Genomic DNA, 57518 nt, shown 5'->3' on the forward strand with positions numbered 1-57518 from the left:
AAAACCGCCAGGCAACACCTCCGCCACCGAATCGAAACCCCTTCTCGATTCGGGGACCGGACCGTGTGCACGCTATGGTCGTCTAGGTCCATTTCGTGCATCGTCCCCAGGAGGAATCCTTGCCGCACCAGGCCCACCAACCAATGGCCACCTTTCACGTCCTGAGAGCGGCGCCCCAGCGGCGGATCGCGCTGATGCTGGGCCTTGGCCTGCTGCTGACCGGCTGCGGTGCCGACTACCCGCTGGGCGACGCCCAACGCCAGGCCGCCGAAAACAACACCTCGCATCTTTCCGGCACGCTCACCGGCGGCGGGTCCAGCGCACAGAACTCCGCCATGAACGCCTGGATCGGCGGATTCGCCACCCAGCATCCCAAGGTGCAGGTCCAATACGCCTCGGTGGGATCCGGAGCCGGTCGCGCAGGCCTGCTGGCCGGGGCCACGCTATTTGCCGGCTCCGACGCCTACCTCAAGGAATCCGAGGTGGCCCGCTCGCAGCAAACCTGCGGACCAGAGGGCGCAATCAACATCCCGGTGTACATCTCGCCGATTTCGATCGCCTTCAACCTGCCCGGCATCAAGGAACTGGACTTCGACGCGGCAACCATCGCAAAGATCTTCTCCGGCACCATCACCTCCTGGCAGGACCCGGCCATCAAGGCCCTGAACCCGGATGCGTCGCTGCCCGATGTCCCGATGACAGTGGTCGCACGCTCGGACGACTCGGGAACCACCGAGAACTTCACCGACTACCTGCATGCCGCCGCCCCCGAGAGCTGGACGCACGATCCGTCCGGGTCCTGGCCCGGCGGGCTGGGCACCGAGCAGGCCCAGGGAAATTCCGGGGTCGTCACCACCGTGGCCCGCACCCCCGGTGCGGTGACCTACGCCGATGACTCGCTGGTCGACGCGACCCTGGGCAAGGGCACACTGAAGGTCGGGGACTCCTTCGTTCCGGTCAGCGGAAAGGCCGCGGCCATCGCGGTGAGCGCCTCGCACCGGGTGCCAGGGCGCCACGGCAACGACATAGCCCTGGAACTGGACCGCACCACCACCAAGCCCGGTGCCTACCCGCTGGTGCTGGTCTCCTACTTCATCGTGTGCAGCGGCTACACCGATCCCAACTCCCTGGAACTGGTCAAGGCTTTCGGCCACTACATCGTCAGCGACGAGGGCCAAAAGGTCGCCGCCGACTCGGCCAAGAGCGCACCGATGCCCGAGGACCTGGCCGCCGAGGCCGCCGCGGCGATCGATTCGATCACGCTGCGCCCATAGCATTTCCGTTCAACGGCAGCGGCCCGCCCCATGGGGCGGGCCGCTGACGTTTGCCGGTTTTGCGGCATCAGGCGCTGGTGGCGTCCTGCACCTCGCCGACCAGTTCCTCGATGATGTCCTCCAGGAACAGCACGCCGGTGGTGGAGCCGGCGGCGTCCAGCACGCGGGCCACGTGGGAACCGCTGCGGCGCATGGCCGCCAGCGCATCCTCCAGCTCGCTGCCGCCGAAGACCGAGGCCAGGGACCGGATCCGCTTGGCCGGGACCGGCTGGGCAAAGGCCTCCGGGACGGTCAGGTCCATGACGTCCTTCAGGTGCAGGTACCCGGAGGGCTCCCCGTCGCCGTCCACCAGGATGTAGCGGGAGTATCCGTGCGTGGCGACCGCGTGCTGGATGTCGGCCGGGGAGGAATCCTGCGGCAACACCACCATCGCCCCGATCGGCACCTCGACGTCGGATACCTTCTTGGAGGTGAACTCGAAGGCCTTGCCGAGGGTTCCGCTGGCATCCAAGAGCACCCCGTCGCGCGTGGACTGCTCCACGATGCCGGCGACTTCCTCGAGCGTGAACGCGCTGGTGGCCCCGTCCTTGGGCTCGACGCGGAAGAGCCGCAGCACACAGTTCGCGATGCCGTTCAGGCTCCAGATCACCGGCTTGACGATCCGGGCCACCATCACCAGCGGGGGAGCCAGCAGCAGGGCCGCGCGCGTGGGCACCGAGAAGGAGATGTTCTTCGGGACCATCTCGCCGATGACCACGTGCAGGAAGGTGACCAGCAGCAGGGCCGTGACGAAGGCGATCACGCCGATGGCCTCGGCCGAGAGCGTGGTGAACCCCAGCGGGATTTCCAGCAGGTGGTGGATCGCCGGTTCGGACACGTTCAGGATCACCAGCGAGCACACGGTGATGCCCAGCTGGCTGGTGGCCAGCATCAGCGTCGCGTGCTCCATGGCCCACAGCGTGGTCTTCGCGGCCTTGGAGCCGGCCTCGGCCTTCGGCTCGATCTGCGAGCGGCGGGCGGAGATCACGGCGAACTCGGCGCCGACGAAGAACGCGTTGATCACCAGCAGCACCACCAGCCAGATGATTCCGGGCAGGTACTCGTTCATCGGGTCTGCTCCTGGGTGGATTCGGCCGGGTCGGGGGTGAACTTCAGGCGCTGGACGGCGGTGCCCACGACGCGTTCGACCCGCAGCGAGCCGGCGTCGATGCGCACCTCGAGACCGGGTTCCGGGACCCTGTCCAGTTGCTGGGCGACGAAGCCGGCCAGCGTGTCGTAGTCCTCGTGCTCGGGCACCAAGACGCCCGTGCGCTCAAGCAGCTCGTCGGGACGCAGCGAGGCATCGAAGGTGATCGCCCCTGCGGTCCGCAGCACGCCGACGCGGGCGCGGTCGTGTTCGTCCTCCAGTTCGCCGACGAGTTCCTCCACGAGGTCCTCGAGGGTGACGATGCCGGCGGTTCCGCCGTGTTCGTCGGAGACGATCGCCACCTGCAGGCCGTGGGTGCGCAGCTTGCCCAGCAGCGAGTCGACGCCCATGGACTCGGGCACCATCAGCGGGCTGGCCATCAGTTCGGTTGCGGCGGTGGTGGCGCGCCGGGCAAGCGGCAGGGCGAAGGCGGCCTTGAGGTGCACCACCCCCAGGATCTCGTCGCGGTCCCGCCCGATCACCGGGAAGCGGGAGAACCCGGTGGCCACCGCGGCCTCGAGGATGTCACCAGCGGTGGCGGAGGCTTCGACGGGCACCATGCGCACGCGCGGGGTCATCACGTCACCGGCCGTTCGCTCGGAGAAGCGCAGCGTGCGGTGCAGCAGCGTCGCGTGGTCCTGTTCCAGGGCGCCCTCCAGGGCGGAGCGGCGCACGAGGGAGGTGAGTTCCTCGGCGCTGCGGGCCCCGGAGAGTTCTTCCTTCGGCTCGATGCCGAAGGAACGGATGATGGCGTTGGCGGTGTTGTTGAACAGCAGGATCACCGGCTTGAACACCGCGGTGAAGGCGGCCTGGAAGGGCACCACCAATTTGGCGGTGGCCAGCGGCACGGCCAGGGCAAAGTTCTTGGGCACCAGCTCGCCGATCACCATGGAGAACACCGTGGCCAGGAAAACCCCGACGACGGTGCCGATGCCCGGGACCAGTGTCTCGGCGACGCCCGCGGACAGCAGCGGGCCGCGCAGCAGGGAGCTGATCGCCGGTTCGAAGGTGTAGCCGGTCAGCAGCGTGGTCAGGGTGATGCCCAACTGCGCGCTGGAGAGGTGGGTCGAGGTGATCTTCAGGGCCTTGATGGTGGTTCCCAGGCGCTTCTCGCCGCGCTCGGCGCGCGCCTCGAGGTCGTGCCGATCAAGGTTCACCAAGGCGAATTCGGAGGCAACGAACAAGCCGGTGCCAACGGTGAGCAGCAGACCGATGCCGATCATGATCCACTCATTCATGTGGGCGCCCCTCTCCGCCAGGTGCCGGAATCGAACCGGCAGTCAGTGGGAGGGGCCAGGGCATGTGTGAAGGGGGGTCGTCCATAGTGCTTTCAACTCTAGCGGAACGCACGCTGCCGGGATTTCCCGCCGGTCTCCGCCCAGTGGCGCCCCACAGCGCCGCAGGTGCCCCGGGCCCCGGATTTCCGCGGGAACCCAAGGGCGCCGTGGCCCATCCGGCGGCCCCAGGGTTCACGGCAATTTCCCAGCCTAGAGCCGGGTGGCGAAGCGCTCGGCCGCGGAGGTGGCACCGGCCACGATGATCTCGTCGCCCTCGTGCAACACCGTGGAGGTGGTGGTGTAGTCCCATTCCTGGCCCGGCCGCTTGGCCGCCACGATGGTGACATGGTGCTTGGACCGGATGCCGGTGTCCCCGAGCGGGCGGCCCACCGCCTCCTTCGGCGGGCGGGTCTTGACCATCGCGAACCCGTCCTCGAACTCGACGTAGTCGAGCATCGCGCCGCGAACCAGGTGTGCCACCCGCCGGCCCATGTCCTGCTCGGGGCGGATCACGTGCTTGACGCCCAGCTGCTCCAGGATCTGTCCGTGCGCGGCGCTGACCGCCTTGGCCCAGATGGTGGGCTTGTTGAAGCGCAGCAGCGCCGAGGTGGTCAGGATGCTGGCCTCCAGGTCGCTGCCGATGCCGACCACGGCGCGGTCGAACTCGTGCACCGAAAGCTGGCGCAGCGCCTCCTCCTTGGTGGAGTCGGCGCGAACCACGTGGGTGAGCCGCCCGTTGAAAGACTGGACGATGTCCTCGTCGTTGTCGATGCCCAGCACCTCGGTGCCGGCCGCGGCCAGCTCCAGGGCCAGCGCCCCGCCGAAGCGTCCCAGGCCGATGACGACCACCGAGTTGGCCTCGGCAATGCGCTCCATGGACTTGGGCGTGAACAAGTGGTGCTTAGCCAATGAGTGGCCTCTCTTTCGGGAATTCATACATCACGGGTCGGGTGCGCAACGCCAGCGCCGAGGCCAGGGTGACCGGCCCCAGGCGCCCGATGAACATCAGGAACACCAGCAGCAGCTGGCCGGCCGGCGGCAGCGAGGCGGTGATGCCGGTGGACAGCCCGACGGTGGCGAAGGCGGAGATCGTTTCGAAGAGCAGCCGGTCCAGGCCGAAGTCGGTCATCAGCATCAGCGCCATGGTCGAGCCGATGACCAGGGCCACGGCCAGCAGCACGAGGGTGATGGCCTGGCGGTGGACCGAACGCGAGAGCCGCTTGCCAAAGACGTTCACGGCCGTGCCGCCCTGGATCTCGGTGAGCAGGATGAAGAACAGCACGGCGAACGTGGTGATCTTCAGCCCGCCCGCGGTGCCGGCCGGTCCGCCGCCGATGAACATCAAGATGTCCATGCCCAGCCAGGTGGCCGGATCCATCTGCCCGAAGTCCAGCGAGTTGAAGCCCGCGGTGCGGGTCATGACCGATTGGAAGAATCCGGCCAGCATCTTGTCGGCGGTGGACAGCAGACCCAGGGTCTTGGGGTTGGTCCATTCCAGGGCGCAGATGAAGGCGGTGCCGCCGGACAGCAGCGTCACCGTGCCGCCCAGGACCAGCTTGGTGTTCATGGTCCAGTGCAGCGGCCGGCGGTAGTGCCTCCGAAGCTCGAAAAGCACCGGAAAACCCAGTCCTCCAACGATGATGGCGGCGGCGATCGGCAGGCAGATCCAGGGATCTCCCACGAAACCCATCAAGTTGTCGCTGAACAGCGCAAACCCGGCATTGTTGAAGGCCGAGATCGAGTGGAAGAAACCCAGCCAGATGGAGTGTCCCCACGGGTTGCCCAGGCCCACGGCAAAGCGCAGCGTCAACAGGACTGCGATCACCAGCTCGGTGCCAGCGGTGATGCGCAGGACTCCCAGCAGCACCGAACGCACGTCGCCGAAGCCGGCGCTCTTGGTTTCTGCCGCCGTCTGGATCCGCGACTTCAGCCCCAGCCGCCTGGCCATCAGCACCCCGAGCAGCGAGGCGAAGGACATGATGCCAAAGCCGCCGAGCTGGATCAGCACGAGGATCACGACCTGCCCGAACCTCGTCCAGTAGGTCGCGGTGTCAACGACCGCCAGCCCGGTCACACAGACGGCGGAGGTGGCGGTGAACAGGGCCTCGAGGAAGTTGGCCCCGCCCGGTCCGGTCTTGGCCATGGGCAGCATCAGGATCGCCGTTCCGGCGGCGACGGCCAGACCGAAACCCAGGGCAATGGCCTGGGCCGGATGCCTGGGGAGCAGTGCCCTAACCAGGGGACTGTATTTCGTAGCTGGGACACGCATGGATCCCAGAATAAGCGCTGCCGGACCAAAACCTTGGTTTGGTGCCGTGACGCCCCAAATCCGCGCAGGCGGCACCGGCGCCCCGAAGCATCGGAACCCAGGCCGCGACACGTCGAAACCATGGCACTGAGGGGTGTTGGAGTCCTAGACTCGGGCGCATGGCCATTGACCTCGAGCACCTGTACCGCGACCTGCACGCCCACCCCGAACTCTCCTTCCAGGAACACCGCACCGCCGGCATCGTCGCCGGGCACCTGGCCGAGCTCGGTCTCGAGGTCCACAGCGGCATCGGCGGCACCGGCGTTGTCGGCGTGCTGGCCAACGGGCCCGGCCCCACCGTGCTGCTGCGCGCGGACATGGACGGGCTGCCGGTGCTCGAGGCCACCGGGCTGGACTATGCCAGCACCGCGGTGGCCACCGGCGCCGACGACCACTTGGTCCCGGTCATGCACGCCTGCGGCCACGACGTGCACGTCACCTGCCTGCTGGGCGCCGTGGAAATGCTTGTCGCCCAGCGGGGAACCTGGTCGGGGACCGTGCTGGCGCTCTTCCAGCCCGCCGAGGAATCCGGTGGTGGCGCCCGAGCCATGGTCGATGACGGGCTCTACGCGACGGTGCCGAAACCCGACGTCGTGCTCGGCCAGCACGTCGCTCCGTTCCCTTCCGGATGGCTCGGGTTGCGCCCGGGAGTCGCCATGGCCTCGGCCGATTCGCTGACCATCACGCTGCACGGCTCCGGCGGGCACGGCTCGCGCCCGGAGACCACCGTGGACCCGGTGCTGCTGGCCGCGGCCACCACCATGCGCCTGCAGGGCATCGTCTCGCGGGAGCTTGCCGCCGCCGACCAGGCGGTGCTGACGGTCGGCCAGATCCATGCCGGCACGAAGAACAACATTATTGCCTCGCACGCCACCCTGGGGCTGAGCATCAGGACCTTCGATGAATCGGTGCGCACCAAGGTGCTCAGCTCCATCGAACGCGTGGTGCGCGGCGAGGCCATGGCCTCCGGGTCGCCCTCGGAGCCCGTGCTCAGCCTGGAAGAGCATTTCCCGCTGACCGTCAACGACACCGCGGCGTCGGCGCGGGTTGCCGCGGTGCTGTCCCGGCGGTTTGGCGCGGAGCACGTCATGGATCCGGGCCCGGTCGCGGGCAGCGAGGATGTCGGCATCCTGGCCACTGCTGCCGGGGCGCCGCTGGTGTATTGGTTCTTGGGCGGGGCCGACCCAAGCCTTTTCAAGGACTTTGCCGCAACCGGAAGGATGCCGGAGGACATTCCCTCGAACCATTCACCGCGGTTCGCCCCGCAAGTCCAACCGACGCTGGGCGTGGGAGTCGATGCCCTGGTCGCTGCCGCACGTGCGTGGCTGGCCGAATAGCCACGGGGCACGGAGGCGATCCATGGCAAGGTGCCGTGAGCGGAATCCGGCGGGTCCAGCCAAATGCACAGCAATACAGGCTAGGGTTTGCCGGTAGGGGTACTTTCCCCTAAATTTTGGGATTGCCGAGCAATCCCAGCTAGGACGGCACAACATGTCGAAGTCACCGCGCAAGGCAGAAGCCAAGAAACCCTCGAAATCCATCAAGGAAAAGCGCGCCGAAAAGCGCACCAAGACTGCGGGGGAAACGATCCTTGACCCCGTGCGCAAGGTTTCGAAATAACCGCCATGCGGTGTGGCTGATCTAAATGGCCACCTCGAAAACACGTGAAAATGCCTGTTCGGCGGAAGGAAAACCTTCGCCGAACAGGCATTTTTGTGTCTGCAGCCGTTCCGTGCGTTCCTAGCGGAGGCCGGAACCTCGGTAGACGCGCACCCACGTGTCCGGGGTGACGCCCAGCGCGCGGCGCTGGCCGGCGACCTCCACGGTCAGGGTCACCCGCCACTCGGGGCTCGGCTGGAAGGCCTTGAGCAGGGGACCGTGCAGCGTCTGGTTGCCGTCGCTGACCTCGATCACGCGCTTCAGGTGCTCGGGACCAAGATCCTCGGCACGCACCATCGATTCGCGGCGGGGGCCGGCCGGACCACGGGGGACCTTCACGATCGTGCGGGCCTCGCGCATGGCCTCGGAGCGTCGGGCAATGCGCTGCTCGCGCTGGGCCGTGGTGCCACTCAGGGAGAGCGGGGCGGGCGAGAAGCTGGGAATGGCCGTGATCCGCGTGACTGCCTGCGGGTATTTCTTGGTCAGCTTCGCCCAGAACTCCTCCGGGCCCTTGCCCATGAGGATGACCGCGCGCAGGTTGGGAACCAGGCGCAGCAACCTGCCCATGGGTTCGAGCCCGGCATTCGTCTCCGCGCCGGTCAAGCGTCCGGCAGCACCCTCGGCCCGGTACCACGGGTAGGCGTGCCAGAGCACAACTTCCTTGGTGTCGATTTCCGACTCGGCCAGCAAGGTGGCCAGTGCCTCGGCCGATGCATCGTCAGCCTCGGTGGAGAGGATGTCCTCGCCGTCCTCGGCTCGATTGGCAGCATCGGGGGCGGGCATCAGGCACAGGATGGTGGCGTCGGTGCCTCCATGGAGGGGCGCGAAGAACGGGACGGATCCGGTGTTTCCGGGCGATTCGGCGCGCAGGTCCTGGACGAGGGAATTGAGGGGTGCAACGTGTTCGGCCCACAACTCCGATTCCTGCGAGTTCCTGAATTCGGGGTCGATCATTTTGCGGGGCATGAAGGTTTCTCTCATGTAACTTTTGAGGGGTTTAGCCACAAGCATGGCACGGGCCGAAGCGGATGCCGCACCCCGGGCGACCCGAGGTATCAAGCGTCACTGGGTTGTTCGCGCCGAACCCGCGGATTCCGGGAGCGCCAAACCACCCGCCCTGCCCCCGCGAAGCCGGCCGGCAATCCCCGCCCAGACGCGTTTTTGTTCCTGCCGGTCCACGGTCCGCTTGGCACCCAGCGGATGAAGGGATCGGACGATGTGCAGCTCGGGGAACGTGGAATGGATTTGCGGAAGCACCGCATCCGCTGCATCTTGGGCCTTCTTCCCCAGGAGCAACAGCATCTCCAGGTCCGTCATCAGCCCCATGACCTCCAGAAGCGCCCGGCCACCCTCGGCCGACTGCTCGGGCGTCAGGTCCCGCTTGGGGTCGCTGCGCGGCCATGGGTACCCGTTCCACTGGCAAAAGTCCGTCGGATGGATGCCGAACTCGGTCATCAAGTGGCGTTGCCGGTCCGCGGCCCGGTCCGGGTTCCTGATGCACATGAAGGTGGTTTCGTCGCGCGGTTCACCCGCGTCGTTCAGGACGATTAGTGCCGGTGCGTGGATCCCGCCGTGCCACGGGGCGGCCAGCGGCAGTCGGACCCCGCCCTTGGCATCGCCGAGCCGCACGATCAACTCGTTGAGGGGAGCCACATGCGCAGCGTGCAGTCCCGCCGCCTGCTCGTCCCAGAACGGGTCGCCGGGCTGGGCGCGCTTCCAGTTGTCGGCCAGTGCCATCGATTCCCTTTGCTTCGCATTCGCCCCGGGATGTCGAACCTCTCCCGGCTGGATACCGAAATATATCAAGGGAAGGGTGCCGATCACTTTTTGCCCGGGGAATCATCGGCAGACCCCACGCCTCGGGCCGGCGGATATTCCTTGTCGCCGTCGTTCCGGAACGCCCATGCCCGGGCGGGGTCGCCGGGTCCGGGCGGGTGGCACGCATCGCGAATGACAGCCGCATTCGACGTCGATGCTTGCCTGTCCGGGCGATGGTTTTTGTGCGATGCGACACGCAGCCAAGGAAAAGTGGTGGCCGGTCCATGGCGGCCAAAACTTTCTGGCATAATGGACAGGTACTCGATTTGAAGTGGCCCCTCTCTCCGCCTTGAATCCTGTCCTTTTGAAGATCTGCGGTATGGCCCGCCCCACGGGTGCAGAAACAGGACTTCGCACATGTTGAGAAAACAGGAGTGACCACTACCGTGGCCGTTAAAATTCGTCTGAAGCGTTTCGGCAAGATTCGCGCACCTTACTACCGTATCGTCGTCATGGATGCTCGCGCCAAGCGCGACGGCCGTGCCATCGAAGAAATCGGCAAGTACCACCCGACCGAAGAGCCTTCGTTCATCGAGGTCAAGTCCGAGCGTGCTCAGTACTGGCTCTCCGTCGGCGCACAGCCGACCGAGCAGGTTGCCGCTCTCTTGAAGATCACCGGTGACTGGCAGAAGTTCAAGGGCATCGAAGGCCAGGAAGGCACCTTGCGCGTCAAGGAAGCCAAGCCGGCATTCGTTGTTCCGGAGAAGGGCTCGGTCATCTTGCCCGAGGCCATCACCAAGAAGGCTGAAAAGCCTGCTGCCGAGGCCGAGGTCGAGGCAGAAGCAACCGAGGCTGAGTAACCAGTGCTCGTTGAGGCGCTGGATCACCTGGTACGTGGCATCGTAGACACCCCCGAAGACGTGCAGGTTGCGTTGAAGGCAAATCGTCGCGGTGACATCCTTGAGGTGCGCGTGCACCCCGAGGATCTCGGTCGGGTCATTGGCCGCCAGGGTCGCACCGCCAAGGCGCTGCGCACCGTGGTTGCAGCACTGGCGGAGGAACCGATCCGCGTTGACGTAGTCGACACGGACCGACGCCGGTAGCCAGCCTCACCACACATTTTTTGTGTACCTTTGGTCCCACGATCCRTSAYGGATCGTGGGACCAAAGTGGCTTAACGGCCATGGTGCGACGCCGCCGTTGGCGGCACGGAGCCGGCAAGGCCCAACTCGCACGTAAGATTGAACCTAGAAAAGTGCCGGGGATGATAGTCCCGCCAAGGCACGCCCCCTTGCCGGAGACCTCCGGCCACCCATTGATTTGTATTCAAGGAGAAAACGCATGCGCCTCCAGGTCGCCCGCATTGGCAAACCACACGGCATCCGCGGAGAGGTGACCGTCCAGGTGCTCACCGATGCGCCGGAAGACAGGTTTGTTCCCGGTGCGGTCTTCGAGGTCGAGCACCCCAGCATCAAGCAGCTCACCGTCGAGGGAGCGCGCTGGAACAAGGAAATCCTGTTGCTGGCCTTCGAGGAGTTGCTTGACCGCAACACCGCCGAGACGGTGCGCGGGGCCAAGCTGTTCATCGACACCGAAGAGGTCGAGGACGATTCCGAGGGCTGGTACGAGCACGAGCTGGTGGACCTCGAGGCCCGCGTGGATGACAAGGTCGTCGGCAAGGTCACCGCACTGCGCACCGGCAACGTGCAGGACCTGCTGGTCGTCGAATCCATCGAAGGCGACGAGATCTACGTGCCGTTCGTCGAGGACATCGTCCCCGAGGTCAACATCGAGGGTGGCTACATCATGCTGACCCCGCCGGCAGGCCTCTTCGAGGTCAACCGCGAGGACGGCTCGGGCGAGAACGCAGCAGGCAAGGAAGCCTAGGCACGATGCGCATTGATGTTGTCTCCATCTTCCCGGAGTACCTTGCCGCCCTTGATTTGTCGCTGATCGGCAAGGCACGGCGGGAAAAGCTGCTGGATCTGAACGTGCACGACCTGCGCGACTACACCCACGACCGCCACCGCACCGTGGATGACACCCCCTACGGCGGCGGCGCCGGCATGGTCATGAAACCGGARCCCTGGGGAGCCGCGCTGGCGCGCATCGCCACCGAATCCCCGGTCTCCAACGCGCTGGGCGACAAGCCGATCCTGATCGTCCCCTCGCCGGCCGGCGCGGTCTTCGACCAGGAGATGGCCTACGAACTGGCCGGGGCGCAGCACCTGGCCTTTGCCTGCGGCAGGTACGAGGGCATCGACGAGCGGGTCCTGGACTTTGCCTCAGAGGCCTTCGACGTGCGCCCGGTGTCCATCGGCGACTACGTGCTCAACGGGGGAGAGGTCGCGGTGCTGGCGATGGTCGAGGCCATTGGCCGGCTGATCCCCGGGGTCATCGGAAACCCGGAGTCGCTGGTCGAGGAATCGCACTCCGACGGACTGCTGGAATACCCGGTGTACACCAAGCCCGGCACCTGGGAGGGCCGCGAGGTTCCCGAGGTGCTGCTTTCGGGCAACCACGGCAAGATCGCGCGCTTCCGCCGCAACAAGCAGCTGGAGCGCACCGCCACCCGGCGCCCGGACCTGATCGTGCAGCTGGATGCCTCCACGCTGAACCGGCACGACCGCGACACCCTGTGGCACAACGGTTTTGCCATCGTCGAGGGTCGCATCGTCCCGAAGGACGCGCTCGGCTAGCAGTTTTCAGATTCGCCACCGCTAGCGCGGTGGCTGGGCATCTTCCAGGAGCCCGGCCACCGCGCTTTGCCGTAGCCGGAGGGCGTGTTCGAGCGCCGTGGTGCCGCCGGAATCCGCGATGGAGGTGTCCGCGCCCGCCGCGATGAGAAGCCGCACCACCTTCTGGTGCGCGGTGCCGCCGTCGCCCAGGATGACCGCCTCGAGCAGGCACGTCCACCCCAGGCCGTTCACGTGGTCGACGTCCGTTCCTGCGTCAATGAGCCGGCGGACCGTTTCGAGGTGGGCGTGCTCGCAGGCCGGAATGAGCGCGGTGCCGCCGTAGCGGTTGGTGCTTGTGACGTCGGCGCCGTGCTGCAGGGTGAGTTCCAGGATCCCGAGGAATCCCTCCGCCCCGGCATGGAGGAACGCCGAATCCGAGATGCCGTCCCGGGCATTGACGTCGGCACCCCGCAGGATCAGTTCCCTCGCCGCTTCCAGCGCGTTGGCCCGCGTGGCGGTGACCAGCACCGGACGGCCATCGGCGTCGCGGAAATCCGGCGAGACCCCGGCATCGAGCAGTTGCCGCACCTGGTCGGCGTCATTGGCCCGGGCCGCGACAAGCAGTGCCTGTCCGGACGTGGACCCGTCGGCGGTTGCGGCTGCCGACGCGGTGGATGGATCGGGCGTCGAGGTCGTTGCGGGCCCGGCGGAGGGTGCGGTGGCGCAGGCGGCCAGCGCCAGCAGCGCCGCGGCCAGGGTCACGGCCATCGGGAAGCGGGATGGGTGGCGCACGGACATGGGCCCATCCTAGCGCGAGGGGGTGGCCAGCCGTGAAGCGCCGGGCCCGGGGCTTGCAGGGGAGCCCGGGCCGGCGCTAGACCGGCAGCGGGCCGCTACGCCCTGGCGGGCATCCCGGGCTCGGGCAGGTAGACCTTGCCGCCGGAGGCCAGGAACTCCTGGCTCTTGTCCCGCATCCCGCTGACCATTTCCGCGATGGCCGCCTGCGAGTCGGCCGAGCCGTATTCGTCGCGGATGTCCTGGCTGATCCGCATGGAACAGAACTTCGGCCCGCACATGGAACAGAAATGCGCGGTCTTCGCCGGCTCGGCCGGCAGCGTCTCGTCGTGGAAGGACTCGGCGGTGACCGGGTCCAGCGACAGGGCGAACTGGTCGCGCCAGCGGAACTCGAAGCGTGCCTTGGACAGCGCGTCGTCCCGTTCGGAGGCGCCCGGGTGCCCCTTGGCCAGGTCCGCTGCGTGGGCGGCGATCTTGTAGGTGATCACCCCGGTCTTCACGTCGTCCTTGTTCGGCAGGCCCAGGTGTTCCTTGGGCGTGACGTAGCAGAGCATCGCGGTGCCGTAGCGGGCGATCTCGGTGGCGCCGATGGCGCTGGTGATGTGGTCGTAGCCCGGTGCGATGTCGGTGACCAGCGGGCCCAGGGTGTAGAAGGGCGCGCCGTTGCACAATTCCTGCTGGCGCTCCACGTTTTCGCGCACCAGGTGGAAGGGGATGTGGCCGGGGCCCTCGACCATGACCTGGACGTCGTACTCCCAGGCCCGTTTCGTGAGCTCGGCCAGGGTGTCGAGCTCGGCGAACTGGGCGGCATCGTTGGCGTCTGCGATGGAGCCGGGGCGCAGCCCGTCGCCCAGGGAGAACGCCACGTCGTACTGCGCGAAGATCTCGCACAGCTCGTCGAAGTGCGTGTAGAGGAAGTTCTCCTGGTGGTGGGCCAGGCACCAGCCGGCCATGATGGCACCGCCGCGCGAGACGATGCCGGTCACGCGGTTGGCCGACAGCGGCACGTAGCGCAGCAGCACCCCGGCGTGGATGGTCATGTAGTCAACGCCCTGTTCGCACTGCTCGATCACGGTGTCGCGGAAGATTTCCCAGGTCAGGGCGTTGGCCTCGCCGTTGACCTTTTCCAGGGCCTGGTAGATGGGCACGGTGCCGATGGGGACGGGGGAGTTGCGGATCAGCCATTCGCGGGTCGTGTGGATGTCGTCGCCGGTGGACAGGTCCATCACGGTGTCGGCGCCCCATTGTGTGGCCCACTGCAACTTGTCCACTTCTTCGGCGATGGAGCTGGTGACGGCCGAGTTCCCGATGTTCGCATTGATCTTCACCAGGAACGCCTTGCCGATGATCATGGGCTCGGACTCGGGGTGGTTGATGTTCACCGGGATGATCGCCCGGCCCGCGGCGACCTCGCTGCGCACCAGTTCCACGTCGCAGTTCTCGCGCAGGGCGACGAACCGCATCTCGGGGGTGGTGATCCCTGCCCGGGCGTAATGCATCTGGGTGACGCGCTTCCCTGCCTCGGCGCGCCGGGGGACCGGCCGGCTGCCCTTCCATTCGGCCGACGCCTTGCCGCGGCGGACCGCCGACTTTCCGTCGTCGAGCAGGTTCCGTTCACGCCCTGCGTAGGTCTGGGTGTCCGCGCGTTCCTCGATCCAGCCGCTGCGGAACGCCGGCAGTCCAACCACCGGGTCGCTTCCGGGTCCGGCGGTGCGGTAGACCTGCAGCGGGGCGTTGTCCTTTCCGCCCGGGGACGGCTCCAGCGCGATTTGCGTGACGGGAACCCGGATCCCGGATTCGTCGTCATCGATGTAGGCCAGCGAGTGGGACTTCAGGGACTGGGTCTCTGCTGCTTCCACGGCGTTTTGGACAGGGCTGTGCATTGAAACGGTGTTGCTCAAGGAGTACTCACTTCCTTCGCCGGCATTACCCGGACAGGTTCAACGGTCTCTCGCTGCATCAGCTCGATCTCAGCCCTTGCAAGGGCCCCCGTGTGGTCGAAAACGAAACTATCACATGATCCGGCCAGGCACCGTTTGTGACCTTGGGCACCGGCAGGTTGTGCCCGGCGGCGCGGACCGGTGTTTGTTCAATGCGTTCCCGATGACTGGTTCCGATCGAATCGGGCCTTATCGTGGCGGGTTTCGGGTCCCCTGGGCGCGTTCGGGGCCGCGATCGCGGCGGGATCCCGTCCGGGCAGAAACTGCCGGTGCTGCTCAGACCCGGAGCATCATCGGGCAGATCCTTTCGATGCGGGTCCGCCTGCGGGTGCGGAACTTCGCACCATGCCCCGGAGTGTGGCAAAATGGATTCTTGGGTCTACTGGGTTCTGCTCCTGCCGCAGGGGGAACGAGTCAACAGTTGGACCAGCCGTCGATCCGCAAACGGATCGCGGTACCAAGCTTCGGACCGCCACATCTTTTTTCCGAGCGCACCTGTGCGCCCCGGGGAACAATTACGGTCCGTGTCTAAAATAGGTGACCTGCGGCGTCTATTTAGGAGATGCATTCATGCATATTCTCGACTCTGTCGATGCAGCCTCGCTGCGCAACGATGTTCCCGATTTCCGCCCGGGCGATACCGTCAAGGTCCACGTCAACATCATCGAAGGCAAGAACACCCGTGTTCAGGTTTTCCAGGGCTTCGTCCTTGGTCGCCAGGGCCGCGGCGTGGGCGAAACCTTCACCGTTCGCAAGGTCTCCTTCGGTGTCGGCGTAGAGCGTACCTTCCCGGTGCACTCCCCGGTCCTGGAAAAGATCGAACTGGTCTCCCGCGGTGACGTTCGCCGTGCGAAGCTGTTCTACATGCGCGATCGCCACGGCAAGGCCGCGAAGATCCGCGAAAAGCGCGACTTCCGGACCGCCAAGTAGCGAGAAAAGCGAGAGCCTTCATCTTCGCGGCCCCCAGGGCTGCGGGGATGGGGAGCCATCGTGGATCGATCTACTGAATCGGAAAGTTTTTCCGCTTCGACAAAGCGCCGGTCTCCTTCGAGGGGCTGGCGCTTTGTCGTTGGCGCGCTTGCAGCGGCGGCTCTGATCACCCTGGTCGTTCGTGCCACCGTCGTTGACTTCTTCTACATCGGTTCCACTTCCATGGAATCCACGTTGAACCCGGGTGATGGGCTGCTGGTGAATCGGCTTGCATACAAGGACGCCGAGATCCAACGCGGGGACGTGGTCATCTTTGACGGCCGCGGTTCCTTCCTGCCCTATCAGCGTCCCGGTGTCCTGGATTCCCTGGCCTGGGCGTTGCGTCTTGCCGGCAAGGACGCGGTGTACGTCAAGCGCGTCATTGGCGTCGGCGGCGACACCGTTTCCTGCTGCAGCCCCGACGGACGCCTGGTCGTCAACGGCATCCCGCTGGAGGAGCCCTACGTTCTTGACGGCAACAAGCCAAGCGACCTTGAATTCGACGTGAAGATCCCCGAAGGGCGCTTGTGGGTCATGGGGGACCACCGTTCGGTGTCCGAAGATTCGCGCGCGCTTCTTGGAGCACCGGGCGGCGGCATGATTCCCGTCGATCGAGTCATCGGCAAGGTCACCGATGTGATCTGGCCGCTGGACCGGAGGCACTCCGTCGAGGGCCAGCTCGCGGCCCCGTAACCTATGGCCCGCCACTGTTGCAGTGGCGGGCTTTTTGTTGCCCAAATTCCTCGGGGATTGAGAGCATGTTCATCCGAATTGTGCGCCGGGTATTGTGTTCCGGCGGGCCGGCGGGCCGGCGCACAGCGCTAGTCATGGGCGCCATCTGGGCTCGACCAGGGCTCCGCATGCGGACCGAGCGAGATGCAGCAGTACCCTGGTTCCCTGCCATCGGCGATACAAGCGCTTTGCTTCTGCCGATGTCCAGTAGCGAGACGGTCGTATTCCTTGAGGACTCCGTCCATCGTGATATCAAGCCCGCTGAATGTCGGGGCGCTGGCGATCGAGCGTGGTCATTCGCAAGCGAAGTGTTCCTCGCTGGAAACTTGGCAACACGGCCCCTCTACTTGTGGTGGATRACCGGGGGGGGGGCGAAGCAGCTGCATAACACGACATTTCACGTCGTTATCGACACGCCTTTGGCTCGTCCCGGGAGGCGGTTCGCAGACCCGGAAAACCTCCTCGCGAGGTATGAAAACTGGACGATTGGCTGCGCGTGGTTTGGTTGGACATTCAAGTAACTACATTTAATGTTTAAAACCGGCGGAGCGCTGCTCGCGGATCCGGATCCGAGCCTAGCGTTGCGGTTGACGCACATCAATCTGCGCAAAAGCTGGGAATCTTGAGAAAATTACGTGAGTGGACGTGGGAATTTTGGTTCGGGCGTGTCGTGGATAGTGAGTAAGAACGCTTCCCGCTCTACCCCCGGGATTGCGCGGAATTCACCCCAACTGGTTGACGCGTCAATTTATCCAGCAAGTGGATATTGGGTCCGCTGATGTTTGTATCCGGATATCTACACAGGTTAGGGTTTCGTTTTGGTAACACTCATTGCTCGCGGTTTGCCCAATCGGATGTCCCCAACGACAGACGCGGCGCACACAAAAGCGAGGTACCACACCTTGAATTGGGAGAATTCCATATGCACGATTCATCACGTGCTCTACTAAAGCGGGGCAGCATCGCCGCCGCGACCACGGCGTTGGTGATCGGCAGCAGCTTCGCTGCGCCGGCATTCGCCACCACCACGGCAAGCCCCGAACCCGTATCCACGGAAACTTCGGCGGCACCCACCACCGAATCGTCACAGGGCTCGAACGATGCCTCGTTGCCGACCGGCTTGAAAGAAGCCGTTGAACGGGACCTCGGCAAGACTCTTGAAGAGTTTTACAAGAACGGCGAGCTGACCGAACTCGTTGCATCGCTCACCAAGGAATTGAACCAGTCCAAGCTCGAAGCAGACTTTGTCATCGCCGAAGAGAAGATCAACGTTACCGTTGCGGCTTCTGCGCTGGATGCAGTCACCAAGAAGCTTGACGAACTGACCAAAGACACCGATGTCGAACTGAACATCACAGCGGCTCCCAAGGCCCTGGCTTCGACCACCCCGGAAACCGTGGCACCAGAGACCAGCGTAAGCAAGACGGCTCCGGAGACCAAGGAATCGACCCCCAAGGCTAAGGACCTCAGCGTCGCCGAGAGCCCCAAGATCGATACCAAGAACGCCCCGGAGATCAAGGTCAAGTCCGCGCCGAAGAACGTGGATGCACTCTTGGACGCCTACGTGGCATCCGTGGAGCCCAAAGCGCTGGCAGACCTTCAGGCGGTCATGAAGACCGGCGACGGCAGCTACGTGATTCGCACCGGTGGCCTGGCCCAAGTCGAGAAGAGCACGGTAGCACCAAGCCCGACGCCTTCGACCCTCAGGTTCACCGAAAAGATGACCCCGGAGGAATTTGCAGCCCAGTACCCGAGCGTCAAGCTCAAAGCTGCGGAAGGCCCGGCGAAACCTGCTGAAGCCAACGACGTACTTGGCGGTATGGGCTACGGAGCCGAAACCAGCCCCGGTAGCTTCGCCGTCTGCTCCCTCGGCTTCAACGGGTTCAACGTATCCGGTGACGATGCAGTAATTTCCGCCGGCCACTGTACACACGACGGTGACTACTCGGATGTCAACATCCTTGAGCACTCGGCCCCTGGAGCCTTTGATGGCAAGGGCGCGGCCTTGGGAACTTTCGGGTTCTCGCAGTTCGGCGGACCTGGCGACAGCCCGGTGACCGGCTTGGTTCCTGGAGCAACGGAAGATGATCTTGGCAATGTCGGAACCGACATTTCCGTCGTCGATAACATCAACAAGGATCTGAACCTCAAAGCCATGGTTGCGGACTGGAAGAGCGCCGAAGTGCGCGATTCCGGGACCAAGGTCACCGGCGTGGCCAGTGCCGTGATCGGTGCCGACATCTGCAAGTCCGGCCGCACCACCGGCTGGACCTGCGCGAAGGTGAAAGAAGCCGGGATCTTCCTGGTCGGCGGTTTTAGGAGCCCAGGCCCTGAGGACGCCCGCGGCGTTCGCGGCTTCGTCATCTCCAACCCCATCGTCGATGGCAAGTACACCAAGGCATTCGAGGGCGACTCCGGCGGTTCGGCCATTTCCGGCGGCACCGCCGTCGGCGTGACCAGCGCCATCTCTCCGTCCGATGGTGGCATTGCGTACTTCACCGACATCCAGGACGGCCTGAAGCACGCCAAGGGCTACTCCATCGCCATGTTCCTTAACGCACCTGCCATCGCCACTCCGGCAAATGGCTCGAACGTCTCGGCGGGTGAAACCCTCAACGGCACCGTGGCAAGCGCACCATCCGGCTCGACCGTCAAGGTTGTTTCGGGCGGCAAGGAAATCGCCAAGGCCAAGGTCGCCAACGGCAAGTTCAGCTTCAAGGCTCCGGCCAAGTTCGGCAAGTTCGACTTCACCCTGCAGACGATCAACGGCTTCAACGAGTCCGAGACCACCGCAGGATCGTTCAACGTTGTCATCGGCGCCCCGGCCATCACCACCCCGAAGAACGACGCCACGCTCAACGCGCCGGTGTCMACCATCTCGGGCGCCGGCGTTGTCGGAGCCACAGTGACCCTCACCGGCGATGCCACCGGCACCGCCACGGTCGCGGCCGACGGCACCTGGAGCGTCAAGCTCACCGAGGCACTGTCCTACGGCGAATACTCGATCTCCGCCACCCAGGCGCGCGACGGCCAGACCTCGAAGGCAGTCACCAGCGCCTTCAAGATCCAGCTTGACGCACCGGCCATCACCACCCCGGCCAACGGCAAGACCTACACCGAGGCACAGAAGGTGATCGCCGGTACCGGCGTCGCCGGCGCCGAGGTCAAGTTGACCCTGCCCGATGCCGAGCAGGCCTCCGCGGCTGCCACACAGCTGGTCACCGTCGGCAACGACGGCAAGTGGAGCTTCACGCTGGAAGACGATGCTGCCCTGTCCTACGGGTCGCACAGCGTCACCGCCGTGCAGAGCGTCGGGGAAACCACCTCGGCCGCCGCCAAATCCAGCTTCAAGGTCGTTCCGGTCGCCCCGACGATCGAATCTCCTGAAGACGGCGAGAAGTTCGCCTTCGACAAGGCCCCGAAGGCCATCAGCGGCTTTGGGATCAACGGTGCCACCATCAAGGTGACCATCGGCGACACCGAGCTCACCGCAACGGTTGCCAACGACGTCTGGACCGTCCTGGTTCCGGCCGACCTCAAGTCCGGCGACCACAAGGTCACCGCCGTGCAGGTCATCGACGAGGTTGCCTCGGCATCCGCATCGATCTCCTTCACCCTGGCTGCCGAGCCGAAGCCGGAGCCGACCGAGGAGCCAACGGCGTCGCCGGAGCCTTCCGAGGCCCCGACCGCGTCGCCGAAGCCCAGCCAGGATCCGGAGCCTTCCAAGGCACCGGTGGCCCCGCAGGGCAACACCAACGACGATGACAACGACAGCGACCCGTTGGCCAACACCGGCCCGAACGCCGCACTGCCGTTCATCGCCACCGGCGGCGTCCTGCTGGTCGCAGGCGGAGCGTTCCTGCTCTTCCGCCGCAAGAACACCAAGGGGCACCACGGTGCCTAACCACGCGGTTCTCGGCTAGCCGGGACCCGTGGACGCGGGGGCCTTTCGCGGAATTGCTTGCAATTCCCTGGGAGGCCCCCTCCGCTTTTCCCACGAGCTTGTCAGCAAACACCCCAGATGGGCCCCTAGACTCGGCCCGAAGAAGAAGGTGGTCATCACACATGAAGAACCCCACGACACGCGTTGCCCTGGGCGGGGCCGCATTGGCCGCGGCGCTGCTGCTTTCGGCCTGCGGATCCGAGGCCGGATCCCCGGCCTCGTCCGACCCGACAGCTTCGACATCCGTCAGCAGCGCGCCCGAGCAGAGTCAGGACCCCCAATTGCTCCAACTCAATGAAACCCTCAAGGACACCTTGGGGGACAAGTACTCCGAGGCATGGATCGCCGAGGACAAGCTGCACGTCGCGGTCACCGACAAGGCCGCCGAGGCGACCGTCACCGAGGCCGGAGCGGTGGCGCACCTGGCCAGGTACAACGCGGCCGAACTCGACGCCGCGATCGGCAAGATCATGGCCTGGCAGCGCGAGCAGGGCGGAGCCGTCGCCACCGCCATCCACCGATACGTCCCCTCCGGGCGCAACGGATCGATCATCCTGGCCGTGGACCCGTCCCAGCTCGAAACCGTCAAGAAGGGCCTGGCCGCCGCCGACGTCACCGGCGGGATCTCGCTGGTCTTCGAGGAATCGGCCGGTCCGGCTTCCCCGGCTGCGAGCAGCAACTAAACCGCACCATGGTGTGTGGCGCGCCTTGCGGCATCCGCAGGCGCGCCATACGGCTCCCACTGGCCGTGCGACGTAGGGTGGTAGCTGAAGGATCGTGATTCGTTTCCGCCTGCCCGAAGGGGCGGTCGGGCGCGGGTGCGGCCCGCATTGCCAGAGACAAGAACTTGAAAGGGCCTGCACCCACGTGAGCCACGCCAGCGACCCAGCCGCAACACCGGAGCAACCGGGCAAGAAAAGAAATCCCGTATGGGCAGCTGTCCGCGAGGTCCTGATCATCGTCGTGGTCGCCCTGGTGATCTCACTGGTCGTCAAGACGTTCTTCTTCCGCGCCTTCTACATCCCCTCGGGATCGATGGAAGAAACTCTGCAGGTCAACGACCGCATCTTTGCCAACCTCATGGCACCTGGCCCCTTCGAGCTCAACCGCGGCGATGTGGTGGTCTTCCGCGACGAGGAGGGCTGGCTGCCTCCGATCCCCGCCACGGCCACCAACCCGGTGACCGAATTCTTCACCTTCGTCGGCCTGCTGCCGGATCCGTCCAACCAGCACCTGATCAAGCGGATCATCGGCATGCCCGGGGACACCGTGGCCTGCTGCTCCGCCGACGGCAAGCTCACCGTCAACGGCACGGCAATCACCGAGCCGTACATCTTCCCGGGCGACAACCCCTCGGACTCCGAGTTCACCAAGACCGTGCCCGAGGGCAAGCTCTGGGTCATGGGGGACCACCGCGCGGCCTCCGCGGACTCCCGCTACCACGGGGAGCTGCAGGGCGGCTTCGTGGACATCTCCTCCGTCGAGGGCCGCGCCGCGGTGATTTCCTGGCCGCTGGACCGCCTCGGTTCGATCTCCGGGCACCACGAGGTCTTTGCCAACGTCCCGGCCCCGGCCAGCAAATGAGCCCGGTCGCACCGACCCTGCAACACGAACTGGCCCTGGCGGCCGCCGGCGGCCACCGCTTCATCGGCGCCGCCGACGAGGTGGGGCGCGGTTCGCTGGCCGGACCGGTGTCCGTGGGCTACGTCGTGATCGACCCCGCGGCGGTTCCCGAACTGCCCGGGGTGCGGGATTCGAAGCTGCTCTCCGACGCCGTGCGCCACGAACTGGCCCCGGCGATCAAGTCCTGGGCCGCGGCCTGGGGCGTGGGGCACGCCAGCGCCGCGGAAATCGACGCCCTGGGCCTGGTCCCGGCGCTGCGCCTGGCCGGGTACCGCGCCGCCACCGCAGCGCACCGGGTGCAGCAGGCCGACGCGGTGCTGCTGGACGGCAACCTCGACTGGCTCTCGGCCACCGTCCAACCCATGCTGCTCGATTCCCTGGTGCCCGGATTCGGGGAACCGGCGGACATCGACGGGCTGCTGATCCCCGTCCGCACCTTGGTCAAGGGCGACCTGCTGGCGCTGTCCATCGCCGCGGCCTCCATTTTGGCCAAAGTCGAACGTGACGACCTCATGGATGGTTACGATCGCGATTACCCGGCGTACGGTTGGATACAGAACAAGGGGTATGGCACCGCCGCCCACCGGGCGGGCATCCTCGCGCACGGCGCGAGCGAGTACCACCGCAAGACCTGGCAGCTGACACCCAAGCCGCCGGGACCTACCACCAAGGCGAAGGGCGAGGGGAGAACACCATGAGTGCCGAAGACCTGGAAAACTACGAAGCGGAACTCGAGCTGCAGCTCTACCGCGAATACAAGGACGTGGCGAACCTCTTCAATTACGTCGTGGAAACCGAACGACGTTTTTACCTGGCCAACAACGTGGACCTCAAGACCCGCTCGGCCGACGGCGAGGTCTTCTTCGACCTCACGCTCACCGACGCCTGGGTCTGGGATGTCTACCGCACCGGCCGCTTCGTGCAGTCGGTGCGCATCGTGACCTTCAAGGACGTGAACATCGAGGAACTGAACCGCGTCGATGACCTCTCCATCCCCAAGGACGGGCTGAACTAGGCCGCTCCGCCACCTGCCCCCGATGCCGCGCACGCGATTCGTGCCCGGACCCGGGGGCAGTGCCATGTGCGGCCTGCGGCGGTTTCGCCCGGGATCCGGCGGCATCGCTGTTAGGCTCGGGCAAAACAGTGTTCCGGACCCCGGAAGGACGCAGCAACGATGAGCGAACAGCCAGGCAATGGGAACCCCGACGGGGAAAACACGCCGGAGCAGGAGGCCGGGACGGTTTCCTTCGGCAGGATATCGGGCGGCACCCGAAACGGGCTGCCCTTCCTCAGCGCGTTGTCCTTCGACTTCGATGACGGGGCCCCGGACGCCCGGGCCGGCAAGCATGCCTTCGAATCGGCGATCTTCGGCCTCAACACCGCGCTGCACGGTTACCTGCAGGTGCTGGGAACCCGCGAGCCGGACTTCGACGCCGCCCTTGGCCCGGAGCATGAAGACACCGAGTTGCTGGCCGCCTCCGACGCGGTGCACAACGCACTCGAGGACCTGGGCCTGGGGCACCGGGCCTGGACCGGCCACTCGTTCCTGGAAGGCCCGCTGTATCGCGAGGTGCCGTTCGACCCCGGGGACCCGGAGGACTGGGCCCGGATGCTGGAAGCGGACGAGCTCTCCCGGAACCAGGAGGAGGAACGCTTCGGGCCGCGGCTCGATGAAGTGGGCGCCACGGTGCCCCTGGGCAGGGTGTTGCACCACGACGCGCACGAGGTGCTGCATCTGGGAACCGCGACGGTGCACAGCACCGGGGTGCTGTTGTCCTTCGACTACCTGAACCTGCGCGGGGCCCACGAGGACGCCCTGAGCTGGCACCGACGGAGCCACGAGACTCTCGGTGCGGTCGAACTCGGGCTGGAGCTGGGGGACCCCGGCACCGGGACCCGCTACCCCGCCGAGGTGCACGGGGGCGAGGGGAACGTGGAGAGCGGGTGCTACCGGCTGGTCCACCGCTTCTGGGTTTCGCGCGCCCTGGATGCCGACCTGCTCGCCGGAACGTTCACGGTCAACGGCGCGCCCACCGCGGAGGGGCGCACCGAGCCGCTGGCCATCGGGTTCGAGTTGGACACCGCGGTGTTGCGCGAGTCGGTGACCGGCATCCGCAGGTTCGGGAACCACGCCACGGGAGCCTGAAGGCGGCGGCCCGGCAGCCCGCCGGTGCGCCGGGCGTACCGGTATTCCGCACAGTCGATGGCAGAACTTCACAACTCGCCTTGGCGCTTCTGGCCACTACCAACGCGTCGCAAAAGTCAGTACATTGATCCGTAACGATCGCGTGCAAATGCAGATCGTCCATTCGTCGCACGTATGGTTGATCATGTGCCGTCGCCGGGGCCGCCACCGCGGCCGTGCGCGGCATCGGGCAAAACAGGACCAATGGGGGATCCGAGTGCAAAAGAAGAGAATCGCCGCCGTGCTGGCACTGGCCATCGCCGTGACGGGAAGCAGCACCGGTTTCATGTCTCCGGCGACCAGCCAGGTCCTCGCTCCGGCAGCAACAACGTCGTGGGCCATGCCGGGGCTGCTGGAACCGATGGGCAGTGCGCCACTGGGCATCGCCGCGAAAAAGGTGAACCTGAAGAAGGCCACCACCAACAACCTGAACCTGCGCAAATCACGCAGCGCCAAGGCCAAGGTCCTGCTGGTGATCCCGAAGAACGCCGCTCTGACCGTCACCGAGACCATCGGCACCTGGAGCAAGACCAAGTACAAGGGCAAGACCGGTTGGGTGGCCTCCCGGTACCTGAAGAACGCACCGGCCGCGAAGAAGGCGGCACCCCCGAAGGCCCAGCCGCAGGCGAAGGCCACGCCCTCCGCCCAGAAGATCACCAAGAACAACCTCAACCTGCGCCAGGGAAAGAGCACCAAGACCAAGGCGTTGGTGACCATCCCGAAGAACACCACCATCACCGTCACCGCAACCAGCGGCACCTGGAGCAAGACCAAGTACAAGGGCAAGACCGGCTGGGTGGCCTCCAGCTACCTCAAGAACGCCCCCGCGGCCAAGAAACCGGCACCCAAGCCACAGGCCGCCACGCACCGCTACACCACCGGGTTCACCACGCTGCGCCAGGGCGCATCGAAGACCAGTGCATCGCTGGGGGTCTACCAGCGCCGTGCCAAGGTCGAATTCCTTTCGGCCTCCGGGGCCTGGAGCAAGGTCAAGGTGTCGGGAAAGACCGGCTACATCGAGTCCGCCCACCTGTCCAAGACCAATCCCGCCATCGTGCACCGCTGGCTGAAATCGACGCAGGCCGTGTACGCGGGCACCAACAACAAGTCCGCCAAGGTCACCTCGGTGAAAAAGGGTGCCAAGGTCGAGTGGCTGCGCACCAGCGGCGGCTGGACCGGGATCCGGACGGGCGGCGGCAACGGCTGGGTGCCGACCTCCACGCTTTCCACCAGCACCATCGGCCCCACCACCGCTAAGCCCCCGGCACCGAAGGCGACGTACCGCTGGACCACGGCAACGGTCAACATCCGCAAGGGGTCGGGCACCTCGCACAAGTCCCTGGGCAAGGTCCCGGCCAACGAGCGCGTCACCTACCTCAAGACCGCCAACGGCTGGTCGAACGTGGTCTCCTCCAAGGGCACCGGCTGGATCTCCAACCAATACCTGGACAAGGAAGGCCAGCACTCCTTCGCCGTCTACGGAACCCTGCGCAAGGGACAATCGGCGTACTACATCCTCAAGGGCAAGACCTCGAAGGAAACCAAGACCACGATCGCCTCGCACCGCATGTACCTGCAGCCGAACAAGACCTGGCTCTCTTACGTCATCCCCAGCAAGAGCGCCGCCGACAAGGTGGTTGTCGAGCGGATGGAGATCAAGCCGGCCAGCTACCGGGCGACCGTGGTGAACATGGACAAGTGGGAGCGTTTCAACCCCAACAAGCCGCTGGCCGACCAAAACTACAACCGCGTGCTGGTCACCGACAGGGACGGCCACAGGTCCTGGGCCTACCTGGGCTCGAAGAAGATCGGGGCCTACCTGACCAAAAACGGAATCCGTGTGACTTCCGGCGACTACCTGAAGAGGTTCTGAGCATGAAGAAGCAGGGCAAGATCATCACCGGCGTCGTCTCATCCGCCGCGGTCGTGGGGTTGGTGGCCTGGGGCATCGGGTTCGCCGGTGCCGCCAGCAGCAACGAATGGAAGCTTCCCGGCGACCTGGTGGCCGGCCCCGCGATTGCCGAGGCCAATCCGTCCACCGGCACCGCGGTGAAAACCGACAGGTTCGACAACGTGCAGAAGAAGATCGGCGAAAAGGCCGGCCTGATCGATGAGCAGACCAACAAGAGCTACTTCACCATCGAGGTCACCAAGACGCAACTGCTCTCCCGGTGCACCTCGCGCGTGGGCAACCAGCAGCTGGCACCGACCCGCTCCAGGTTCCTGGTCCTGGACGTCAAGGCCACCCTGGCCGCTTCGGTCTCAGAGCAGGTCGGCGGCAGCACCCAGGACCTGTTCATGCCGCTGGTGGCCGAGGCGTTCTCCGTGACCACCTCCAGCGGGACGCCGGACCGCAACGTCACCTCGGAGACGGCCTGGGGCTGCTTCGACGACTCGGTGCTGTTGCCGCCGGTGGTCAACCCCGGCCAAAGCGTCACAGGCAAGGTCGTCCTGGACGTGGACGCGACCAAGGGCAAGGTGGCCTACGACCCCGAAGACAACGGCGGCTGGTCCTGGCCCTACGGCGGGTAGCCCGGAACCTCGGTCCCCGACCTCCGAGCCACCGAAGGAGCACCCTGCGATCATGACCGAGCACCCAGGCACGCCCGACCCCGAGGACTCCAACGATTCGGGGGAAGCGCACCGGGAAGAACCGGAAGTCGAGGACTTCGGATTCCTCACCGCTGGCCACGCCTATGACAGCTCGCTGTCCCTGGAGTTCGGCGAGGTCGAACGCGATCCCGAGGTCGGCAAGCGTGCCTTCGATGTCTCCATCCCCGCGCTGAAGGCGGCACTGCTGGCCTACGCCCACGCATTGGAGGAACGCGGGGGACGGATCTCCGATGCGCTGCGCACCCCCGAGCTCGCCCCCGAGTTGTTCGCCGCCTCCGGCGGTGTCCACGCGGCGCTTGACGAGCTGCTGGTCGCGCACCAGGTGTACACCGGCGAGCGCCTGCCCGAGGTGCCGCCGGATCGGTCCGGTTCGGACGAGCTAACCGCCCCGGATCACTGGGCGGAACTTGTTGCGGCCAACGAGTCCACCGAGGATGCCGACGACACGCATTGGCCGCGCCCCACCGAGCTCGGGGCCACCGTGGTCCTGGACCAAGTCATCCACGACACACCGGCCCAGTTCCTGCGGCTGGACACCGCGCAGGTCTTCGGCAACGGGGTGCTGCTGATGGTCGACTGCGTCGTTGTGCGCGGGGTGCGCGAGGACGGGTTGATCTGGTTCCGGCGCAGCAACGAACAGCACGGGAACGTCGAGATCTCCCTGGAGCTTCGCGATGCGGAAACCGGCGCGCCACAGTCCTGTGCGCCACACCGGGCAGACGGGAACGTGGGGCCGCACTGCTACACGCTGAACCACCAATTCTGGATCCATCCCGCACCGGAAGCCGAGGAGCTCGCCGGGACCCTCGCCGTCCACGACGCGATCGGGCCCGACGGCACTGCCGCACCGTTGGAGGTCCAATTCCGGTTGGACACCTCCGTGCTGCGCGAGGCGGCACAACGCATCCGCACCTTCGGCCACCGGGAGCCGGGTACATGAGCCCCGAAACCCCGAACGATGCCGTCCCCGAAACCGAGGTGCCCTACGTGCTCGCCTTCAACCGGGTGCTGCACCAAGACCAGCGGCACCGGCTGTCCCTGCGCGAGGCCCGCGTCCACTCCACCGGCGCCGTGCTGGTCCTGGACCGCGTCTTCCACCGACTGCCCGCCGAGGAGCAACTTGCCTATCGCCGGGCGCTGATGGACTCCCACGCGGCAGGGGAAGGGGAACTGGTGTCCACCGGCCTCGACGGGACCGAAACGGTCCTCGGCCTTCTCACCGGGGAATCTGCCGAGGACCGCAGCGGAAGCTACGCCCGCCTCGAGCACTGGGTGCCGGGCAACTTCGGAACGGCGCCCCTGACGCTGTGCCTGTGCGGGACCGGCCTCCCGCGCGAGGTCGACTTCGGGATCGACGGGCACCTTCTGCGGGCGGCCCAGGCCCAGGTCCATTCCACCGGTACCTCGGAGCTCGGTTTCCCGATCGGCTGAGTCCCGCTCCCCAACGGCGCCTTTGCCAAGGGCGGCGGCCCGAGACAACCGCCAAAAAACCCTGGATGTTCCCGCGTCACCTTTCCGCCCCGGCTGGACACTACCTCGATACAGGCAACACCCGATCGCCTTGACCCGGCGCACCGGAACCACAACCCATGAGGTGTTTCGATTGCACAGGTACACATTGGGCACGGCCCTTGCCCTCGCCGTCGCGGTGACCGGGGGAACCACCGGCCTTGCCGCGCCCCCGGCACACTCTGCCCCGGCCCCGTCAACCACCCTGGATTCGTCCACGCGCTCCCTGCCGCCCGGAGCCGGCGTGGCTGCCATCGCGGCACAGGCCGCGAACCAGCAGAAGACCACGACCCACAACTTGAACCTGCGCCGGGGCAAGAGCACCGGCACCAAGGTCCTGCTCACAATCCCGCGCAACACCACGCTGGTGGTCACCTCGACCAGCGGGTCGTGGAGCCGGACCAGCTACAAGGGCAGGACCGGCTGGGTGGCTTCGGCCTTCCTGAAGAATGCGGCGGCCGCCAAGGCTCCTGCCAGGTCCACTCGCAAGAGAACCACCTACAACCTGAACCTGCGCCGGGGCAAGAGCATCGGCACCAAGGTCCTGGCCACGATCCCGAAGGGGACAACGTTGACGGTCACATCGACCAGCGGGTCCTGGAGCCGGACCAGCTACAAGGGCAGGACCGGCTGGGTGGCCTCGGCCTACCTGAAGAACGCGGCGGCCGCCAAGCCCACCTACCGCTGGACCACGGCAAACGTCAACGTCCGCAAGGGAAACAGCACCAGGCACGGTTCGCTGGGGGTCGTACCGACAAATACGCGCGTCACCTACGTGAGGACCTCGGGCGGCTGGTCGAAGGCCAAGACCTCCAAGGGCACCGGCTGGATCTCCAACAAGTACCTCGACAAGCATCCCCAGCACTCCGTTGTCGTCTACGGAACCCTGCGCAAGGGCCAATCCGCCCACCACATCCTCTCGGGCCGGACCACGAAGCAAACCAAGACCAAGCTGGCGTACTACAACATGTACCTCAAGCCCCACCAGACGTGGTGGTCCTTCATCACGCCCTCCTCCTCCAGGTCCCGCACGGTGGTGGTCGAACGCATGGACATCAAATCCGGGCACTACCGTTCCACCCTGGCAAACCTGGACAAGTGGGAACGCTTCGACGCGACCAAGCCGTTGGCCGACCAGAACTACAACCGCAAGCTCGTCACCGACCGGGACGGCAAGATCTCCTGGGCCTACGTGGGGGGCTCCAAGATCAGCAAGTACCTGTCCATGCACGGGATCCGCCTGGTCTCCGGCGACTACCTGTCGAGGTACTGACCATGAAACGCCACGCACCCACGCTCGTCTGCCTCGCCGCGGCCATCGGCATCGCGGCCACCGGATGCACGGGCACCACGGCTCCCAATCCGTCCCAGGCTGCGCCGTCCCCCGCACCGGCAACCGCGGGAATGCCTGCGCCAGATGCGGGACCGGCCCCGTCAATCGCGCAATCCAACCCGGGCACCGGCACCACGGTGAAGACCGATGGGCACGCCAACGTCCGCAAGCAGGCAGGGGAGAAAGCCGGGCTTCTCGACGAGAAAACCCAAAAGAGCTACTTCACCATCGAGATCACCAACGCCTCCTTGGCCGCCGAATGCACTCCCCGCGTCGGCACGACTCCGCTGAAGCCCACCCGCAGCGCGTTCCTCATCCTGGAGGTCAAGGCCAGCCTGGCAGGCAACGTCGCGGCGAAGGTCGGCGGTGACCTGGACGAATCGTACATGCCGCTGGTCGCCGAGGCCTTCGCCGTGGCAGCTCCGGACGGGAAACCCGACCGCAATGTCACCTCGGAGACCGCGTGGGGGTGCTTCGACGACGCGGAGCTGTTGCCGCCGGTGCTGAACCCGGGCCAGACGGTTTCCGGGAAACTGGTCCTCGACGTGTCGGCCACCGCGGGACGGGTCGCCTACGATCCACAGGATGACGGCGGCTGGTCCTGGCCCTACGGGGGATAAAAAACTCCGTAGGGGTGCCTCGGCGCTCGCCGATCGTGGCTGCCGGCGGTTATCCACACCGGTGCCTCCGGCCCGGCGCTCGCCGTCCGGCCCGGTGCATCCTTGGAACCAACCGACCAGCAACCCCCTCCACTGTCCCCGGGGGATCGCGGTCGGAGAACCCAGGAGTGTGCCCATGAACCACAACCAGGAACTCGGTGCCAAAGGCGAGGAACTTGCCGCCAGCTACCTGCTGAACTCCGGCTACAGGGTGCTGGAACGCAATTGGCGCTGCAACCTCGGCGAGTTGGACATCGTCGCAGAGGCGAACGGCCAGATCGTCGGGGTGGAGGTCAAGACCCGCAGCTCGCTGGGCTTCGGGCACCCGGCCGAGGCGGTGAACCCGGCCAAGCTGCGCAGGCTCTCGCGCCTGGTGCGGCGCTGGTGCGTGGCCCATCGCCGCAACCCGGGTGCCGTGCGGGTGGACGTGGTGGCGATCCTGATGCCCCCGGGTGCGCAGCCAAGCATCGAGCACCTGGTGGGGGTGGAGTCGTGAGCCTGGCCCGCACCCTGGGCATCGGGCTCACGGGCCTGTCCGGGGCGCTCATCGAGGTGGAAGCGGATGTCGGCAACGGCATCCCCGGCTTCATCCTGCTGGGGCTGCCCGACGCCGCATTGAATGAATCACGTGAGCGCATCCGGTCCGCGGCCCGCAACTCCGGCATCCCGCTGCCCAACCGGCGGCTGACGGTGAACCTGACCCCCGCCACGCTGCACAAGCGCGGTTCCGGATTCGATCTGGCCATCCTGTTGGCCGCACTGGCTGCGGACCGGGCCATCACCCCGGCCCCGGGCGTGGTCTACCTGGCCGAGCTCGGCCTCGACGGGTCCCTGCGCCCGATCCCCGGGGTGCTTCCGGCCGTCATGGCCGCCGTGCGCGCGGGCTGCCCGGCGGTGGTGGTCGCCGAGGAGAACGGCGCGGAGGCGCAACTGGTGGCAGGAGCCCGCGTGCGCTCCTACGCTCACCTGTCCCAGGTCCTGGCCGACTGCGGCGCCGACCCCCTCGCGCTGCGCTACAGGGCCCGGCACAATTCGCCCGCGCGCAAGGGCGCGGCATGGTCGGCAACAGGCAGCCCCGAGCCGGACCTGTCCGAGGTCCTCGGCCAGGCCCAAGGCAAGTACGCCCTGGAGGTCGCGGCCGCCGGAGGACACCACCTGCTGTTCACCGGGCCTCCCGGGGCGGGGAAGACCATGCTCGCCCAACGCCTGCCCGGGCTGCTGCCCGACCTCGACGATGCCCAGGCGCTGGAAACCACCGCCGTGCATTCGCTGGCCGCCGGGGGAACGACCATCACCTCGCTGCTGCGCCGCCCGCCCTTCGAGTCCCCGCACCACAGCGCCTCCATGGTCGCGCTCATTGGAGGGGGCAGCGGCATCCCGCGCCCCGGTGCCGCCTCCCGGGCGCACCGGGGCGTGCTCTTCCTGGACGAGGCACCGGAGTTCTCGGCCACGGCCCTGGACGCGCTGCGCCAGCCCCTGGAATCCGGGGTGCTGGTGCTGCACCGGGCGGCGGGCACCGCCAGCTACCCGGCGCGCTTCCAGCTGCTGCTGGCGGCCAACCCGTGTCCCTGCGGACGCAACCTGGGCAAGGGGACCGAGTGCACCTGCACCCCGATGCAGCGCCGACGCTACCTGGCCCGGCTCTCGGGCCCGCTGCTGGACCGGATCGACATGCAGCTCTTTGTGCCGCAGCTATCGGCCCGGGAGCTGGCCGGACGCGACACCGGAGAACGCTCCGCGGTGGTGGCCGCCCGGGTCGCCAAAGCCCGTGGCGCGGCCCGCGACCGGCTCAAGCGTTGGGGGATCGGCACCAATGCCGAGGTGCCCGGGGCGATCCTGCGCAACGAGCTGCGCCTGCTGACAGCAACCCTGGCCGGGCTGAACCGGGCCACCGAGTCCCTGCGGCTGAGCGCGCGCGGATATGACCGGGTGCTGCGCATTGCCTGGTCCATCGCGGATTTGAACTCCCATGCCTGCCCGACGGCGGACGACGTGGATGTGGCGATCCAGCTGCGCCAACACGGCAAGGGGGACGTGGGCTGAACCTCGCCGCATAGGGCTTTGGCACCGCTGCGCGGGGACCTCGATGACCTCTCCGTTGCGCAGCAGCGCCGACCTGAATGCCAGGGGCACCGCTCGCGCGGCGTCGACGTCGCGGATGTCGATGGCTTGGATGTGGACGTGGGGTTCGGTGCTGTTGCCGGAATCCCCGCAGCCACCGATCCTGTGACCGGTGATTTCCGGCGGTTCCCTGCCGGTCGAACGCTCCATGACCGGGGCAGCAGCTGTTCAAGACCGTGCTGGGGAATGGTGATCGAGCCGGTACACGGCCAGGCCCTCGGGCGTCACCCCGTCGGCGCGGAAGCCGTGGCGCGCCAGGATGCGAACGGAAGCCAGGTTCCCCGGCTCGACCCGTGCGGACAGTGAAACCGGGCCGTATGCATCCCAAACGACAGGGATCGCCATGGCCACCATCCTCCCGGCCAAGCCCCTGCCCCAATGCTCGGGTGCCACCCAATAGCCGATTTCAACTGCCTCTTCGTGGCGGGAGGAGACCACCAGCCCGGCGGGCTCCCCGCCCAGGCTGGCGATGAACCAGCGCCTGGCTTCGGGGTGCTCCGGCGGCAACCCACCAAGCGCGGAATCAACCCGTGAGGCGATGACCCCGCTGTCCCAGGGGCGGCCGTCGCCCACGAAACGCGTGACGCGACCATCCGTGGCGAGGCGCGAGAAGAATTCCGTGTCTGCGCGGGTGAAACTGCGCAGGACGACATCTGGTTCCAAGGGTGGCATGGGACCAGTGTTTCAGATGGTTTCCCTGGAACCGGACAAGGACACATCGGCTCCCTGTTTCGCGGCCGCGCTCGCCGACCGCGTCGGTTGCCGGGGGCCCGCTACCTGGCGATCGCGCGCCTGGCCGGGGACACGGCCTTGACCAGCAAGGCCAGCAACCCGTCGAGCACCAGCGCCAGCGCGGTGACCAGCACCGCGCCGACCAGCACCTGGCCGTAGTCGTAGAGCGCGAGCCCGTCGAAGATGTAGCGGCCCAGCCCGCCCAGGTTCACGTAGGCGGCGATCGTGGCGGTGGCGACGACCTGCAGGATCGCCCCGCGCATCCCGCCCAGGATCAGCGGCAGCGCCAGCGGCAGCTCGACCTGCAGGATGATCCGGGAGTCCTTCATGCCGATGGCCCGGGCGGCGTCCACCACCTCGGGATCGACGTTGGCGACCCCGGCGTAGACCCCCGCCAGGATCGGCGGGATCGCGATCAGCACCAACGCGGCCAGCGGCGGCAGCAGCCCGATGCCCATCAAGAGCACCAGCAGCGTCATGATGCCCAGCGAGGGCAGTGCACGCAGCACGTTGGAGGCCGAAACCAGGTAGACCTTGCCCACGCCGGTGTGCCCGATGAACACGCCGACGGGGAACGCGAGCACCGCGGCGGCCGCAACGGCCAGGAACGAGTACCAGAGGTGCTCGCCGAGCCGGGCCGGGATCCCGGTCTCCCCGGCCCAGTTGGCGCCCTGGGCGAAGTAGGCCAGCATTTCGTTGATCATTTGGCCTCCCGCCCGGATGCGGCCAGCTCTTGCGGTGCCGGAGCGACGGGTGCGGGGCTGGTTCGCCGGCGTTTGCCGTCCCCGGAATTCGCCGCGGCACCCTGGTGCAGCCAGGGGGTCAGCAGCCGGGCGGCGACCGCGATGACCCGGTCAAAGACCAGGGCCACAAGCAGGATCACGATGATTCCGGCCAGGATCTGGTCCGGGTAGTTGCGCTGGTAGCCCGAGACAAAGAGTTGGCCCAGTCCACCCACGCCGATCACCGCACCCACCGACACCAGCGACACGTTGGTCACCGCGGCGACCCGGGTGCCGGCGGCCAGCGGGGCCACGGCCAGGGGCAGGTCCACGAAGATCCGGCGCCTCGCGTGGGAGTAGCCCAGGGCCTCGGCGGCATTGAGCACCTCCGGGGCCACGGCGTCCAGCGCGTCGAACACGGTGCGCACCAGCAGCGAGGTGGAGTACAGGGCCAGGGCGAGGACCACGTTGAGCGGATCCAGGATCTGGGTGCCGATGATCGAGGGGATCACCACGAATAGTGCCAGCGAGGGGATGGTGAAGATCGCACTGGCCACCGCGGTGATAATCGCCCGGGCACGCGGCCGGTTCCCGAAGGCCAGCCCGAGCCCCAGGGCCACCACGACCCCGACGAGGGTGGGGACCAGGCTCAGGTACAGGTGCTCAACGGTCAGCCCCATTGCCTGGGGCAGGTTGTCCAGCAGCCAGTTCATGCGCGGGCCTGCTCGTTGGGGCGCAGCAGCGGACCCAGGTCCGCCAGGGTGAAGTAGGAGCCGATGGTCCCGGTTCCATCCACCAGCAGCGCCGCGGAGGTCGGGGAGGCCAGCACCGCGTCCAGCCCGGTGCGCAGGGAGGCATCCGCCGGCACCAGCGGGTGCGGGCCGAACACGGCCCCGTCGGCGTCGATCCACGCGGCGGTGCCGGCATCGCGGTTGACCTGCACGCTCCATCCCGGGGACAGCGCGGACATGTCGATGAGTCCCCCGGGGCCGGGAACCGGCAGGGCGGTGGTGCCCAGGCCGGTGAGCGTCTCGAAGGACAGGGTGCGGAACCCGCGGTCCTTGGCGACCAGCGAGGCGACGAAGTCGGTGGCAGGCCGGGCGAGGATGTCGATCGGGGCGGCGTATTGGTGCAGCACCCCGCCGGGGGCCAGCACCGCGATGCGGTCCCCGAGGGTCAGCGCCTCGTCGATGTCGTGGGTGACCATCACGATGGTCTTCTTGATTTCGGCCTGCAGGTGGGCGACTTCCTGCTGCAGTTCCAGGCGCACGATCGGGTCCACCGCGGAAAAGGGTTCGTCCATGAGCAGGATCGGCGGGTCGGCGGCCAGCGCGCGGGCGACCCCGACGCGTTGCTGCTGCCCGCCGGAGAGCTGTGCCGGGTACCGGGTGGCCAGGGAGGCGTCCAGCCCGACCCGTTCCATGGCCTCGTGGGCCTTGGTGCGGGCCTCGGCCTTGGACAGGCCCAGCAGGCGTTGGACGGTGGCGACGTTGTCCMGCACCGTGCGGTGCGGGAAGAGCCCGGCGKTTTGCAGCACGTAGCCGATCCCCAGGCGCAGGGTGACGGCACGGATGTCCGCCACGTCCTGCCCGTCGATAAGGACCCGGCCGCCGGTCGGTGCGACCATGCGGTTGATCATCCGCATCGAGGTGGTCTTGCCGCAGCCGCTGGGGCCCACCAGCACCGTGAAGGAGCCGGTGGCGATCTGCAGGTCCAGGTCGGTGACCGCCTGGGTTCCGCCCGGGTAGAGCTTGGACACTGATTCGAAGGTGATCATTGCGGTCTCTTGGGGTCCTTGTCGTGGCGGTGCGGCGCGAAAATCCGGTCGGGGATGGGTGTGGCCCACCGGCGGGCAAGCCCACCCGTCCCCGAGTCGAATATGTGTTCTAATGCGGTCGTTCTAGGGCGGAATTCCGCGCTACTTGCCCAGCAAGCCCTGCTCGGTGAGCCACGTGATGGCCGCCTGCTTAGGCTCGACCTTCGCATCCCCGGAGACCTGCCCGTTGAGCTTGATCAGTTCCTCGGTGCTCAGCTTCGCGGAGATCGCATCGATCGCCGCAACGGCCTTGTCGTCGAGCTTGCCCTCCGCGGCGACCGGGACGACCTGCTGGGCCGGGAAGTTGTTCTTCGGGTCCTCGAGGACCACCAGGTCGTTGGCCGGGATCGCGGTGGACGTGGTGAAGATGTTCGCCGCGGTCACCTTCCCGTCAAGCAGCGCCTTCACGGTTGCCGGACCGCCGCCATCGGAAATCGGTTCGAACTTCACCGGTGCGAACCCGTAGTTCTTCTCCAGCCCCGGCAACCCCACGGCCCGTTCCTTGAACTCGGGCGGTCCGGCCATGATGACCTCGTCGTTGTGCGGCACCAGGTCCTCGATCGTCTTCAGGTTCCACTTATCGGCCGTGGCCCGGGTGACAACGACCGCGTCCTTGTCCTCGGCCGAGGCCGCGGTGAGCATGGACAGCTTCTTGGTGGCCAGCGCCGCGGGCAGGGCCGAAAGGATCGACTCCGGCGAAGATACGTCGGCGTTCTTGTCCAGGAAGAGCAAAAGGTTCCCGGTGTAGTCCGGGATCACATCGATCGAACCGTCGGACAGCGCCGGGATGTAGGCCTCGCGGGTCCCGATGTTGAACTTCGTTTCGACGGTGAATCCCGCATCCTTCAGCGCCTCGGCATAGAGGTTGCCGATGATCTCGGATTCGGTGAAGTTCGCCGAGGACACCGTAAGGGTGCCGCCGCTTGCCGAATCGCTGGGGGACGGAGCCGCGGTGGGATTGGAGCACCCGGACAGGATTAGGGAACCGGCCACGACGGACAGGGCTGCAATCAGGGGGAGCTTCTGTTTTCTCATGTGTGGTGCCTAGTTTCGTTTCAGTTGTTCCGACAGGCGATCGCCCCCGGAAGCACGTGGCCGTCGGTATGGACGTTGAACCCATCGTTACCTATTTGCACTCCCACAAGCAACATTTGTTCCGTTCCAACAGCCTCCCGGAGCCGGCGGGCGACTACCGCCGGCACGCTGGACGCACTTGCCCCCACAACCGGCAATGCCGTGTGCCCGCGCCCCGTCCACACGCCGCGATCCCTTCCCGAACCACAGGCAGCTGTCCACCGCACCATGGGGGGAACACCAAGACCCTCACGGCCCCTGCCCGAAGCCGAGCGGCACGGGCACGGCGCAACGCCCGGGAGGACGCCACCACACCAGCGGGAAGCAACGCCGACATGGACAACACCAACCCGGAGATCCTGGCGCGAGCCGGCCTCACCCACATCATCGAACCCAACGACCAAACCGGAGCCGCCCTCGTGCAGATAGCGGGAGCCATCGACGCCTACCGGCTCATCCACGACCATGCCGGACCTGCCCCCGCCAGCGAACAGCAACAAGTCGCAGAACTGCTCGACGCCCACGGAGCCTCCCGCTCCGCCCTGCGCCTGGACGCCGGGCTCGAACGCTGGCGCCCACGCGCGGCGCTCGCCGACCCCGAAGCGGACCTCAAGCTCATGACCCACCTCGGGGGAGGGCTTATCGCCCCGCACGACCCCCACTGGCCCACCGGCTTCGAAGCCCTCGGCCTCGCCGCACCGCTGGCCCTGTGGTATCGGGGAGAAGGGGACCTGGCCATCCTGCACGACACCTCCCGCCTGGTCGCCATCGTCGGATCTCGAGACGCCACGGAGTATGGACGCACCATCACCGCAGAACTCGTCCACGGGCTTCGCGAACACGGCATCTGCATTGTCTCGGGAGGGGCCTACGGCATAGACGCCCAAGCCCACCAAGCCGCGCTCGCCGAAGACGCGCCCACCAACCAGGCCCCGGGCCAGCCCGCCACGCCCCCAACCATTGCCGTGATGGCGGGGGGACTGAACCGCTTCTACCCCGTGGGGAACGAAGACCTGCTCAAGGCCGTCCACCGCCAGGGGTTGCTCATCGCCGAGGTGGCACCCGGGGCAACGCCCAGCCGCTGGAGATTTTTGCAACGCAACAGGATGATCGCCGCCCTGTGTGCCGCAACCATCGTCCCCGAAGCCCGCTGGCGCTCCGGGGCACTGAGCACCGCTCACCACGCAGCAGAAATGGGCCGCGAGGTCGGAGCCGTCCCCGGCTCCGTCTTCTCCGCCAACTCCGCAGGATGCCACCGTCTCATCCGCGAGGGCGCTGCAACCCTTGTCACCGACGCCGCAGAAGCCATCGAACTGCTCAACCTCCCCATGCAGTCACCCGCACCCGCCGAAGCGGTCCCCGCAACCCGGGACGCCGGCACCACCGAAGCGGAGGACCGCAGGGACTACGACGGACTGCCCGTCCAAGACCTGCTCCTGCTCGACGCCCTGCCCGTCCGCATCCCGCGCACCCCCGACCAACTGGCCATCGTAGCCGGACTGGGCATGGGATCGATCCTCGGGGGACTCTCCCGCCTCTCGGCCCGCTCACTGGCCCAACGCACCGGCAACGGATGGATACGCCGCTTCCCCAACGGACGCGAACCCCAACGCGGAGCCCCCCAGCCGGACTGAGCGACACCCTGCGCCGACCAACCGGCGTGGCACCATTGCCCCGGGCCCCCGCGCGGGAGACAGTAGAGACGTGCCAGAGCCAATCGAACAAAAAACCGAAGCCCCGCCCCTCCCGGCCGAGCTGCATGAAGCCCGCGACGGCTTCCTGAGACACATCGCCCTGGAACGCGAACGCAGCGAACACACCCTGCGCGCCTACGGAGGCGACATCACCAACCTCTACGCCTATGCCACCAAACGCGGTGCCACCAACATGGCAGGCCTCGACCTCACCCTGCTGCGCGGCTGGCTCATGGCGCTCCAGGAATCCGGCCTCTCCCGCGCCACCCTCGCCCGACGCTCCGCCACCATCCGCAGCTTCCTCGCCTGGGCAGTACGCGAAAACCTCATCACCACCAACCCGGCCATCCGCCTCCAGTCACCCAAACGCGAACAACGCCTCCCGCACATCCTGCAAAACAACCAAATCGAACGAATCTTCCAACCCACGCCCCAGCCACCCCGCGCCCCGGAGGACAAGACGCCGGACCCCAGCGCCGAACAGCTCGCGCTCGCCGACCGCGACAAGCTCATCCTGGAACTCCTCTATGCCACCCCCATCCGCGTGGGGGAGCTGGTGTCGCTGGATGTCGGCGACATCGACCTGGACCGGCGGACGCTGCGGGTCAACGGCAAGGGCAACAAGGAACGCACCGTCCCGTTCGGCCAGCCGGCGTTGAATGCCCTCGATGACTGGCTGCGCCGTGGCCGACCGGTCTTGCGCACCGATGGCTCCGCCCGTGCGCTGCTGCTGGGTCGTCGCGGGAAGCGCCTCGATGCCCGCCAGGCCCGCCAGGTGGTCTCGGACGCGCTCGCGGCGCTGGGGGACACCGCCGCGCGCGGGCCCCACGCACTGCGGCACAGCGCGGCAACCCACCTGTTGGACCGGGGAGCGGATCTGCGTGCCGTGCAGGAGATCCTGGGGCATTCCTCGCTTGCCACCACGCAGCTTTACACCCAGGTGTCCGTCGAGCGGCTCAAGGACAGTTACCAAAAGGCCCATCCGCGCGCATAAACCGAAGTCATGGTCGAAAGTCGCTGGCCGAACGACGTATAATCATGCACAATACTAAACAGGACTTACTGGACTTCGAATCAGGGTTGTTGACGTTGGGGAAGACGTTCCAACAGCACATCGGAGGAAAGCATGTCTGACGCACTGACAAGGGGCGTACTTTTCGTACACTCAGCCCCTTCAGCGCTGTGCCCGCATATCGAATGGGCGATCGGTTCCGTTGTCGACCAGCGGACCGACCTGCACTGGACGGAGCAGAGCGCGGCCCCCGGCATGTCCCGGGCGGAGGTCAACTGGACCGGCAAGCCCGGGACCGGTGCTCTTTTGGCGTCCGCTCTTCGCGGCTGGGCACACCTTCGCTACGAGGTCACCGAGGAAGCAAGCCCCGGTGTCGACTCGAGCCGCTGGTCCCACACCCCGGAACTGGGCATCTTCCATGCCACCACCGATGCCGCCGGCAACATCATGGTTTCCGAGGAACGCATCCGCTGGGCCTACGAAAAGGGTGCCGGGGATCCGGCCATCGTGTACCAAGAGCTCTCCATCGCCCTGGGTGAGGCCTGGGACGAGGAACTCGAACCCTTCCGCTATGCGGCCGAGGGCGCACCCGTGCGCTGGCTGCACCAGGTCATCTAGCCGGATCATCCCACCGCGGCAATCCGCGCCGCACAGCCACGGCTTTCCTGCGGGCCTTGCCGAAAGCAGCAGAGCGGCACGGCCTGGACGGAATGGTCACCATTCCAACCAGGTGGAACATCGCTCGGGGACAAGGCATCCGGCGAATTGGCGATTGGTTGCATCGCGTGTCGCATGCGGGCGATCCAGCTTCGGGAATGATGCGGGACCGTTCCACCCAGTGTCGTAGACGTCAGGCGCAAAACGCACAGCAAGCACCAGTCCGCTCCGGCGACCGGGATGCGCCGCGGCAACTGGAATTCGCCAGCCCCCTGGCCGCCCACCAACTTGGCACCGCTTCCGGCCTCAAGGCCCGGCGGCCTGGCAGTCCTTCATGACGTTGCCCGCATGGCCGCAGGCGCTGTGCTCCGGTGAAAACCGGGGACAGTTGGGCTTCCCAAAAGGACGCGATCGGCGACGGGGGGTCGCACCTTTGCGGCAGTTCGGGCCGGTTGTCCTTGCCGGCCCCGCACTTCCCCGACCCACCTCGGTAATGAGAATGCCCGGGACTCGAATCGGGTCCCGGGCATTGTCAGCTCGGCGGGTGCTGCCCCGCCAGGGTGCTAGACGCTGCGGATGGCAACGACGGCGTTGTGCCCGCCGAAGCCGAACGAGTTGTTCAGCGCAACGATGGAGCCCTCGGGCAGTTCGCGCGGGGTGCCGACAACGACATCCAACGGAATTTCCGGATCCTGGTTTTCCAGGTTGATGGTCACCGGGGCCTTGCGGTGGTAGACGGCCAGCACGGCAAGCACCGACTCGACGGCACCGGAGGCGCCGAGCAGGTGGCCCATCTGCGACTTGGTGGCCGAGACACAGACCTTGTCCAGGTGCGAGCCCAGGGCCGCACGCAGGGCCGTGTACTCGGGCTTGTCGCCAACCGGCGTCGAAGTCGCGTGCGCGTTGACGTGCACCACGTCCTCGGGCTGGATCCGACCGTCGAACATCGCCGCCTTCAGGGCGCGGGTGGCACCCAGGCCCTCCGGGTCCGGCGCGGTGATGTGGTAGGCGTCGGCGGTGACCGAGGTGCCGGCCAACTCGGCGTAGATCGTGGCGCCGCGGGCAATGGCGTGCTCCTCGGCCTCGAGGACCAGGGCACCGGCGCCTTCGCCCATGACGAAGCCGTCACGGTCGATGTCATACGGGCGCGAGGCGTGCTCCGGGTCGTCGTTGCGCTTGGACAGCGCCTGCATGGCGGCAAAAGAGGCCATCGGCATCGGGTGGATGGCGGCTTCCGCGCCGCCGCAAACCACGACGTCGGCCTTGCCCGAACGGATCAGCTCGAGGCCGATGTGCATGGCCTCGGTGCCCGAGGCGCAGGCCGAAACGGGGGTGTGGGCGCCGGCGCGTGCGCCGAGGTCCAGCGAGACGGCCGCGGCCGGGCCGTTGGGCATCAGCATCGGAACCGTCATGGGCAGCACGCGGCGCGGGCCCTTTTCCTTCAAGGTGTCCCAGGCGTCAAGCAGCGTCCAGACGCCGCCGATTCCGGTGGCAAACGCCACCGCCAGGCGGTCGTGGTCGACCGTCTCGATGCCGGAATCCTTCCAGGCCTCGCGCGCGGCAACCACGGCGAACTGGGTGGAAGGGTCCATGCGCTTCATTTCCACGCGGGAGAGGACCTCGGAGGCCGGAGTGGATGCCTTGGCGGCAAATTTCACCGGCAAGTTGTAGGTTTCAACCCATTCATCGGGCAGCGTGTGGGCGCCGGAAACACCCTTGAGGGCGTTGGCCCACAGGGTCGGGACGTCTCCGCCGATGGGCGTGGTGGCACCAAGGCCGGTGATAACAACTTTGCGAGCCATGTTGAAACTCTCTACTGGTTGGGGCGAAACGGCTAGCGAAGCTAGCGCGCGATCCAAGCATCGGGCCGCGGCACCAAGGGGTGCTGGATCCGGATTGAATCGAAAATCTGGGGATCGGTTACGAAACCGGTAAAGCGGATTGGCTGGCAGGTGCCGGCAAACCGGTGGCCATGGAGACCGGGGCGATGCACCCCTTGAAGCACGACCCGTATCGGGAACGTACCTCAAGGGGTGGCATCAATGCCTTGCTTAGGCCTGTGCGCCAGCGATGAAGTTCACTGCATCGGCAACGGTCTTGAGGTTCTTGACCTCTTCGTCCGGGATCTTCACGTCGAACTTTTCCTCGGCGTTGACGACGATCGTCATCATCGAGATGGAGTCGATGTCCAGGTCCTCGGTGAAGGACTTGTCCATTTCGACCGCTTCGGTCTCCAGACCGGTCTCTTCGTTGACGATCTCGGCCAAGCCGGCCAGAATCTCTTCGTTGCTAGCCATGATGGCTCCTTTTCTGTGTTTGCCGGTAACAAGCCCGACGACTATGCAGACCACAGGTGTGCGGTCCGAATGATGGGTTGTGTCCCTGGGGGTTAACCCTAGGGCAGGACAACGACCTGTGCGCCAAAGACAAGCCCGGCGCCAAATCCAATTTGCAGGGCCAGGCCGCCGGAAAGCTCGGGGCTCTCCTTCAGCATCCGGTCCATGGCCATCGGGATGGAGGCGGCGGAGGTGTTCCCGGAGGTGGCGATGTCGCGGGCGACAACCACCGACTCCGGCAGCTTCAGCTGCTTGACCATCTCGTCGATGATGCGCATGTTGGCCTGGTGCGGGATGAACGCGGCCAGGTCCTCGGCGGTGACTCCGGCGTCGGCCAGGGCCTTCTTGGCCATCTTGGCCATTTCCCACACGGCCCAGCGGAAGACCGTCTGGCCGTCCTGGCGCAGCGTGGGCCACAGCTGGGCCTCGGTGCTGGCGACCAGTGCGGTGCCCTCGGGGGAGGACTCGGCCTGCAGGACCGCGTCGCGCAGGTCCAGCTGGGAGTGGGTCATGCCGATGGCGGACCACTTCGAGCCGTCCGAACCCCACACCGACGGGGAGATCCCGGGGATGTCCGAGGGGCCGATGACGACGGCTCCGGCGCCGTCGCCGAGCAGGAAGGAGATGGTGCGTTCGTGGTTGTCGATGACGTCCGAGAGCTTTTCGGCGCCCACGACCAGCACGTATTCGGCCATGCCGGAACGCACCAAGGCGTCTGCCTGGGCCACTCCGTAGCAGTAGCCGGCGCAGGCTGCCGAGATGTCGAATGCCGGTGCCGGGGTGGCCCCGATGCGGTCGGCAAGGGCCGCCGCCGCGGACGGGGTGGCATAGGGGAACGTCACGGTGGAAACGATGACGGCACCGATCTGGCTGGCCTCGATGCCCGCCGAAGCCAGTGCTTCGCGGGACGCGCCTTCGGCCATGTCCAGCAGCGAGGTGTCTTCACCGGCGCGCGCACGGGTCACGATCCCGGTGCGCTGCTGGATCCACTCGTCGGAGGAATCGATCCACTGGCAGACGTCGTCGTTGGTGACGATGACATCGGGGCGGAAGGAGCCCACACCGTGGATGCGGCTGAATTCGCGCGCGGTGGTCTGGTTCATCACTGCAGTCATGGTTCGGTGACTTCCTATGCTTGGGTGTGTTCGAGTACGAAGGCGCGTGCCGCCTCGAGGTCTGCGGGGGACTTCAGGGCCAGAGTGGGCACGCCCTTCAGGCCGCGGCGGGCCAGGCCCACCAGCGTTCCTGCCGGGGCCAGCTCGATGATCCCGGTGACGCCCAGTGCGGCCATCTGCTCCATGCACTTGTCCCAGCGCACCGGGCGGGAGACCTGGGCAACCAGCGAGGCGAGGTTGGCCGCACCACCGGTGACCGGGGCGCCGTCGTAGTTGGACAGCAGCGTGGTGCTCGGGTCCTTGGCCTCCAACGTTGCGGAGAGTTCCTCCAGCACCGCCACGGCCGGGGCCATGTGGTGGGTGTGGAATGCGCCGGCGACCTTCAGCGGGATGACCCGGGCCTTGGCCGGAGGATTGGCGGCGAAGCCCTCGATCTGCTCCAGCGTGCCGGCGGCAACGATCTGGCCTCCGCCGTTGGCGTTGGCCGGGGTCAGCCCGGCGGCGATGATCGACGCGTTGACTTCCTCGGAGTCCCCGCCGAGGACTGCGGCCATGCCGGTCGGGGTTGCCGCGGCGGCCAGGGCCATGGCGTTGGCCCGTTCACGCACGAAGACCATGGCGTCCTGCTCGGACAGCGCGCCGGCCAGTGCGGTTGCGGTGATCTCGCCGACGGAGTGTCCGGCCAGCACGGTGTTGGCCGGCAGTGCCTCGCCAAACAGGGCGCGGGCGGCCACGAGGCCCGCGGCCACGATCAGCGGCTGGGCCACCGCGGTGTCCTTGATGGTCTCCTCGTCCGAGACCGTCCCGTGGGCGGTAAGGTCGCGTTCCGTGATGGCGGAGAGTCCGGCGAGATGTTCGGAAACACCCGGGACCTCAAGCCATGGGGAAAGGAATCCGGGGGTCTGGGAGCCCTGTCCAGGGCACACGATTGCTAGCACTACTCCAGCTTTCCAAAGAAGTCGGTCACGACGGCTGTTTTGACACACCGACTTGTCGGCATGCTTTTGTATGAATCCTACAAGGTGGCGGGGCCCTTGCGCGGCACCGGTTGCCGCGTTTCGGGCAAGTTTGCAGATGTTTCGGTGTCCAGCCGGCCGACCACCAGTGCGGTTTGCAGCACGAAGGCCTCGCGCGGCACCAGCGGATCCCAGCCGGTGACGTCGCAGACCCGCTTGAGCCGGTACCGCACGGTGTTGGCGTGGACGAACAGCTCGCGGGCCGTCCCTTCCAGCGAGTGGCCCAGCGACAGGTAGCTCGAAAGCGTCTCGATCAGCCCGTTTCCGGCCTTGATCAGCGGGTTGTAGATCCCCGAGACCAGCGCCTCGCGCGCCTCGGTGTCGTTGTTCATGACCCGCTCGGGCCACAGGTCGTCGGCGTCCACGGGGCGCGGGGCCAGCGGCCAGGCCTTGGCTGCGGCGATGGCGGCAAAGGCGGCCTTGGCGCTGGCGGAGGCCTCTTTGAGCGTGGGCGCCAGCGGGCTGTAGACCACCGGGCCCTCGCCGAAGAACGAGGCCAGGCGGTCCATTCCGGCACGGTCCGCCTCCACCCCGCCGAGCATCAAGATGGCTCGTTCGCCGTGGACCCCGACCAGGGAGTCGCGGGCGTAGCGGGCGGCGGCGCGGCGGAGTTCGCTGACGAATCCGACCTGCGAGGAGACCGGGGTGGCACCGATCATCACCAGGATGTTCTCGTGCGACTTCCATCCCACGGCCGCAATCCTCGAGCGCAGGGAATCCTGCGACTCGCCGCGCATCACCGCATCGACCACAAGCGCCTCGAGCCGTGAATCCCAGGCCCCGCGGGTCTCCGCGGCCCGGGCGTACACGTCCGCCGCGGCGAAGGCGACCTCCCGCGAGTAGCGCAGGACCGCTTCGCGCAGCTGGGTGTGCTCGGATTCCGGGGCGATGTCCGGGACCTGGGATTCGACGACCTCCACGATGGTGCGGATCAGTTGGAGGGCCTTTTGCAGGCTGATGGACCGGGTCAGCTCCGTGGGGGCCGCACCGAAGACGTCGTTGAGCACCCATTGCGGTGAGGTGGTGGGCCGCTCGTACCAGGAGACGAAGGAGGCGATGCCCTTCTGGGCCACCAGACCCAGGGCCGCCCGCTCCTCGGGGCGCAGGCCGCGGTACCAGGGAAGGGACTGGTCAAGGTGCTTCAGGGCCACGGTGGAGAGCACGCCCAGGTGCTGCTTGAGCCGCTTGAGGGTTTCCGGGCTGGCCTTGGCTTGCCGGAAGGGCCGGATCCGTTGGGCAGGATTCGGCGTTTGCTCATCACTCATAGAACGAGCATACGCATCATCGGCCCGGTGAACTATTTTGTAGGCTTCGCACAACCAGGCCGCGAAGCGGCACAGCCGCGAGATCGGGTGCCGAAGCCGGCAAATGCACGTAAAAAAGCGGTGGCGCGGCTCCCCGCCAAGGGGGAGCCGCGCCACCGCCGGTGCTCACGTGCCGCGGGAAACTAGGCGTCGCCGCCCGCGTTGCCGCTGGTGCCGGCGGTCACGTCGTCGAGCTTGTACTTGGCAAAGGCGGCTGCCGGCACCGAGGCGTCGACCTCCCCGCGCTTGGCCAGCATCTGCAGCGTGCGAACAACCACCGAGTGCGCGTCGATCTTGAAGAAGCGACGTGCCGCGGCGCGGGTGTCGGAGAAACCGAACCCGTCGGCGCCCAGGGTGGCGAATTCGTTGGGCACGAACTGGCGGATCTGGTCAGGCACTGCCTTCATGTAATCCGAGACCGCAACGACCGGGCCGGTGGCACCGGCCAGCTGCTGGGCAACGAACGGCACACGCGGCTCGGCGCTCGGGTCGAGGAACGACTGCTCCTCGCACTCCAGGCCGTCGCGGCGCAACTCGTTCCAGGAGGTGACGGACCAGACATCGGCCGACACGCCCCAGTCCTCGGCGAGCATGCGCTGGGCATCGATGGTCCACGGGACAGCCACACCGGAGGCGAGCAGCTGGGCACGCGGTCCGTCGACGGTCGCCGGGGAGACCTGGTAGATGCCGCCGAGGATTCCGGCGACGTCGAGGTTCTCCGGCTCCTTGGGCTGCTGGTAGGGCTCGTTGTAGATCGTGATGTAGTACATCACGTTCGGGTCCTCGTGCTTGCCGCCGTACATGCGCTCGAGGCCGGCCTTGACGATGTGGCCGATCTCGTAGCCGTACGCCGGATCGTAGGTGACCACGGCCGGGTTGGTGGAGGCAAGGATCGGGGAGTGCCCGTCCGCGTGCTGCAGGCCCTCGCCGGTCAGCGTGGTGCGACCGGCGGTGGCGCCCATGATGAACCCGCGGGTCATCTGGTCACCGGCTGCCCAGAAGGCATCGCCCGTGCGCTGGAAGCCGAACATCGAGTAGAACACGTAGATCGGGATCAACGGCTCGTCGTGGGTGGCGTAGGCGGTGCCCGCTGCGGTGAACGCCGCGACGGCGCCGGCCTCGTTGATGCCCGGGTGGATCAGCTGCCCGGCAGGGGATTCCTTGTAGGCAAGAACCAGTTCGCGGTCAACAGAGAGGTAGTTCTGTCCGGCCGGGTTGTAGATCTTGGCGGTCGGGAAGAAGGCATCCATGCCGAAGGTGCGCGACTCGTCGGGCACGATCGGGACGACACGCTTGCCGAATTCCTTGTCGCGCATCAGGTCCTTGAGCAGGCGCACGAAGGCCATGGTGGTGGCCGCCTGCTGCTTGCCCGAACCGCGGGAGGCAGTGTCGTAGGCCTTGTCCTCGGGGAGGTGGATCTCCTTGGACTTGGTGCGACGCGACGGCACGGGGCCGCCGAGCTCGTTGCGGCGTTCCATCATGTACTTGTACTCGGCAGAATCCTGCGTCGGACGGTAGTACGGCGGCAGGTACGGGTCGGCTTCGAGCTGCTCGTCGGTGATCGGGATGCGCAGGTGGTCGCGGAAGGCCTTGAGGTCTGCCAGCGTCATCTTCTTCATCTGGTGCGTCGCGTTGCGCGCCTCGAAGTGCGGGCCCAGGCCGTAGCCCTTGACCGTCTTGGTCAGGATGACCGTCGGCTTGCCCTTGAACTCGGTGGCTGCCTTGTAGGCCGCGTAGACCTTGTGGTAGTCGTGGCCGCCCCGCTTCAGGTTCCAAATCTGCTCGTCGGTGAGGTCCGAAACCATTTCCTTGGTCTGCGGGGACTTTCCRAAGAAGTGCTCGCGGACGAAGGCGCCGTTTTCGGCCTTGTAGGTCTGGTAGTCGCCGTCCGGGGTCTGGTTCATGATGTCGACCAGCGAGTTGTCTTCGTCCTTGTCGAGCAGGGCATCCCACTCGCGGCCCCAGACAACCTTGATGACGTTCCAGCCCGCACCGCGGAAGAATGCCTCAAGTTCCTGCATGATCTTGCCGTTGCCGCGAACCGGGCCGTCGAGGCGCTGCAGGTTGCAGTTGACCACAAACGTGAGGTTGTCTAGCTTCTCGTTGGCAGCCAGCTGGAGCAGGCCGCGCGATTCGGGCTCGTCCATCTCGCCGTCGCCCAGGAAGGCCCAGACGTGCTGGTCCGAGGTGTCCTTGATGCCGCGGTTCTGCAGGTAGCGGTTCGACTGCGCCTGGTATATGGCGTTCATCGGGCCGATGCCCATGGACACGGTGGGGAATTCCCAGAAGTCCGGCAACGAGTGCGGGTGCGGGTACGACGGCAGGGCATGGCCCTTGCGGGACTTCTCCTGGCGGAAGCCGTCCATGTCCTCTTCGCTCAGGCGTCCTTCGAGGAACGCGCGGGCATACATTCCGGGGGAGGCGTGGCCCTGGAAGAAGACCTGGTCGCCTCCGCCTGGGTGGCTCTTGCCGCGGAAGAAGTGGTTGAAGCCCACTTCATAAAGGGTTGCGGCACCGGCGTAGGTGGAGATGTGTCCGCCCACTCCGACGCCCGGGCGCTGCCCGCGGTGCACCATGACCGCGGCGTTCCAGCGCATGAAAGCTCGGTAGCGTCGTTCAATCTGCTCGTCACCCGGGAACTCTGGTTCCTGGTCCACCGGAATCGTGTTCACGTAGTCCGTGGTGGTAACCATGGGGACGCCCACACTCTTGGCGCCTGCGCGCTGTAGCAGTGAACGAACAATGTACTGGGCACGCTCGGTGCCCTGCGTTTCGACCAGATCGTCGAAGGACTCAATCCATTCGGCGGTCTCCTCCGGATCCCGATCGGGCAACTGGCTGGTCAAGCCGCTACGGATGTGAGAAATATGTTCCTCTACAGCCACGTCCATCTTCTCCTCGTTATGGGGGTACAGCGGGGACTGTGCATTGGGCGCAAGTAAGCATCTCCAACCCACAGTGGCGTTGCTAGCGCCAAAGGTTTGGCCCGTTCCCCAAGGGTGGTTGGTCGCGGACCGCCGATTACACTCTAATGCGCATGCCGACCCAAAACGTATCCGGGCTAAACACATGCGACCTTTTGAAGTTACACGGCGAATGTGCCGAGAGCCGAATGCGGGTCGAAGTCGTCACTATTTCRGCGTGTTGAAGGCTTTGCGCTTGATGGGAAGGCCAAAAGGGTGTTTGGTTGTTACCAGACGCTTTACAGCAGCAGGAGGAGTGACGTGAGCGACGCCGCACCGGCAAAGCACGAAGCCGCACAGAAAATGGGCTTCAAAGACGGGGACCTGATTCAGGAACTCGGGTACGACGACGATGTGGACTTTGATCTGCGCGATTCCCTTGAGGACGCAGTGGGTTCCGAACTACTGACAGAGGAAGACCACGAGGTAGTCGACGGAATCATCTACTGGTGGCGCGATGACGACGGGGATTTGATTGATGCCCTGGTCGATTCGCTGGTCAGCCTGGATGAAAAGGGCGTCGTATGGCTCTTGACCCCGAAGTCGGGTCGAGACGGATACGTTTCACCTGCCTCGATCCAGGCCGATGCACCCACCGCGGGCCTCCACGTGACCAACACCGAGGGTGTTTCCGAGGATTGGTCGGCCACTCGACTTGTTGCGCGCCGCAAGAACTAGCGCTGTGGAACCATCTCAAACGGCGACGGGGAGTCCCTCCTCGCCGCCGCGGGCCGGTCAAACGGCCCCGGGCTTCGCCCTTCCCAACCAACACGGTGAACTCATCGAGTCCCGATCCTTGGGGGAGCAGGCCTACTTCCTGGTTTTCTATCCGTTCGCGTTCTCCGCGGTCTGCGGGTCGGAACTGGAAGAACTGGAAGAAGTGCGCGAAGAATTTGCCGCACGAAACACCCGCATCATGGGTGTCTCGGTGGATCACAAGTACGCACTGCGCACCTATGCGGACCAAGCCCGATTCGGGTTTGATCTGCTGGCCGACTTCTGGCCACACGGTGCCGTAGCAAGCAGCTACGGCGCATTCAACTTCGAGTCCGGCGCGGCAACGCGGCACACGTTCCTCATCGCAGAGGGACGCGTGGTGGATTCCTTTAGTTCACCTATCCATCAGGCGCGCGCCATCGCGCGCTACCGAGAGGCGATGGACCTACTCACCTAATTGTTGTCGAAGAATCTTTGCGTCTATTTCGACAGCTCGGGCGGGTACATTGCCAACAGTCATATTCTTGTCACGAACACTTCCGGCGGAACGTCAACCAAAAGAATTCAGTAGTGCCAAGGGCCTTTAGCTCAGCTGGTAGAGCGTCACGTTTACACCGTGAATGTCATCGGTTCGATCCCGGTAGGGCCCACCAATAGATGCCCGCCCCGTGACCCAGGACCCTTCCTGGATCGAGGCGGGTATCAGTTTCTGTGCCTTCGGCGCACTGTCGGGCAACAGTGGACGCCGCGACTAAGTGTCGGTAGCGGCGCGCAGACTGGTCACATGGAAAATGTGCTTGCCCTCGCCAGTGGGGACATCCTTAAGCGCGAATACAACCGCGCCGCCGTTCCGCGCGAACCGAACGACAAGCTTCTGGATGCGTTGGTTCATGTCGCCTTTGCCTCGTGGTCCAACAGCTGGGAAAAGAAAAGCCTGGTGCGCTGGATCGTGGTCGCCCACGACATCCGCACCGGCGCTCGGATCCACCATGGCGAAACCAAGAATCCGCGGCCCATGGACGAAATCCTGGCCGACATCCATCGGGTGGTCTGCGATGCCGGGGCTCCAGCCTGGTTGGCAGTCCCCAGCAAACGCGGTGGCGTTGCTGCTCGGTTGCATGAAACCGGAACGCCCGTCACCCGCGGCTTGGACCCTCGAAACCGTGCCGTGGGCATCCTGATTCCGGAGATGGCGCACAAAAGCCAGCGGCAAAGCCAAGACGCCATCCGTGCTGGACTCTTGCGCCCGGAGCAACGCGCGGCACTGAGGACGGCCGAACCGGTCCCTCAGCACCCGGCGACCGAGAAACATTACTGGTGGCCCGAATACCTGGATGTCAGTGGCACGAACACGAACCAAATGGTGTTGGCCGCCGATGCGTCCCTGGATCCGCAAGGGGCCAGCGGAGTGGGCGTAGTCAGCAACCGCGGGGACGTGTGCATCCGGTCGTGGCACAGCGACACCAAGATCGGACAGATGGAATTCGAGGCTGTCATCCTGGCCATGGAAATGCTGTGCGGTGTTTCAACCCATCATGCGATGGTGCTCAGTGACAGCAAGGATGCCCTCAAAATGGCGCGAACGCTTGCGGCGAACCTGGTGCCGAAACCTGGTTATTGCGGGATCAGCGACGATGCACGTGCCCGCTTCCTGCAGGCCTGGTCGTCTGTGGAAGCCGAGGTGGAATTCCAATACGTCAGGGGCCATGTGGGCCACCCCTTGAACGAAGCCGCAGACGAACTTGCGAACCTGGCAAGGCTTGCAGCCAAGCAACCGCAACACCTTGTCGAGGAAGAGCTCTGGCGTCGGGTTGACTCCGTCCGCGCGGATTTTCGGGGCGCGGACGGCTACGTGCAGGCGGCGGGGCGCTGAATTGCCCCTGCTCGCGAGGCAAACGACCCGACCCCGGAACCCCTAGATATTGATCCATTGGACTGGCTGCCGCGCGCGAAGGGCCAACCCGGAGGGATCCGCCCTTGCATTGGGACTCCGGCATCCCTGCAGGGCGGTCGATCGGCGCAGCGGTCCCTGTGACGACGGACCTTCGTGGGCCACGGCTGTCCGCGTCGTCCCACGCCGGACGGCGCACGGCACGGAGCCAGGGGGCAAAATTGGTGATCCTCATTACAATAAAGTGGTCAGGTGCTCCAAATCGGTGTTGGTTGTTACGTTGCACATTCATCGTTCAAGGGCCCGACCGCTAGCGATGAGAGACTTTTTGCGGCCCATTTCAGTTTTCCCCTTGGCAACCGGGCCTCCGCCACGAACACGAGGAGTAGCAGTGCCACAAGCACCCAGCGCATCGACCATGGCCGAGATCACGAAGCTGATCGGCTTCGACACCACGAGCCGCGACACCAATCTTCCGCTGATCGACTACGTCGTGGGACGGCTCGAAGCCCTGGGCATCGCCTCGACCCTGGTGCACAACGCCGAGGGCGACAAAGCAAACCTGCTGGCCACCATCCCGGCCGCCGACGGCACCCGGACCGGCGGCATCGTGCTCTCCGGGCACACCGACGTCGTGCCTGTCGACGGGCAGGACTGGAGCAGCGATCCGTTCACCCCCGAGGTCCGCGACGGCAAGCTGTACGCACGCGGCACCTGCGACATGAAGTCCTTCGTTGCGGTGATCATGGCCAAGCTCGATTCGATCGCGGCAGCCAAGCTGAACGAGCCGATCCACCTGGCCTTCTCCTACGACGAGGAGGTCGGCTGCCTCGGCGCCGTGGACCTGGTTGCCGCCATCACCGAGGCGGGCCTGGCCCCGCGCGGGTGCATCGTGGGGGAGCCGACCAGCATGCGCGTGGTCCGCGGCCACAAGTCGGTCAACGTGATCCGCGTGGACTTCCACGGCGTCGCGGCACACTCCTCGCTGACCACCCAGGGCGTCAACGCGATTTCCGCCGCGGCCGAATTCACCGGCTTCGTCGACTCCCTGGCGCGGGGCTTCAAGCAGGACGGTCCCTTCGACGAGGCCTTCATCGTCCCGTACACGACCACTACGGTGAACAAGATCTCCGGCGGCATCGCGGTCAACACCATCCCGGCCGGTTGCACCCTGCACTTCGAGTTCCGCTCGATCGGTGCCGATGACCCGGGCGCCTTGATCGAACGCTACCGCGCCGAGGCCAAGCGCATCGAAGGGGAACTGCAGCAGCAGAACCCGGCCGCCCGCGTGGACTTCACGGTGCTGGCACAGACCCCCGGCCTGGACACCCCGGAAGATGCGGGAATCGTGGCCCTGTCGGCCAAACTGGGCGGCACGCCCAGCCCCGACAAGGCCACCTACGGCACCGAGGCCGGATTGTTCTTCAATGCAGGCATCCCCACCGTGGTCTGCGGCCCCGGCGACATCGCCCAGGCCCACGCCCCGGACGAATACATCGAACTCGAACAGATCGCCGCGTGCGAGGCCTTCATCGAGAACCTCATCACCGAACTGAGCGCCTGATTCGCACCGCGACTTCACGGTGCCACATCCACCCCCAAGGAGAAACCCATGGCTGAGACATTAGCCGCCACCCCGCAGCAGCTCGCTGCCGCCAAGAAGGCGGTGATCAGCAGTTCGATCGGTGCCGCCCTGGAATGGTTCGACATCATCGTCTACGCGACCTTCGCCGTCGTTATTGCCGAGAACTTCTTCCCGGAGTCGGACGGCACGATCGCGTTGCTGCTGACCTTTGCCACCTTCGCGATCTCCTACGTGATCCGCCCGCTGGGCGGCATGGTGCTGGGCAGCTTCGCGGACCGCAAGGGCCGGAAGAATGCCCTGACGCTGACCCTGATGCTGATGATGGTCGGCACGCTGATCATGGCGGTCGCGCCGACTTATGCCCAGGTCGGGGTGTGGGGTGCGGTGATCATCCTGGTTTCCCGTTTGGTCCAGGGCTTCTCGGCCGGCGGCGAGTTCGGCACGGCAACCGCCTTCTTGATCGAAACGGCCCCGCACAAGAAGGCCTTCTATGCCTCGTGGCAGGTCGCCGCGCAGGGCGCCTCGATGCTGCTGGCCTCGGCCTTCGGCTACGGGTTGACCCAGTGGCTCTCCGAGGAGGCGCTGTACAGCTGGGGCTGGAGGGTGCCGTTCTTCGTGGGCCTGCTGATCGGTCCGGTGGGCCTGTACATCCGGGCCAAGCTCGACGAGACCGAGGAGTTCACCAAGGGAGAGAAGACCAAGACCCCGCTGAAGGACCTGTTTGTGCACCACTACGGCCGCCTGCTGGCAGGTTCGGCGGTCATCGGGGTGGCAACCATCTCGGTGTACATGATCCTGTACATGCCGACCTTTGCCGTGAAGAACCTGGGCATCCCCGCCACCGCCGCGTTCCTGGGCGGCGTCGTGGCCGGGTTGGTCGTGCTGGTCGGCGTGCCGTACGTGGGGCACCTGGCCGACCGGATCGGTCCGGCCAGGGTCATGACCTATGCCGCGATCGGCGCACTGCTGCTGGCCTGGCCGTTGTTCCAGCTGATGGTCACCAAGCCAACGGTCCCGATGCTGATCCTGGTCATTGGCCTGCTGGGTGTGATCATGGCCTTCTACTTCGGCCCGTTGCCGGCGCTGCTGTCTTCGCTATTCCCGGCGGCCATCCGCGGCACCGGCCTGGCCGTGACCTACAACGTCGGGGTGACGCTGCTTGGCGGCATCGCCCCGCTCGTGCTGACGTGGCTGCTCAGCGTCACCGGGTCGTTGAATGCGCCGAGTCTCTACTACATGGCAATTGCCGTGATTTCCCTCGTGGGCCTGTACTTCGTGCGCAAGCGCTACAAGCAGGCCTAGCCAGCCAGGCCTTGCGTCGTTGGCAGGTGGTCCTTGGGGACCTGCCGACGACGCGGGCCCGGCGACCCGGCGCGGGCGCCGGTGCAACTTTGCGTGCTCCGGGACGGGCACGCGCCGGCGATTTGCCAAGTCAGGGATGTGTGTATTAGATTATCTACTTGTTGCAACGCACTGGAACGGAAATCTTCCGAAGAAAGTTGTTGTTTCGGGGCCTTTAGCTCAGCTGGTAGAGCGTCACGTTTACACCGTGAATGTSATCGGTTCGATCCCGGTAGGGCCCACCAATAAAAAGCTCCGCGTCATGGAAGAGATTCCAGGACCCGGAGCTTTTTTGCGTCTCATTTCAGCCGGAACCGCCAGTAAGCCGACTTCATGCTTACAGCTTCACGATAACTGTAGGTATGTGCGGATCATGCCAGCAGTTTCATTGCGGGTGCCGCCAATCAGCGTTGAAACCCATCAGTGGTTTGCCGAGCAGGACGAAATGAACTCGCGGGCGCAGCTTGCCCGTGGATCCGGGCCGTACGAATCGGCGGTCCCGCCGAAGATCGCCAACCTCCAGCTCGAAGTTCCCGCGCTGCCGGCGGCAGACGTCGAGGATGCGGTATCGGCATTGGTGCGTTTTTCGACAACCACGCCCGGGATCGGTTGGGTACGTCCTCTGCCATGCTCGGCCCGATTTCCGAGCAGTTTGCAGCCGCTCCGAGATTCGCGGCGCACTCGGGCGCCGGACTGATCGACAAGCTGGGGCTGGAGCTGGGCGCCGCCAGGGAGTCGCTGGCCGGCCTGCGCCCACAGGCCATGGCGTGGGCGCTGCTGCCGCAACTGGTCTCTCACCCTGTCATGAACACGGAGCTGGTCACCGGGCTAGTGGGGACAGCGCAAACCAGCGCCATGTGTGCGCTGGCCCAGCTCCAGGATGCCGGTGTTGTCGTGGAGCGTTCGGGATACGAGCGAAACCGTGTGTGGCAGCACGACGGGTTCCTTGCTGTCCTCGACGAGTACGCCGCGGAACTTCTGCGGGCTGGAAACCAGATTTGACGTGGTTCGGCGGGGGAGCCACGGCACCTGGCCCCGTTCCGGCCAGGCTTCGTTGGCCGGGACGCGTTCCTCCCGTGACCCGGTGTCCGTGCCGTGCTGCGCGGACCACGCCAGGCGGGAAGGGCCCGCCACAGGAGGGCTGCGTCTTGGCCTCGTGCGAGGGGAGGCTGGACAGGGAAGCGCCCCAACCCCCCATGCGGGGGTTGGGGCGCTTCGGCTGGTTGGTGCCGGGGTCTAGCCGCCGGTGATGTCCTTGGCTGCGTCCTTGACGTGTTCCCCGGCCTGCTTGGCCTTTGCCGCGGCCTGGTCCTTGAGGCCCTGGGCCTGCAGCTGCTCGTTGTTCGTGGCGTCGCCAAGCTTTTCCTTGGCCTCGCCGGCTACTTCCTGTGCCTTGTTGCTGATCTTGTCTCCGAGTCCCATGGCGGGTTTTCCCTTCGTTGATCTTGCGTGAACCCTAACCACGCTAGGAACAGAACCTTGGTGCTGGCTGGGAACTGCTGCAAATCGGCCCGGAAGGCTGCGTCGAATCGGTGAGCGGGCACCGCGGATTTCGCGCGGTGACGGCGATCCGGGGGTTGCCGAGGTTGTTAGAAAGATTGGATCAATGCCCCCTGTTGACACCCCGGCCGTGCGCGTCCTAGTCTGTATAAATCATATTTATGTCGAGCATCACGTAGTTATGTCCGACATTAGCCTGGTTCCACGATGGAGTGACGATGAACAGCCCTGCCTACCCGCCCATGATCGTTATGGGCGTTTCCGGATGCGGAAAATCCACGGTGGGGCGCTTGCTGGCCGAGAAGCTCGGTTCGGCGTTCATCGATGGAGACGACCTGCACCCCGCATCCAACAAGGAAAAGATGGCTGCAGGGCATCCGCTCAACGACGGCGACCGCACGCCTTGGCTCGCAACCATCGGAGACGAACTCTCCGAAAGCGTCCAGGGCGGAACGCCGGCCGTCATCGCCTGCTCGGCACTCAAGCGCAGTTACCGCGACCTGTTGCGCGGCCACGAGCCGTCCACCGTCTTCATCCACCTGCGCGGCACGGCCGATCTCATCCAGCACCGCCTGGATGAACGCAGCCACGAATACATGCCCCCGACGTTGCTGGCCTCGCAGCTGAGCACCCTCGAAGCCCTCGAACCGGACGAGGCCGCCATCGAAGTCGATGTCAGTCTCACCCCCGAGGAAATCGTGGCCCAGGTGGCCAGGACCCTGAACACCCCGTAGCACCCCCGGAACCATCCGGTTCCATCCCACCACCCGAGACCACTTACACCTCCGAAGGACAATGATGACCGACGAGTTAGTCATGAACTGGACGCTGGGCACCCCCGCGCTCCTCTCCATCGCCGTGGGCGCGATCCTGCTGCTGCTTCTGTTCATTATCAAATGGCGCATCCACGCCTTCGTGGCGCTGGTTGTCATCTCGCTGTTGACCGCCGTCGCCACCGGGATCCCGGTGGCCTCGGTGATACCGACCCTGACCGGCGGCTTCGGCGGAACGTTGGCCTCCGTGGCCCTGCTCGTGGGCCTGGGCGCCATGCTCGGGCGCATGCTCGAGACCAGCGGCGGTGCCGAGGTGCTGACCAACGCCCTGATCAACAAGTTCGGGGAGAAGCGCGCACCGCTGGCGCTGTCCATCGCCTCGCTGCTCTTCGGATTCCCGATATTCTTCGACGCCGGCCTGGTGGTCATGCTGCCGATCATCTTCACCGTGGCACGCCGCCTGGGCGGCTCCTTCCTGGGCTACGCCTTCCCGGCAGCCACCGCCTTCTCGGTCATGCACATCTTCGTGCCGCCGCACCCGGGCCCGGTTGCCGCTTCCGGCCTGCTCGAGGCCAACGTCGGCCTGGTCCTGCTGCTGGGCCTCGTCGTCGCGCTGCCGACCTGGTACTTCGCCGGCCACCTCTACGGCAAGTACGTGGGCCGCAAGTTCAACATCGCCATCCCCGACATCCTCGCCGGCACCGAACA

Annotated in this window: 54 protein-coding genes, 2 tRNA genes and 1 riboswitch (1 of these 57 cut by a window edge); of the genes, 36 read left to right on the forward strand and 20 right to left on the reverse strand. The window is 66.1% G+C overall.

What is annotated here, in order from left to right; translation table 11 throughout:
- Positions 1-143 precede the first annotated feature (143 nt).
- Entirely contained in the window at positions 144-1274 is a 1131-nt protein-coding gene (pstS, locus tag BLJ79_RS13860; protein ID WP_071215350.1) for a phosphate ABC transporter substrate-binding protein PstS, read from the forward strand.
- Between the two features lie 67 nt (positions 1275-1341).
- Here the strand turns inward: pstS and BLJ79_RS13865 are convergent, their stop codons facing one another.
- The 4 genes from BLJ79_RS13865 to BLJ79_RS13880 form a co-directional block, all read right to left on the reverse strand.
- Complete coding sequence (locus BLJ79_RS13865; protein WP_071215351.1) at positions 1342-2382, reverse strand: hemolysin family protein; 1041 nt, start codon at positions 2380-2382, stop codon at positions 1342-1344.
- Positions 2379-3698 (reverse strand): hemolysin family protein, encoded by a 1320-nt coding sequence (locus tag BLJ79_RS13870; protein ID WP_071215352.1) that lies wholly within the window; start codon positions 3696-3698, stop codon positions 2379-2381. The genes BLJ79_RS13865 and BLJ79_RS13870 overlap by 4 nt, the downstream gene beginning before the upstream one ends.
- A gap of 249 nt (positions 3699-3947) precedes the next feature.
- Positions 3948-4613, reverse strand: a complete 666-nt coding sequence (locus BLJ79_RS13875; RefSeq protein ID WP_071215414.1) for a potassium channel family protein — start codon at positions 4611-4613, stop codon at positions 3948-3950.
- Positions 4614-4638: 25 nt separating this feature from the next.
- On the reverse strand, positions 4639-6006 hold the full coding sequence (locus tag BLJ79_RS13880; RefSeq protein ID WP_071215353.1) for a TrkH family potassium uptake protein: 1368 nt from the start codon (positions 6004-6006) through the stop codon (positions 4639-4641).
- A 158-nt stretch (positions 6007-6164) separates the two neighbouring features.
- Between BLJ79_RS13880 and BLJ79_RS13885 the strand changes: the two genes are divergently transcribed.
- Positions 6165-7382 (forward strand): amidohydrolase, encoded by a 1218-nt coding sequence (locus BLJ79_RS13885; protein ID WP_071215354.1) that lies wholly within the window; start codon positions 6165-6167, stop codon positions 7380-7382.
- A gap of 154 nt (positions 7383-7536) precedes the next feature.
- Positions 7537-7665, forward strand: coding sequence for a hypothetical protein (locus BLJ79_RS23770; protein ID WP_281070103.1), 129 nt, complete (start codon positions 7537-7539; stop codon positions 7663-7665).
- 120 nt (positions 7666-7785) lie between these two features.
- Here the strand turns inward: BLJ79_RS23770 and BLJ79_RS13890 are convergent, their stop codons facing one another.
- Together BLJ79_RS13890 and BLJ79_RS13895 are read right to left on the reverse strand one after the other, a co-directional pair.
- Positions 7786-8670, reverse strand: coding sequence for a uracil-DNA glycosylase family protein (locus BLJ79_RS13890; protein ID WP_071215355.1), 885 nt, complete (start codon positions 8668-8670; stop codon positions 7786-7788).
- 96 nt (positions 8671-8766) lie between these two features.
- Positions 8767-9441 (reverse strand): uracil-DNA glycosylase family protein, encoded by a 675-nt coding sequence (locus BLJ79_RS13895; RefSeq protein WP_071215356.1) that lies wholly within the window; start codon positions 9439-9441, stop codon positions 8767-8769.
- Positions 9442-9908: 467 nt separating this feature from the next.
- Between BLJ79_RS13895 and rpsP the strand changes: the two genes are divergently transcribed.
- From rpsP to trmD, 4 genes are all read left to right on the forward strand, one after another.
- Positions 9909-10322, forward strand: a complete 414-nt coding sequence (gene rpsP, locus BLJ79_RS13900) for a 30S ribosomal protein S16 (RefSeq protein ID WP_071215357.1) — start codon at positions 9909-9911, stop codon at positions 10320-10322.
- A 3-nt stretch (positions 10323-10325) separates the two neighbouring features.
- On the forward strand, positions 10326-10565 hold the full coding sequence (locus BLJ79_RS13905) for an RNA-binding protein (RefSeq protein WP_071215358.1): 240 nt from the start codon (positions 10326-10328) through the stop codon (positions 10563-10565).
- 238 nt (positions 10566-10803) lie between these two features.
- Positions 10804-11349, forward strand: a complete 546-nt coding sequence (rimM, locus tag BLJ79_RS13910; RefSeq protein ID WP_071215359.1) for a ribosome maturation factor RimM — start codon at positions 10804-10806, stop codon at positions 11347-11349.
- A gap of 5 nt (positions 11350-11354) precedes the next feature.
- Positions 11355-12161, forward strand: a complete 807-nt coding sequence (gene trmD / locus BLJ79_RS13915) for a tRNA (guanosine(37)-N1)-methyltransferase TrmD (RefSeq protein WP_071215360.1) — start codon at positions 11355-11357, stop codon at positions 12159-12161.
- A 21-nt stretch (positions 12162-12182) separates the two neighbouring features.
- Here the strand turns inward: trmD and BLJ79_RS13920 are convergent, their stop codons facing one another.
- Together BLJ79_RS13920 and thiC are read right to left on the reverse strand one after the other, a co-directional pair.
- Entirely contained in the window at positions 12183-12938 is a 756-nt protein-coding gene (locus BLJ79_RS13920; RefSeq protein ID WP_071215361.1) for an ankyrin repeat domain-containing protein, read from the reverse strand.
- Between the two features lie 95 nt (positions 12939-13033).
- Positions 13034-14818, reverse strand: a complete 1785-nt coding sequence (gene thiC, locus BLJ79_RS13925; protein ID WP_071215415.1) for a phosphomethylpyrimidine synthase ThiC — start codon at positions 14816-14818, stop codon at positions 13034-13036.
- A 12-nt stretch (positions 14819-14830) separates the two neighbouring features.
- Positions 14831-14938, reverse strand: a riboswitch (TPP riboswitch).
- 507 nt (positions 14939-15445) lie between these two features.
- On the opposite strand from thiC, the gene rplS reads away from it, so the two are divergent.
- The 16 genes from rplS to BLJ79_RS14005 all read left to right on the forward strand — a co-directional run bounded on the left by rplS (position 15446) and on the right by BLJ79_RS14005 (position 32484).
- Complete coding sequence (gene rplS / locus BLJ79_RS13930) at positions 15446-15805, forward strand: 50S ribosomal protein L19 (protein WP_071215362.1); 360 nt, start codon at positions 15446-15448, stop codon at positions 15803-15805.
- Positions 15806-15862: 57 nt separating this feature from the next.
- Entirely contained in the window at positions 15863-16537 is a 675-nt protein-coding gene (gene lepB / locus BLJ79_RS13935; protein WP_139194877.1) for a signal peptidase I, read from the forward strand.
- A gap of 961 nt (positions 16538-17498) precedes the next feature.
- Positions 17499-20480 carry an Ig-like domain-containing protein gene (locus BLJ79_RS13940; protein ID WP_175475481.1) on the forward strand — a complete coding sequence of 994 codons (2982 nt, stop codon included), beginning with the start codon at positions 17499-17501 and terminating at the stop codon, positions 20478-20480.
- A gap of 161 nt (positions 20481-20641) precedes the next feature.
- Positions 20642-21202 carry a hypothetical protein gene (locus tag BLJ79_RS13945; RefSeq protein WP_071215365.1) on the forward strand — a complete coding sequence of 187 codons (561 nt, stop codon included), beginning with the start codon at positions 20642-20644 and terminating at the stop codon, positions 21200-21202.
- A 184-nt stretch (positions 21203-21386) separates the two neighbouring features.
- Positions 21387-22103 carry a signal peptidase I gene (lepB, locus tag BLJ79_RS13950; protein ID WP_071215366.1) on the forward strand — a complete coding sequence of 239 codons (717 nt, stop codon included), beginning with the start codon at positions 21387-21389 and terminating at the stop codon, positions 22101-22103.
- Positions 22100-22840: a ribonuclease HII gene (rnhB, locus tag BLJ79_RS13955; RefSeq protein WP_071215367.1), complete on the forward strand. Its 741-nt coding sequence runs from the start codon at positions 22100-22102 to the stop codon at positions 22838-22840. Before lepB (BLJ79_RS13950) ends, rnhB begins: the two co-directional genes overlap by 4 nt.
- Positions 22837-23157: a DUF2469 domain-containing protein gene (locus BLJ79_RS13960; RefSeq protein WP_071215368.1), complete on the forward strand. Its 321-nt coding sequence runs from the start codon at positions 22837-22839 to the stop codon at positions 23155-23157. Before rnhB ends, BLJ79_RS13960 begins: the two co-directional genes overlap by 4 nt.
- Before the next feature lie 159 nt (positions 23158-23316).
- Complete coding sequence (locus BLJ79_RS13965) at positions 23317-24288, forward strand: hypothetical protein (RefSeq protein ID WP_071215369.1); 972 nt, start codon at positions 23317-23319, stop codon at positions 24286-24288.
- A 256-nt stretch (positions 24289-24544) separates the two neighbouring features.
- Positions 24545-26200 (forward strand): SH3 domain-containing protein, encoded by a 1656-nt coding sequence (locus BLJ79_RS13970; protein WP_071215370.1) that lies wholly within the window; start codon positions 24545-24547, stop codon positions 26198-26200.
- Positions 26201-26202: 2 nt separating this feature from the next.
- Positions 26203-26859 carry a hypothetical protein gene (locus BLJ79_RS13975; protein ID WP_071215371.1) on the forward strand — a complete coding sequence of 219 codons (657 nt, stop codon included), beginning with the start codon at positions 26203-26205 and terminating at the stop codon, positions 26857-26859.
- A gap of 52 nt (positions 26860-26911) precedes the next feature.
- Positions 26912-27880, forward strand: a complete 969-nt coding sequence (locus tag BLJ79_RS13980; protein ID WP_071215372.1) for a hypothetical protein — start codon at positions 26912-26914, stop codon at positions 27878-27880.
- Complete coding sequence (locus BLJ79_RS13985; protein ID WP_071215373.1) at positions 27877-28371, forward strand: hypothetical protein; 495 nt, start codon at positions 27877-27879, stop codon at positions 28369-28371. Before BLJ79_RS13980 ends, BLJ79_RS13985 begins: the two co-directional genes overlap by 4 nt.
- A gap of 172 nt (positions 28372-28543) precedes the next feature.
- Positions 28544-29722 (forward strand): SH3 domain-containing protein, encoded by a 1179-nt coding sequence (locus BLJ79_RS13990; RefSeq protein WP_139194878.1) that lies wholly within the window; start codon positions 28544-28546, stop codon positions 29720-29722.
- Between the two features lie 2 nt (positions 29723-29724).
- Complete coding sequence (locus BLJ79_RS13995; protein WP_071215375.1) at positions 29725-30402, forward strand: hypothetical protein; 678 nt, start codon at positions 29725-29727, stop codon at positions 30400-30402.
- Between the two features lie 175 nt (positions 30403-30577).
- Positions 30578-30937 carry a YraN family protein gene (locus BLJ79_RS14000; RefSeq protein ID WP_071215376.1) on the forward strand — a complete coding sequence of 120 codons (360 nt, stop codon included), beginning with the start codon at positions 30578-30580 and terminating at the stop codon, positions 30935-30937.
- The gene (locus tag BLJ79_RS14005; protein ID WP_071215377.1) at positions 30934-32484 is read left to right on the forward strand and encodes a YifB family Mg chelatase-like AAA ATPase; all 1551 of its coding nucleotides are present in this window, start codon (positions 30934-30936) and stop codon (positions 32482-32484) included. The genes BLJ79_RS14000 and BLJ79_RS14005 overlap by 4 nt, the downstream gene beginning before the upstream one ends.
- A 246-nt stretch (positions 32485-32730) precedes the next feature.
- On the opposite strand, the gene BLJ79_RS14010 is transcribed toward BLJ79_RS14005, so the two are convergent.
- From BLJ79_RS14010 to BLJ79_RS14030, 5 genes are all read right to left on the reverse strand, one after another.
- Complete coding sequence (locus tag BLJ79_RS14010) at positions 32731-33234, reverse strand: GNAT family N-acetyltransferase (protein ID WP_083411306.1); 504 nt, start codon at positions 33232-33234, stop codon at positions 32731-32733.
- 101 nt (positions 33235-33335) lie between these two features.
- Entirely contained in the window at positions 33336-33998 is a 663-nt protein-coding gene (locus tag BLJ79_RS14015; protein WP_071215379.1) for an ABC transporter permease, read from the reverse strand.
- Positions 33995-34729: an ABC transporter permease gene (locus BLJ79_RS14020; protein ID WP_071215380.1), complete on the reverse strand. Its 735-nt coding sequence runs from the start codon at positions 34727-34729 to the stop codon at positions 33995-33997. Before BLJ79_RS14020 ends, BLJ79_RS14015 begins: the two co-directional genes overlap by 4 nt.
- Positions 34726-35793: an ABC transporter ATP-binding protein gene (locus BLJ79_RS14025; RefSeq protein WP_071215381.1), complete on the reverse strand. Its 1068-nt coding sequence runs from the start codon at positions 35791-35793 to the stop codon at positions 34726-34728. Before BLJ79_RS14025 ends, BLJ79_RS14020 begins: the two co-directional genes overlap by 4 nt.
- A 141-nt stretch (positions 35794-35934) precedes the next feature.
- Entirely contained in the window at positions 35935-36867 is a 933-nt protein-coding gene (locus BLJ79_RS14030) for an ABC transporter substrate-binding protein (protein ID WP_071215382.1), read from the reverse strand.
- Positions 36868-37241: 374 nt separating this feature from the next.
- Here BLJ79_RS14030 and dprA point away from each other — a divergent pair, with 374 nt between their 5' ends.
- The 3 genes from dprA (at position 37242) to BLJ79_RS14045 (ending at position 40230) form a co-directional block, all read left to right on the forward strand.
- Positions 37242-38540, forward strand: a complete 1299-nt coding sequence (gene dprA / locus BLJ79_RS14035; RefSeq protein WP_071215383.1) for a DNA-processing protein DprA — start codon at positions 37242-37244, stop codon at positions 38538-38540.
- Between the two features lie 70 nt (positions 38541-38610).
- Positions 38611-39594 (forward strand): tyrosine recombinase XerC, encoded by a 984-nt coding sequence (locus BLJ79_RS14040; RefSeq protein WP_083411307.1) that lies wholly within the window; start codon positions 38611-38613, stop codon positions 39592-39594.
- A gap of 132 nt (positions 39595-39726) precedes the next feature.
- On the forward strand, positions 39727-40230 hold the full coding sequence (locus tag BLJ79_RS14045; protein ID WP_071215384.1) for a DUF3145 domain-containing protein: 504 nt from the start codon (positions 39727-39729) through the stop codon (positions 40228-40230).
- A gap of 602 nt (positions 40231-40832) precedes the next feature.
- Here BLJ79_RS14045 and fabF read toward each other — a convergent pair.
- The 6 genes from fabF to aceE form a co-directional block, all read right to left on the reverse strand.
- A complete protein-coding gene (fabF, locus tag BLJ79_RS14050) occupies positions 40833-42071 on the reverse strand; it encodes a beta-ketoacyl-ACP synthase II (RefSeq protein WP_071215385.1) in 1239 nt (412 codons plus the stop codon).
- 249 nt (positions 42072-42320) lie between these two features.
- Positions 42321-42566 carry an acyl carrier protein gene (locus tag BLJ79_RS14055; protein ID WP_007271483.1) on the reverse strand — a complete coding sequence of 82 codons (246 nt, stop codon included), beginning with the start codon at positions 42564-42566 and terminating at the stop codon, positions 42321-42323.
- Positions 42567-42664: 98 nt separating this feature from the next.
- The gene (locus BLJ79_RS14060) at positions 42665-43720 is read right to left on the reverse strand and encodes a beta-ketoacyl-ACP synthase III (protein ID WP_071215386.1); all 1056 of its coding nucleotides are present in this window, start codon (positions 43718-43720) and stop codon (positions 42665-42667) included.
- A gap of 14 nt (positions 43721-43734) precedes the next feature.
- Positions 43735-44658, reverse strand: a complete 924-nt coding sequence (locus tag BLJ79_RS14065; protein ID WP_071215387.1) for an ACP S-malonyltransferase — start codon at positions 44656-44658, stop codon at positions 43735-43737.
- Positions 44659-44735: 77 nt separating this feature from the next.
- Complete coding sequence (locus tag BLJ79_RS14070) at positions 44736-46001, reverse strand: PucR family transcriptional regulator (protein WP_071215388.1); 1266 nt, start codon at positions 45999-46001, stop codon at positions 44736-44738.
- A 182-nt stretch (positions 46002-46183) separates the two neighbouring features.
- Positions 46184-48931, reverse strand: coding sequence for a pyruvate dehydrogenase (acetyl-transferring), homodimeric type (aceE, locus tag BLJ79_RS14075; protein WP_139194879.1), 2748 nt, complete (start codon positions 48929-48931; stop codon positions 46184-46186).
- A 375-nt stretch (positions 48932-49306) separates the two neighbouring features.
- Here aceE and BLJ79_RS14080 point away from each other — a divergent pair, with 375 nt between their 5' ends.
- The 8 genes from BLJ79_RS14080 (at position 49307) to BLJ79_RS14115 (ending at position 55539) form a co-directional block, all read left to right on the forward strand.
- Positions 49307-49681 carry a DUF3052 domain-containing protein gene (locus BLJ79_RS14080; protein WP_139194884.1) on the forward strand — a complete coding sequence of 125 codons (375 nt, stop codon included), beginning with the start codon at positions 49307-49309 and terminating at the stop codon, positions 49679-49681.
- Positions 49682-49685: 4 nt separating this feature from the next.
- Positions 49686-50177: a redoxin domain-containing protein gene (locus BLJ79_RS14085; RefSeq protein ID WP_071215390.1), complete on the forward strand. Its 492-nt coding sequence runs from the start codon at positions 49686-49688 to the stop codon at positions 50175-50177.
- Between the two features lie 120 nt (positions 50178-50297).
- A tRNA-Val gene (locus BLJ79_RS14090) sits at positions 50298-50373 on the forward strand.
- Between the two features lie 131 nt (positions 50374-50504).
- Positions 50505-51593: a ribonuclease HI gene (locus tag BLJ79_RS14095; RefSeq protein WP_083411308.1), complete on the forward strand. Its 1089-nt coding sequence runs from the start codon at positions 50505-50507 to the stop codon at positions 51591-51593.
- Positions 51594-52002: 409 nt separating this feature from the next.
- A complete protein-coding gene (gene argE, locus BLJ79_RS14100; protein ID WP_286135420.1) occupies positions 52003-53175 on the forward strand; it encodes an acetylornithine deacetylase in 1173 nt (390 codons plus the stop codon).
- Between the two features lie 48 nt (positions 53176-53223).
- A complete protein-coding gene (locus BLJ79_RS14105) occupies positions 53224-54498 on the forward strand; it encodes an MFS transporter (RefSeq protein WP_071215393.1) in 1275 nt (424 codons plus the stop codon).
- 208 nt (positions 54499-54706) lie between these two features.
- Positions 54707-54782, forward strand: a tRNA-Val gene (locus tag BLJ79_RS14110).
- Positions 54783-55164: 382 nt separating this feature from the next.
- Positions 55165-55539 carry a hypothetical protein gene (locus BLJ79_RS14115; protein ID WP_071215394.1) on the forward strand — a complete coding sequence of 125 codons (375 nt, stop codon included), beginning with the start codon at positions 55165-55167 and terminating at the stop codon, positions 55537-55539.
- 234 nt (positions 55540-55773) lie between these two features.
- Here BLJ79_RS14115 and BLJ79_RS14120 read toward each other — a convergent pair whose 3' ends face one another.
- Complete coding sequence (locus BLJ79_RS14120; RefSeq protein ID WP_071215395.1) at positions 55774-55959, reverse strand: CsbD family protein; 186 nt, start codon at positions 55957-55959, stop codon at positions 55774-55776.
- A 296-nt stretch (positions 55960-56255) separates the two neighbouring features.
- Between BLJ79_RS14120 and BLJ79_RS14125 the strand changes: the two genes are divergently transcribed.
- Together BLJ79_RS14125 and BLJ79_RS14130 are read left to right on the forward strand one after the other, a co-directional pair.
- Positions 56256-56771, forward strand: coding sequence for a gluconokinase (locus BLJ79_RS14125; RefSeq protein WP_071215396.1), 516 nt, complete (start codon positions 56256-56258; stop codon positions 56769-56771).
- Between the two features lie 64 nt (positions 56772-56835).
- A protein-coding gene (locus tag BLJ79_RS14130) for a GntP family permease (protein WP_217641910.1) crosses the window boundary here: on the forward strand, positions 56836-57518 show its start. Its footprint extends 721 nt past the window's final position; only the first 683 of its 1404 coding nucleotides appear in the window; its start codon is at positions 56836-56838; its stop codon lies beyond the right edge, outside the window.

This window comes from Arthrobacter sp. UCD-GKA, assembly GCF_001863355.1.
GTDB lineage: Bacteria > Actinomycetota > Actinomycetes > Actinomycetales > Micrococcaceae > Paeniglutamicibacter.

Coding starts and splice junctions, on each gene's coding strand:
- pstS (WP_071215350.1), top strand. CDS start 144: ATGGCCACCTTTCACGTCCTGAGAGCGGCGCCCCAGCGGCGGATCGCG.
- BLJ79_RS13865 (WP_071215351.1), bottom strand. CDS start 2,382: ATGAACGAGTACCTGCCCGGAATCATCTGGCTGGTGGTGCTGCTGGTG.
- BLJ79_RS13870 (WP_071215352.1), bottom strand. CDS start 3,698: ATGAATGAGTGGATCATGATCGGCATCGGTCTGCTGCTCACCGTTGGC.
- BLJ79_RS13875 (WP_071215414.1), bottom strand. CDS start 4,613: ATGGAGCGCATTGCCGAGGCCAACTCGGTGGTCGTCATCGGCCTGGGA.
- BLJ79_RS13880 (WP_071215353.1), bottom strand. CDS start 6,006: ATGCGTGTCCCAGCTACGAAATACAGTCCCCTGGTTAGGGCACTGCTC.
- BLJ79_RS13885 (WP_071215354.1), top strand. CDS start 6,165: ATGGCCATTGACCTCGAGCACCTGTACCGCGACCTGCACGCCCACCCC.
- BLJ79_RS23770 (WP_281070103.1), top strand. CDS start 7,537: ATGTCGAAGTCACCGCGCAAGGCAGAAGCCAAGAAACCCTCGAAATCC.
- BLJ79_RS13890 (WP_071215355.1), bottom strand. CDS start 8,670: ATGCCCCGCAAAATGATCGACCCCGAATTCAGGAACTCGCAGGAATCG.
- BLJ79_RS13895 (WP_071215356.1), bottom strand. CDS start 9,441: ATGGCACTGGCCGACAACTGGAAGCGCGCCCAGCCCGGCGACCCGTTC.
- rimM (WP_071215359.1), top strand. CDS start 10,804: ATGCGCCTCCAGGTCGCCCGCATTGGCAAACCACACGGCATCCGCGGA.
- BLJ79_RS13920 (WP_071215361.1), bottom strand. CDS start 12,938: ATGTCCGTGCGCCACCCATCCCGCTTCCCGATGGCCGTGACCCTGGCC.
- thiC (WP_071215415.1), bottom strand. CDS start 14,818: ATGCACAGCCCTGTCCAAAACGCCGTGGAAGCAGCAGAGACCCAGTCC.
- rplS (WP_071215362.1), top strand. CDS start 15,446: ATGCATATTCTCGACTCTGTCGATGCAGCCTCGCTGCGCAACGATGTT.
- BLJ79_RS13945 (WP_071215365.1), top strand. CDS start 20,642: ATGAAGAACCCCACGACACGCGTTGCCCTGGGCGGGGCCGCATTGGCC.
- rnhB (WP_071215367.1), top strand. CDS start 22,100: ATGAGCCCGGTCGCACCGACCCTGCAACACGAACTGGCCCTGGCGGCC.
- BLJ79_RS13960 (WP_071215368.1), top strand. CDS start 22,837: ATGAGTGCCGAAGACCTGGAAAACTACGAAGCGGAACTCGAGCTGCAG.
- BLJ79_RS13965 (WP_071215369.1), top strand. CDS start 23,317: ATGAGCGAACAGCCAGGCAATGGGAACCCCGACGGGGAAAACACGCCG.
- BLJ79_RS13975 (WP_071215371.1), top strand. CDS start 26,203: ATGAAGAAGCAGGGCAAGATCATCACCGGCGTCGTCTCATCCGCCGCG.
- BLJ79_RS13980 (WP_071215372.1), top strand. CDS start 26,912: ATGACCGAGCACCCAGGCACGCCCGACCCCGAGGACTCCAACGATTCG.
- BLJ79_RS13985 (WP_071215373.1), top strand. CDS start 27,877: ATGAGCCCCGAAACCCCGAACGATGCCGTCCCCGAAACCGAGGTGCCC.
- BLJ79_RS13995 (WP_071215375.1), top strand. CDS start 29,725: ATGAAACGCCACGCACCCACGCTCGTCTGCCTCGCCGCGGCCATCGGC.
- BLJ79_RS14000 (WP_071215376.1), top strand. CDS start 30,578: ATGAACCACAACCAGGAACTCGGTGCCAAAGGCGAGGAACTTGCCGCC.
- BLJ79_RS14010 (WP_083411306.1), bottom strand. CDS start 33,234: ATGCCACCCTTGGAACCAGATGTCGTCCTGCGCAGTTTCACCCGCGCA.
- BLJ79_RS14015 (WP_071215379.1), bottom strand. CDS start 33,998: ATGATCAACGAAATGCTGGCCTACTTCGCCCAGGGCGCCAACTGGGCC.
- BLJ79_RS14020 (WP_071215380.1), bottom strand. CDS start 34,729: ATGAACTGGCTGCTGGACAACCTGCCCCAGGCAATGGGGCTGACCGTT.
- BLJ79_RS14030 (WP_071215382.1), bottom strand. CDS start 36,867: ATGAGAAAACAGAAGCTCCCCCTGATTGCAGCCCTGTCCGTCGTGGCC.
- dprA (WP_071215383.1), top strand. CDS start 37,242: ATGGACAACACCAACCCGGAGATCCTGGCGCGAGCCGGCCTCACCCAC.
- BLJ79_RS14045 (WP_071215384.1), top strand. CDS start 39,727: ATGTCTGACGCACTGACAAGGGGCGTACTTTTCGTACACTCAGCCCCT.
- fabF (WP_071215385.1), bottom strand. CDS start 42,071: ATGGCTCGCAAAGTTGTTATCACCGGCCTTGGTGCCACCACGCCCATC.
- BLJ79_RS14055 (WP_007271483.1), bottom strand. CDS start 42,566: ATGGCTAGCAACGAAGAGATTCTGGCCGGCTTGGCCGAGATCGTCAAC.
- BLJ79_RS14060 (WP_071215386.1), bottom strand. CDS start 43,720: ATGACTGCAGTGATGAACCAGACCACCGCGCGCGAATTCAGCCGCATC.
- BLJ79_RS14070 (WP_071215388.1), bottom strand. CDS start 46,001: ATGAGTGATGAGCAAACGCCGAATCCTGCCCAACGGATCCGGCCCTTC.
- BLJ79_RS14080 (WP_139194884.1), top strand. CDS start 49,307: ATGGGCTTCAAAGACGGGGACCTGATTCAGGAACTCGGGTACGACGAC.
- BLJ79_RS14095 (WP_083411308.1), top strand. CDS start 50,505: ATGGAAAATGTGCTTGCCCTCGCCAGTGGGGACATCCTTAAGCGCGAA.
- BLJ79_RS14105 (WP_071215393.1), top strand. CDS start 53,224: ATGGCTGAGACATTAGCCGCCACCCCGCAGCAGCTCGCTGCCGCCAAG.
- BLJ79_RS14115 (WP_071215394.1), top strand. CDS start 55,165: ATGCTCGGCCCGATTTCCGAGCAGTTTGCAGCCGCTCCGAGATTCGCG.
- BLJ79_RS14120 (WP_071215395.1), bottom strand. CDS start 55,959: ATGGGACTCGGAGACAAGATCAGCAACAAGGCACAGGAAGTAGCCGGC.
- BLJ79_RS14125 (WP_071215396.1), top strand. CDS start 56,256: ATGAACAGCCCTGCCTACCCGCCCATGATCGTTATGGGCGTTTCCGGA.